Annotated in this window: 41 protein-coding genes, 3 tRNA genes, 3 rRNA genes, 1 pseudogene and 1 riboswitch (1 of these 49 running past the window's edge); of the genes and pseudogenes, 29 read left to right on the top strand and 19 right to left on the bottom strand. The window is 53.0% G+C overall.

What is annotated here, in order from left to right; all coding sequences use genetic code 11:
* From KGP17_RS01725 to KGP17_RS01715, 3 genes are all read left to right on the top strand, one after another.
* Nucleotides 1-1,124, top strand: the 3' portion of a protein-coding gene (locus KGP17_RS01725; RefSeq protein WP_223498751.1) for a protein-disulfide reductase DsbD. Its footprint begins 592 nt before the window's first position; 1,124 of the gene's 1,716 nt are visible here — the last part of the coding sequence; the start codon falls outside the window, past its left edge; it ends in the stop codon at nt 1,122-1,124.
* A gap of 40 nt (nt 1,125-1,164) precedes the next feature.
* Nucleotides 1,165-1,740: a transcriptional regulator gene (locus tag KGP17_RS01720; protein WP_021807590.1), complete on the top strand. Its 576-nt coding sequence runs from the start codon at nt 1,165-1,167 to the stop codon at nt 1,738-1,740.
* A 143-nt stretch (nt 1,741-1,883) separates the two neighbouring features.
* Nucleotides 1,884-1,959, top strand: a tRNA-Phe gene (locus KGP17_RS01715).
* Nucleotides 1,960-2,052: 93 nt separating this feature from the next.
* Here KGP17_RS01715 and KGP17_RS01710 read toward each other — a convergent pair.
* Nucleotides 2,053-2,271 carry a hypothetical protein gene (locus tag KGP17_RS01710; protein ID WP_037376542.1) on the bottom strand — a complete coding sequence of 73 codons (219 nt, stop codon included), beginning with the start codon at nt 2,269-2,271 and terminating at the stop codon, nt 2,053-2,055.
* Nucleotides 2,272-2,464: 193 nt separating this feature from the next.
* On the opposite strand from KGP17_RS01710, the gene KGP17_RS01705 reads away from it, so the two are divergent.
* Nucleotides 2,465-3,568 carry a hypothetical protein gene (locus tag KGP17_RS01705; RefSeq protein ID WP_223498750.1) on the top strand — a complete coding sequence of 368 codons (1,104 nt, stop codon included), beginning with the start codon at nt 2,465-2,467 and terminating at the stop codon, nt 3,566-3,568.
* Between the two features lie 86 nt (nt 3,569-3,654).
* Here the strand turns inward: KGP17_RS01705 and KGP17_RS01700 are convergent, their stop codons facing one another.
* Together KGP17_RS01700 and KGP17_RS01695 are read right to left on the bottom strand one after the other, a co-directional pair.
* Nucleotides 3,655-4,575, bottom strand: coding sequence for a LysR substrate-binding domain-containing protein (locus KGP17_RS01700; RefSeq protein WP_059199504.1), 921 nt, complete (start codon nt 4,573-4,575; stop codon nt 3,655-3,657).
* Nucleotides 4,576-4,923: 348 nt separating this feature from the next.
* Entirely contained in the window at nt 4,924-12,654 is a 7,731-nt protein-coding gene (locus KGP17_RS01695; protein ID WP_223498749.1) for an Ig-like domain-containing protein, read from the bottom strand.
* Between the two features lie 948 nt (nt 12,655-13,602).
* On the opposite strand from KGP17_RS01695, the gene KGP17_RS01690 reads away from it, so the two are divergent.
* The 6 genes from KGP17_RS01690 (at nt 13,603) to KGP17_RS01665 (ending at nt 19,743) form a co-directional block, all read left to right on the top strand.
* Nucleotides 13,603-14,100 (top strand): CS1 type fimbrial major subunit, encoded by a 498-nt coding sequence (locus tag KGP17_RS01690; protein ID WP_059199502.1) that lies wholly within the window; start codon nt 13,603-13,605, stop codon nt 14,098-14,100.
* A 468-nt stretch (nt 14,101-14,568) separates the two neighbouring features.
* Nucleotides 14,569-16,689, top strand: coding sequence for a TcfC E-set like domain-containing protein (locus KGP17_RS01685; protein WP_223498748.1), 2,121 nt, complete (start codon nt 14,569-14,571; stop codon nt 16,687-16,689).
* Nucleotides 16,690-16,760: 71 nt separating this feature from the next.
* Entirely contained in the window at nt 16,761-17,441 is a 681-nt protein-coding gene (locus KGP17_RS01680) for a pilus assembly protein (protein WP_371822169.1), read from the top strand.
* A complete protein-coding gene (locus tag KGP17_RS01675) occupies nt 17,410-18,081 on the top strand; it encodes a hypothetical protein (protein WP_223498746.1) in 672 nt (223 codons plus the stop codon). Before KGP17_RS01680 ends, KGP17_RS01675 begins: the two co-directional genes overlap by 32 nt.
* A gap of 50 nt (nt 18,082-18,131) precedes the next feature.
* Complete coding sequence (locus KGP17_RS01670) at nt 18,132-18,629, top strand: hypothetical protein (RefSeq protein WP_196482503.1); 498 nt, start codon at nt 18,132-18,134, stop codon at nt 18,627-18,629.
* A gap of 85 nt (nt 18,630-18,714) precedes the next feature.
* A complete protein-coding gene (locus tag KGP17_RS01665) occupies nt 18,715-19,743 on the top strand; it encodes a hypothetical protein (RefSeq protein WP_155621697.1) in 1,029 nt (342 codons plus the stop codon).
* A 140-nt stretch (nt 19,744-19,883) separates the two neighbouring features.
* Here the strand turns inward: KGP17_RS01665 and KGP17_RS01660 are convergent, their stop codons facing one another.
* Entirely contained in the window at nt 19,884-20,813 is a 930-nt protein-coding gene (locus tag KGP17_RS01660; protein WP_059199497.1) for a LysR substrate-binding domain-containing protein, read from the bottom strand.
* Between the two features lie 328 nt (nt 20,814-21,141).
* A complete protein-coding gene (locus KGP17_RS01655; protein ID WP_223498745.1) occupies nt 21,142-21,750 on the bottom strand; it encodes a LuxR C-terminal-related transcriptional regulator in 609 nt (202 codons plus the stop codon).
* Nucleotides 21,751-22,443: 693 nt separating this feature from the next.
* On the opposite strand from KGP17_RS01655, the gene KGP17_RS01650 reads away from it, so the two are divergent.
* From KGP17_RS01650 to KGP17_RS01630, 5 genes and pseudogenes are all read left to right on the top strand, one after another.
* Nucleotides 22,444-22,983 carry a fimbrial protein gene (locus KGP17_RS01650; RefSeq protein WP_223498744.1) on the top strand — a complete coding sequence of 180 codons (540 nt, stop codon included), beginning with the start codon at nt 22,444-22,446 and terminating at the stop codon, nt 22,981-22,983.
* 51 nt (nt 22,984-23,034) lie between these two features.
* Nucleotides 23,035-23,736, top strand: coding sequence for a fimbria/pilus periplasmic chaperone (locus tag KGP17_RS01645; protein WP_223498743.1), 702 nt, complete (start codon nt 23,035-23,037; stop codon nt 23,734-23,736).
* Between the two features lie 79 nt (nt 23,737-23,815).
* On the top strand, nt 23,816-26,443 hold the full coding sequence (locus KGP17_RS01640; RefSeq protein ID WP_223498742.1) for a fimbria/pilus outer membrane usher protein: 2,628 nt from the start codon (nt 23,816-23,818) through the stop codon (nt 26,441-26,443).
* A 9-nt stretch (nt 26,444-26,452) separates the two neighbouring features.
* Nucleotides 26,453-27,574, top strand: a complete 1,122-nt coding sequence (locus KGP17_RS01635; RefSeq protein ID WP_223498741.1) for a fimbrial protein — start codon at nt 26,453-26,455, stop codon at nt 27,572-27,574.
* 90 nt (nt 27,575-27,664) lie between these two features.
* Nucleotides 27,665-27,838: pseudogene (locus tag KGP17_RS01630) on the top strand (GNAT family N-acetyltransferase); the annotation flags it as partial.
* Nucleotides 27,839-27,927: 89 nt separating this feature from the next.
* Here KGP17_RS01630 and KGP17_RS01625 read toward each other — a convergent pair.
* Nucleotides 27,928-28,530, bottom strand: a complete 603-nt coding sequence (locus tag KGP17_RS01625; RefSeq protein WP_223498740.1) for an NAD(P)H-dependent oxidoreductase — start codon at nt 28,528-28,530, stop codon at nt 27,928-27,930.
* A 109-nt stretch (nt 28,531-28,639) separates the two neighbouring features.
* Between KGP17_RS01625 and KGP17_RS01620 the strand changes: the two genes are divergently transcribed.
* Nucleotides 28,640-29,263 (top strand): TetR/AcrR family transcriptional regulator, encoded by a 624-nt coding sequence (locus KGP17_RS01620; protein ID WP_223498739.1) that lies wholly within the window; start codon nt 28,640-28,642, stop codon nt 29,261-29,263.
* Nucleotides 29,264-29,299: 36 nt separating this feature from the next.
* On the top strand, nt 29,300-29,833 hold the full coding sequence (locus tag KGP17_RS01615; protein WP_059199491.1) for a metal-dependent hydrolase: 534 nt from the start codon (nt 29,300-29,302) through the stop codon (nt 29,831-29,833).
* 69 nt (nt 29,834-29,902) lie between these two features.
* On the opposite strand, the gene KGP17_RS01610 is transcribed toward KGP17_RS01615, so the two are convergent.
* Both KGP17_RS01610 and gltP read right to left on the bottom strand, forming a co-directional pair.
* Nucleotides 29,903-31,165, bottom strand: coding sequence for a hypothetical protein (locus KGP17_RS01610; RefSeq protein WP_223498738.1), 1,263 nt, complete (start codon nt 31,163-31,165; stop codon nt 29,903-29,905).
* Between the two features lie 116 nt (nt 31,166-31,281).
* Complete coding sequence (gene gltP, locus KGP17_RS01605; protein WP_021808073.1) at nt 31,282-32,598, bottom strand: glutamate/aspartate:proton symporter GltP; 1,317 nt, start codon at nt 32,596-32,598, stop codon at nt 31,282-31,284.
* An 885-nt stretch (nt 32,599-33,483) separates the two neighbouring features.
* On the opposite strand from gltP, the gene acs reads away from it, so the two are divergent.
* The 3 genes from acs (at nt 33,484) to actP (ending at nt 37,594) form a co-directional block, all read left to right on the top strand.
* Nucleotides 33,484-35,442 carry an acetate--CoA ligase gene (gene acs / locus KGP17_RS01600; RefSeq protein ID WP_209524047.1) on the top strand — a complete coding sequence of 653 codons (1,959 nt, stop codon included), beginning with the start codon at nt 33,484-33,486 and terminating at the stop codon, nt 35,440-35,442.
* A gap of 191 nt (nt 35,443-35,633) precedes the next feature.
* Nucleotides 35,634-35,945 (top strand): DUF485 domain-containing protein, encoded by a 312-nt coding sequence (locus KGP17_RS01595; RefSeq protein ID WP_021182245.1) that lies wholly within the window; start codon nt 35,634-35,636, stop codon nt 35,943-35,945.
* Nucleotides 35,942-37,594 carry a cation/acetate symporter ActP gene (gene actP / locus KGP17_RS01590; protein ID WP_021808071.1) on the top strand — a complete coding sequence of 551 codons (1,653 nt, stop codon included), beginning with the start codon at nt 35,942-35,944 and terminating at the stop codon, nt 37,592-37,594. Before KGP17_RS01595 ends, actP begins: the two co-directional genes overlap by 4 nt.
* A 391-nt stretch (nt 37,595-37,985) precedes the next feature.
* On the opposite strand, the gene rrf is transcribed toward actP, so the two are convergent.
* The 5 genes from rrf to KGP17_RS01565 all read right to left on the bottom strand — a co-directional run bounded on the left by rrf (nt 37,986) and on the right by KGP17_RS01565 (nt 43,210).
* Nucleotides 37,986-38,101: ribosomal RNA gene (rrf, locus tag KGP17_RS01585) — 5S ribosomal RNA — on the bottom strand.
* A gap of 104 nt (nt 38,102-38,205) precedes the next feature.
* Nucleotides 38,206-41,113: ribosomal RNA gene (locus KGP17_RS01580) — 23S ribosomal RNA — on the bottom strand.
* Between the two features lie 220 nt (nt 41,114-41,333).
* Nucleotides 41,334-41,409, bottom strand: a tRNA-Ala gene (locus tag KGP17_RS01575).
* A 108-nt stretch (nt 41,410-41,517) separates the two neighbouring features.
* Nucleotides 41,518-41,594, bottom strand: a tRNA-Ile gene (locus KGP17_RS01570).
* A 75-nt stretch (nt 41,595-41,669) separates the two neighbouring features.
* A 16S ribosomal RNA gene (locus tag KGP17_RS01565) occupies nt 41,670-43,210 on the bottom strand.
* Together the 16S, 23S and 5S rRNA genes with 2 tRNA genes alongside form the textbook arrangement of a ribosomal RNA operon.
* Nucleotides 43,211-43,857: 647 nt before the next feature.
* Here KGP17_RS01565 and purH point away from each other — a divergent pair.
* Together purH and purD are read left to right on the top strand one after the other, a co-directional pair.
* Nucleotides 43,858-45,447, top strand: a complete 1,590-nt coding sequence (gene purH, locus KGP17_RS01560) for a bifunctional phosphoribosylaminoimidazolecarboxamide formyltransferase/IMP cyclohydrolase (RefSeq protein ID WP_179249379.1) — start codon at nt 43,858-43,860, stop codon at nt 45,445-45,447.
* A gap of 48 nt (nt 45,448-45,495) precedes the next feature.
* Complete coding sequence (gene purD / locus KGP17_RS01555; protein ID WP_209530483.1) at nt 45,496-46,779, top strand: phosphoribosylamine--glycine ligase; 1,284 nt, start codon at nt 45,496-45,498, stop codon at nt 46,777-46,779.
* Between the two features lie 50 nt (nt 46,780-46,829).
* Here the strand turns inward: purD and KGP17_RS01550 are convergent, their stop codons facing one another.
* The 6 genes from KGP17_RS01550 to nudC all read right to left on the bottom strand — a co-directional run bounded on the left by KGP17_RS01550 (nt 46,830) and on the right by nudC (nt 51,212).
* Nucleotides 46,830-47,468, bottom strand: coding sequence for a DUF1481 domain-containing protein (locus KGP17_RS01550; protein WP_021808055.1), 639 nt, complete (start codon nt 47,466-47,468; stop codon nt 46,830-46,832).
* A 67-nt stretch (nt 47,469-47,535) separates the two neighbouring features.
* Nucleotides 47,536-47,811 carry a nucleoid-associated protein HU-alpha gene (gene hupA / locus KGP17_RS01545; protein ID WP_021182173.1) on the bottom strand — a complete coding sequence of 92 codons (276 nt, stop codon included), beginning with the start codon at nt 47,809-47,811 and terminating at the stop codon, nt 47,536-47,538.
* 189 nt (nt 47,812-48,000) lie between these two features.
* The gene (locus KGP17_RS01540) at nt 48,001-48,591 is read right to left on the bottom strand and encodes a YjaG family protein (protein WP_021808056.1); all 591 of its coding nucleotides are present in this window, start codon (nt 48,589-48,591) and stop codon (nt 48,001-48,003) included.
* A gap of 51 nt (nt 48,592-48,642) precedes the next feature.
* Nucleotides 48,643-49,326, bottom strand: coding sequence for a deoxyribonuclease V (nfi, locus tag KGP17_RS01535; RefSeq protein ID WP_166733897.1), 684 nt, complete (start codon nt 49,324-49,326; stop codon nt 48,643-48,645).
* 16 nt (nt 49,327-49,342) lie between these two features.
* Complete coding sequence (hemE, locus tag KGP17_RS01530; RefSeq protein ID WP_166733896.1) at nt 49,343-50,407, bottom strand: uroporphyrinogen decarboxylase; 1,065 nt, start codon at nt 50,405-50,407, stop codon at nt 49,343-49,345.
* A 37-nt stretch (nt 50,408-50,444) separates the two neighbouring features.
* Nucleotides 50,445-51,212, bottom strand: coding sequence for an NAD(+) diphosphatase (gene nudC / locus KGP17_RS01525; RefSeq protein ID WP_059201909.1), 768 nt, complete (start codon nt 51,210-51,212; stop codon nt 50,445-50,447).
* A 101-nt stretch (nt 51,213-51,313) separates the two neighbouring features.
* Between nudC and KGP17_RS01520 the strand changes: the two genes are divergently transcribed.
* The 7 genes from KGP17_RS01520 (at nt 51,314) to thiH (ending at nt 57,643) form a co-directional block, all read left to right on the top strand.
* Nucleotides 51,314-51,829 (top strand): Rsd/AlgQ family anti-sigma factor, encoded by a 516-nt coding sequence (locus tag KGP17_RS01520; protein WP_021808060.1) that lies wholly within the window; start codon nt 51,314-51,316, stop codon nt 51,827-51,829.
* Between the two features lie 104 nt (nt 51,830-51,933).
* A riboswitch (TPP riboswitch) is annotated at nt 51,934-52,056 on the top strand.
* A 117-nt stretch (nt 52,057-52,173) separates the two neighbouring features.
* Nucleotides 52,174-54,117, top strand: coding sequence for a phosphomethylpyrimidine synthase ThiC (thiC, locus tag KGP17_RS01515; RefSeq protein ID WP_223498737.1), 1,944 nt, complete (start codon nt 52,174-52,176; stop codon nt 54,115-54,117).
* Nucleotides 54,110-54,763 carry a thiamine phosphate synthase gene (gene thiE / locus KGP17_RS01510; protein WP_059199054.1) on the top strand — a complete coding sequence of 218 codons (654 nt, stop codon included), beginning with the start codon at nt 54,110-54,112 and terminating at the stop codon, nt 54,761-54,763. Before thiC ends, thiE begins: the two co-directional genes overlap by 8 nt.
* Complete coding sequence (locus KGP17_RS01505) at nt 54,753-55,502, top strand: HesA/MoeB/ThiF family protein (protein WP_071682781.1); 750 nt, start codon at nt 54,753-54,755, stop codon at nt 55,500-55,502. The genes thiE and KGP17_RS01505 overlap by 11 nt, the downstream gene beginning before the upstream one ends.
* Nucleotides 55,499-55,699, top strand: a complete 201-nt coding sequence (gene thiS / locus KGP17_RS01500; RefSeq protein ID WP_021808064.1) for a sulfur carrier protein ThiS — start codon at nt 55,499-55,501, stop codon at nt 55,697-55,699. The genes KGP17_RS01505 and thiS overlap by 4 nt, the downstream gene beginning before the upstream one ends.
* A 1-nt stretch (nt 55,700) precedes the next feature.
* Nucleotides 55,701-56,480, top strand: a complete 780-nt coding sequence (locus KGP17_RS01495; RefSeq protein ID WP_059199056.1) for a thiazole synthase — start codon at nt 55,701-55,703, stop codon at nt 56,478-56,480.
* Nucleotides 56,480-57,643 (top strand): 2-iminoacetate synthase ThiH, encoded by a 1,164-nt coding sequence (gene thiH / locus KGP17_RS01490; protein ID WP_223498736.1) that lies wholly within the window; start codon nt 56,480-56,482, stop codon nt 57,641-57,643. Before KGP17_RS01495 ends, thiH begins: the two co-directional genes overlap by 1 nt.
* The last annotated feature ends 28 nt before the right edge of the window (nt 57,644-57,671 follow it).

Raw genomic sequence — 57,671 nt, 5'->3', positions numbered from 1 at the left:
TTATCCTGGGCCGTGAGCGGCCACACAGCAGCGGGCGCATTCTGGTGCTGGCCGTGGTGTATGTGCAAGGCATGGCGCTGACCTATACCCTGCTCGGCCTGGTGGTTGCCGCCGCCGGGTTGCAGTTCCAGGCCGCGCTGCAACACCCTTACGTGCTGATCGGTCTGTCGGTGCTGTTTGTCGCCTTGGCTCTGTCCATGTTCGGCTGCTACTCTTTGCAGCTCCCCTCGTCACTGCAAACGCGGCTGGCCAACTGGAGCAACACCCAGCAGGGTGGCTCACTGGTGGGCGTGTTTGTGATGGGCGCTCTGGCAGGCCTGATCTGCTCGCCATGCACCACCGCCCCTCTCAGCGCCATCCTGCTGTACATCGCCCAAAGCGGTAACATGTGGGCCGGTGGTGGCACGCTCTATCTGTATGCCTTGGGGATGGGTATCCCGCTGGTGATTGTGACGCTGTTCGGCAACCGCCTGCTGCCACGCAGCGGCCCGTGGATGCAGTACGTCAAGGAAGCCTTTGGCTTTGTGATCCTGGCGCTGCCGGTGTTCCTGCTTGAGCGGGTGATCGGCGACGTCTGGGGGTTGCGCCTGTGGAGCCTGCTCGGGCTGGCATTCTTCGGCTGGGCATTCGTCCTGAGCCTGAAATCATCCCGTGGCTGGACGCGAGCCGTCCAAGTGCTGTTGTTGGCGGCGCTGGTGATTTCGGCGCGTCCATTGCAAGACTGGGCATTCGGTAACACCGCCTCTGAGCAGGCGGCCCAGCCACATCTGAATTTCACCCGTATCAATAACGTTGAGCAGCTTAATCAGGCGCTGCAACAGGCGCAGGGCAAGCCGGTGATGCTGGACATGTACGCGGACTGGTGTGTCGCCTGTAAAGAGTTTGAGAAGTACACCTTCAGCGATCCAGCGGTGCAGACCCAATTGGCCGATACGGTGTTGCTGCAGGCCGACGTAACGGCCAACAATGCCGAGCAGGCAGCCTTGCTCAAGCACTTGCAGGTGCTTGGCCTGCCGACCATTTTGTTTTTTGACCGAGATGGCAAAGAGTTACCCGCAGCCCGCGTGACGGGCTTTATGAACGCAGAAGCCTTCGACGCACATTTGCAGAAAACCACTCGGTAAACGACACTGAGTTTCAGAACATTTTTTGGAGGGAGCACTAGTGCAACGTGAACAGGTTTTAAATACAGCCCTGGAGCTGTTGGAAAAACAGGGCCTGGCGACCACCACCTTGGAAATGCTGGCAGAAAAACTGGGTGTGCCATACAGCGATTTCAAACCGTTCTGGCCGGACCGTGAGGCACTGCTGTATGACTGCCTGCGCTACCACGGCCAGCAGATTGATACCTGGCGCCGCCAGTTGCAGCTTGATGAGACGCTGAGCCCGCAGCAAAAGCTGCTGGCGCGTTACGACGTGCTGGCAGAACACGTGCAGAATGAACGTTACCCTGGCTGCCTGTTTATTGCCGCCTGTAGCTTCTTCCCAGAGAGCGACCACCCGATCCATCAACTGGCCGAACAGCAGAAGATCACCTCGCTGGACTTCACCCGCGATCTGTTACGTGAGATGGATGCCGACGACGCCGATTCGGTAGCGCAGCAAATGGAGCTGGTACAGGAAGGCTGCCTGAGTAAATTGTTGATAAAACGCCAGTTGCAGGATGTGGCCGTCGCCAAACGGCTGGCCGAAGATATCTTGCATATTGCCCAATGCCGTCAGTTCGGTGCGTTAAGCTAAAGCGTGATATGCAGTGATCTGGTGGCAACAGAGGTAGAATTACGCGGCCTTTGCCTGAAAAGCCAGCAATCGGCGCTGTTTTCACGTTTTTCGACACAAATCCGTTGACGCCGCACGGCCAATACGGTTTAATGCGCCCCGTTGCCCGGATAGCTCAGTCGGTAGAGCAGGGGATTGAAAATCCCCGTGTCCTTGGTTCGATTCCGAGTCCGGGCACCACTATTTAGAAGAACCCGCCTATGGCGGGTTTTTTGCTTTCCAGCCTGACTCAACGATTGCCTAATACTCTCATCCAACCAGCCCCCACTAGCTTTACTCAGCATCAAGCCCTTGTGCGACTACAATCAAAAGTAAAGTCTGATTCGCTAATATTGCCCCTCTTTCACTATCAGTAGGCCTGTCTATGGCTCCACTGACGCAAAAAATCCGTGCAGCCAAACGTAATACAAGTCCTATAAGCTCGCAGACGACGGCAACATGCTTTTGCTCGTTCATACCAACCGCTTTTCTGAGAAGTGACAGGAATGACATCAGGCGATCCGGGTTACGGGTACCTCATTAAAACAGCATAAAAAAACACCTGATTGTCCCCCGGTCATCAAGGAAGCAACTATTGTTAAGGTACGGGCTGTTTGTCTGCTTAAGGCTCCCACCACAGATGTTAGCGGAAAGACCCCAAAGAAGCCGTACCACCTAAATAATCTTGTCATTTTGCGAGGTGCACATGCTTTATGTTGATATCCCTAGCCGTGAAGAATATGCCTATTTAGCTGATATTCATGCGGATGCTTGTATCTCGATTTATCTTGAAACCTCGCCTCTACGCCAGCACTTAGAGGCCAGTAAAATTCAACTTGGTAACTTCATCAAGGAGGCGTTGCTGCAGGTTGCAGACAGCGGCCTGGATAAACGCCGTGTTGCCTTGTTGGAAGAACAGCTTCGTTCAGTGTTGGAAGATGAGTCATTTTGGGACCTGCATGCACGCAGCCTGGCGGTGCTTGCAACACCAGACAGTATCCGAACTTACCGGCTGGCCAATGAGCTATCCAATCGACTTGAAGTGGGCAAACGTTTCTACCTTAAACCATTATTACGTGCGTTAACCTTCCCACATTCGGCCTACATCCTTGCACTCTCTGAAAACCAGACACGCCTGATAGAATTTTTTGCTGATGCTCCCGCAGAAGAGATGACAGTGCCAGAGATGCCCACCACCATGAAGGATGCCATGGGGGATGCAGCATTGAATGACCACCACCATGGCGCGACACATCACAAAGTGCGACTGGCGCAATATACTCGCAAAATTGACCAGGCATTACGTCCACTGTTTGCCAGACATGATTCTCCGCTTATCCTTGTCAGTACCGAGCCGCTGGCCTCGATCTACCGTTCAACAAACTCATTGGCTAACCTGGCAGAGGAAACGCTTTTCAAAAATGCTGAGCACCTTGGTACTTCTGAATTAGTAACGTTGGTGCGGCCATTAATGGATAACTATTATCAGGAGCAATTGAACGCGTTAGCCTCGCGCTTTGAAACACGCTTAGGAGAACGCCGGGTCACTCAGGATCTTTCAGATGCGGCAAGAGCAGCCACGTTCGGCGCCATTGATTTGCTACTGATTAACCTCGACTGCAAGCTGAAAGGCATCATTGATGAGCAAGGATTAATCACTTTCAGTGACAACGATGAGGATGACGCCTACGATTTAATTGATGAGATTGCCAAAAGAGCGATGGCTACCGGAGCAAGAGTTTTAGCAGTACGCAGCGACGATTTACCTTCCAGTGCCGATCTTAACGCCATATTACGTTTCCCACTATAAAAGACTCTGTCTGGTCAAGGAAGGTGCGATCAAATTAGGTCGCACCTTCTTGGATAGCCAGCACCGAGGAGCAAACTTCCGTAAAATCAATTCTCATCAGAGAGAAGTTTTAAACACGCCGCTTTGACTTCATCCATCAGTTGTTTTGCCAGCGGAGTCAGCCCATGTTGTTGTTTGTGGATAATAACATATAGGGCATCAGGCAATCTTTCTTTTATAGGTATCACGGTGATAAGATCTTTTACATAAGAAATATCGAGAACTGCCCTGGGTCCAATAAAAAAATAATCCTCATTTAACACCATTTGCTCACCAATGCTCAATGAGTCTCCATAAATCACGATATCCTTGCTCGTTTTCCCATTTGGGAAAATAAATTTCTCTAGTTCTTTATAATACCCGGTTCTGGTACTGGGGAAATACCACTTCGCCCCTTGCAATTCGCTTAATGAGCGGCAATGAGAGAGAGGGTGCCCCTTTCTGGCAATAATACAAAATTCCGCATTGATCGGTTGCTCGACAATAAACTCACTCATTGATATTTCAGGTGACGCGATACCAATAAAAAAATCCAATCGCCCTAACCGAAGTGAACTCACCAGTTCACAAAGTTGTCCTTCAATAATGGTAATATTGGATGTTGGGTGTTCCACTTGAAATTTATTGACTAAAGAAGGGAGAACACTTAAAGCTGGCAGGTGCGAGCAACCAAAGACTACGTTGCCCTGAGATTGTTGACTCAATTGATGCAACTCATCTACGGCTCTTTCCAGATCGTTAAGTAGCGTGTTAACTCTGTGTTCAAAAACACGCCCCATTTTGGTTAACACCATGCCCTGTGGCCCTCTGGATAATAAGGTCACCCCCAAAATCCGCTCTAACTCCTGGATGCTTTTGGTCATCGCAGGCTGGGTTTTGAACAAGGCCTGTGAAGCGGTTCTGATGTTTCCATAATAGATAATCGCCTGAAAATCCCTGAGCTGATTGATTTTTGGAAGTTCTTTCATAACTCACCTTATATTGAGACAACTCTGGAATGAATCAACTTAAGCTTAGATGCAGATGCGGAAAATGTAAACGCGAGCTCTTTATTTAAGAGTGTCAGTTCTGATAGCTTAACGACCAAGTGTATAACTTGTGATAATTGAGAAGGAAAATTCAACTGTTATTAAACTCACCTTTTTTCTCCTGCAAGAGATGCACACAATGAGACAAAACCAACAACTGACCATGGATCAACGATGCCAGATCGAAGACAAAAAAAGCCCCTGTTAAAACAGGGGCTTTTATACTAAGTCATAGTGCCGGGCACTATAGCCGTCAAGCAAAAGTACATTGCCCGACGACCTAGCTGATTAGCCCTTTCCTAAAACAAACTTATTATTGACTGGCGTTGTTCTGAAATCATCTTTAACACCCGTCACTGTGATTGTAACATCTGTGCTGACAATACCATTCGCGTCAGCTAATGCTTGGGTCAAGTAACTATCACTGCCGATAGCATAACTACCACTGACGCCACTTAGCCGTTTCTGATCACTCGCGGCACTTATAGTAATTGTCTCTCCATTTATATCTTTGGCACTTGCCATACCTAACGTATAGGTCAATTCTCCTGCGATTGTATTACCGTAATTATCGTATAACGGTAGCACCTCTACATTCACATAATTTCTCTTGTAGGCATTATTAGTGAACCTTGAATATACCGTCGGTTGACTCACCACCATTATTGGCGTGTCTTGTGCTGCGTTCCATGCGCCCGGTGTTATTGTCACCGTGGTTGACAACCCCTCTAACGCGACACCGGAAGACAATACGGTAATGTTGGCAACACCAGTCTTGGTACCATTAATACTTGCGGTATAGGTACCATTGTTATTGTCAACAACCGCCGTTATCTCGGTGTTCGCCAGATCGGTAACAAACTCAAGATCCAGACCAGTGATTGCGTCACCGTACTCATCCTTGGCCGTCAGGGTGATAGTAGAACCCGTACGGTCATCGGCATTGATACTGGCTTTGCTTGCAATCAACCCCGATTGGGCCGTGCCTACTGCTCTTGGTGTTAACGTGACGGAGCCTGTCACACCTAATGCATTTCCACCTACTTTAACCCCCAGTGTTGCAGTACCCGCAGCCTTACCTGCTGTCAACGTCGCGGTATACACCCCGTTGTTGCCCTCAGTTACACTACCTATGCTACCCAGCGTAGTGCTAAAGGTCACGGTCTGGCCGGTGACTGGATTATCGTTGCTGTCTTTCAGCGTCAACGTAATCACCGTGGCGTCTGTCCCGTTCGCCTCAATACTGGCGGAGGCCGTCTCCAGGCTGGAGTTTTCAGCAACCACATCCCCTGCCACGAAGCTCAGCTCGGTGCTGCTGGTCACGCCGCCCACCTCTGCTTCCACCTTCACGCTGCCCGCTTTGTCGCTGGTTACCGGCAGAGAGGCAATGCCGTTCTCATCGGTAGTCACCGTCTGCTGACGGGTACTGCCGTCCGGGTTGGTCACGGTAAAGGTGACATCAAAGCCCGGCACTGGGTTACCCTGCGCGTCTTTTACCGGCAACTGCACGAGATTCACATCGCTGCCGTTGGCCACGGTGTTACCCGCTTCTGCCGTCAGGCCGTTCTCGTCGATCTTGGCCGTGCTGTTGTCGGCCACGAAGCTCAGCTCGGTGCTGCTGGTCACGCCGCCCACCTCTGCTTCCACCTTGACGCTGCCCGCCTTATCGCTGCTCACCGGCAGAGCGGCGATGCCGTTCTCGTCGGTGGTCACCGTCTGCTGACGGGTCGAACCGTCCGGGTTGGTCACGGTAAAGGTGACATCAAAGCCCGGCAGTGGGTTACCCTGCGCGTCTTTCACCGGCAACTGCACGAGATTCACATCACTGCCGTTGGCCACGGTGTTACCCGCTTCTGCCGTCAGCCCGTTCTCGTCGATCTTGGCCGTGCTGCTGTCAGCCACGAAGCTCAGATCGGTGCTGCTGGTCACGCCGCCCACCTCTGCTTCTACCTTGACGCTACCTGCTTTATCGCTGCTCACCGGCAGAGCGGCGATACCGTTCTCGTCGGTGGTCACCGTCTGCTGACGGGTACTGCCGTCCGGGTTAGTCACGGTAAAGGTGACGTCAAAGCCCGGGATCGGGTTGCCCTGCGCGTCCTTCACTGGCAACTGCACGAGGTTCACATCACTGCCGTTGGCCAGGGTGTTACCCGCTTCTGCCGTCAGGCCGTTCTCGTCGATCTTGGCCGTACTGTTGTCAGCCACGAAGCTCAGCTCGGTGCTGCTGGTCACGCCGCCCACCTCTGCTTCCACCTTCACGCTGCCTGCTTTATCGCTGGTTACCGGCAGAGCGGCGATGCCGTTCTCGTCGGTGGTCACCGTCTGCTGACGGGTCGAACCGTCCGGATCGGTCACGGTAAAGGTGACATCAAAGCCCGGCAGCGGGTTACCCTGCGCGTCTTTCACTGGCAACTGCACGGTGTTCACGTCGGTGCCGTTGGCGGTGGTGTTACCCGCGTTACCGGTCAGGCCGTTCTCGTCGATGGTCGCGGTGCTGCCGTCGGCCACGAAGCTCAGTTCGGTGCTGCTGGTGACGCCGCCCACTTCTGCTTCCACTTTCACGCTGCCTGCTTTGTCACTGGTTACCGGCAGAGCGGCGATGCCGTTCTCGTCGGTGGTCACGGTCTGCTGACGGGTCGAACCGTCCGGGTTGGTCACGGTAAAGGTGACGTCAACGCCCGGCAGTGGGTTGCCCTTGGCGTCTTTCACCGGCAACTGCACGGTGTTCACGTCGGTGCCGTTGGCGGTGGTGTTACCCGCGTTACCGGTCAGGCCGTTCTCGTCGATGGTCGCGGTGCTGCTGTCGGCCACGAAGCTCAGTTCGGTGCTGCTGGTGACGCCGCCCACTTCTGCTTCCACTTTCACGCTGCCTGCTTTGTCACTGGTGACAGGCAGAGCGGCGATGCCGTTCTCGTCGGTGGTCACCGTCTGCTGACGGGTAGAGCCGTCCGGGTTGGTCACGGTAAAGGTGACGTCAACGCCCGGCAGTGGGTTGCCCTTGGCGTCTTTCACCGGCAACTGCACGGTGTTCACGTCGGTGCCGTTGGCGGTGGTGTCACCCGCGTTACCGGTCAGGCCGTTCTCGTCGATGGTCGCGGTGCTGCCGTCGGCCACGAAGCTCAGTTCGGTGCTGCTGGTGACGCCGCCCACTTCTGCTTCCACTTTCACGCTGCCTGCTTTATCGCTGGTTACCGGCAGAGCGGCGATGCCGTTCTCGTCGGTGGTCACCGTCTGCTGACGGGTAGAGCCGTCCGGGTTGGTCACGGTAAAGGTGACATCGAAGCCCGGCAGTGGGTTGCCCTTGGCGTCTTTCACCGGCAACTGCACGGTGTTGACATCGCTGCCGTTGGCCAGGGTGTTACCCGCTTTGCCGGTCAGCCCGTTCTCGTCGATGGTCGCGGTGCTGCTGTCGGCCACGAAGCTCAGTTCGGTGCTGCTGGTCACGCCGCCCACCTCTGCTTCCACCTTCACGCTGCCCGCTTTGTCGCTGGTTACCGGCAGAGCGGCAATGCCGTTCTCGTCGGTGGTCACCGTCTGCTGACGGGTCGAACCGTCCGGATCGGTCACGGTAAAGGTGACGTCAAAGCCCGGGATCGGGTTACCCTGCGCGTCCTTCACTGGCAACTGCACGAGGTTCACATCACTGCCGTTGGCCAGGGTGTTACCCGCTTCTGCCGTCAGCCCGTTCTCGTCGATCTTGGCCGTGCTGCTGTCAGCCACGAAGCTCAGATCAGTGCTGCTGGTCACGCCGCCCACCTCTGCTTCTACCTTGACGCTGCCCGCTTTGTCGCTGGTTACCGGCAGAGCGGCAATGCCGTTCTCGTCGGTGGTCACCGTCTGCTGACGGGTGCTGCCGTCCGGGTTAGTCACGGTAAAGGTGACGTCAAAGCCCGGCACTGGGTTACCCTGCGCGTCTTTTACCGGCAACTGCACGAGGTTCACATCACTGCCGTTGGCCAGGGTGTTACCCGCTTTGCCGGTCAGCCCGTTCTCGTCGATGGTCGCGGTGCTGCTGTCGGCCACGAAGCTCAGTTCGGTGCTGCTGGTGACGCCGCCCACCTCTGCTTCCACCTTCACGCTGCCCGCTTTGTCGCTGGTTACCGGCAGAGCGGCAATGCCGTTCTCGTCGGTGGTCACCGTCTGCTGACGGGTGCTGCCGTCCGGGTTGGTCACGGTAAAGATGACATCAAAGCCCGGCACTGGGTTACCCTGCGCGTCTTTTACCGGCAACTGCACGAGGTTCACATCACTGCCGTTGGCCAGGGTGTTACCCGCTTTGCCGGTCAGCCCGTTCTCGTCGATCTTGGCCGTACTGTTGTCAGCCACGAAGCTCAGCTCGGTGCTGCTGGTCACGCCGCCGACTTCTGCTTCTACCTTGACGCTGCCTGCTTTATCGCTGGTTACCGGCAGAGCGGCAATGCCGTTCTCGTCGGTGGTCACCGTCTGCTGACGGGTGCTGCCGTCCGGGTTGGTCACGGTAAAGGTGACGTCAACGCCCGGCAGTGGGTTGCCCTTGGCGTCTTTCACCGGCAACTGCACGGTGTTCACGTCGGTGCCGTTGGCGGTGGTGTTACCCGCGTTACCGGTCAGGCCGTTCTCGTCGATGGTCGCGGTGCTGCTGTCGGCCACGAAGCTCAGTTCGGTGCTGCTGGTGACGCCGCCCACTTCTGCTTCCACTTTCACGCTGCCTGCTTTGTCACTGGTGACAGGCAGAGCGGCGATGCCGTTCTCGTCGGTGGTCACCGTCTGCTGACGGGTCGAACCGTCCGGGTTGGTCACGGTAAAGGTGACGTCAACGCCCGGCAGTGGGTTGCCCTTGGCGTCTTTCACCGGCAACTGCACGGTGTTGACATCGCTGCCGTTGGCCAGGGTGTTACCCGCTTTGCCGGTCAGCCCGTTCTCGTCGATGGTCGCGGTGCTGCTGTCGGCCACGAAGCTCAGTTCGGTGCTGCTGGTGACGCCGCCCACTTCTGCTTCCACTTTCACGCTGCCTGCTTTATCGCTGGTTACCGGCAGAGCGGCGATGCCGTTCTCGTCGGTGGTCACCGTCTGCTGACGGGTCGAACCGTCCGGGTTGGTCACGGTAAAGGTAACGTCAACGCCCGGCAGTGGGTTGCCCTTGGCGTCTTTCACCGGCAACTGCACGGTGTTGACATCGCTGCCGTTGGCCAGGGTGTTACCCGCTTTGCCGGTCAGGCCGTTCTCGTCGATGGTCGCGGTGCTGCTGTCGGCCACGAAGCTCAGTTCGGTGCTGCTGGTCACGCCGCCCACCTCTGCTTCCACCTTCACGCTGCCCGCTTTGTCGCTGGTTACCGGCAGAGCGGCAATGCCGTTCTCGTCGGTGGTCACCGTCTGCTGACGGGTCGAACCGTCCGGGTTGGTCACGGTAAAGGTGACGTCAACGCCCGGCAGTGGGTTGCCCTTGGCGTCTTTCACCGGCAACTGCACGGTATTCACGTCGGTGCCGTTGGCGGTGGTGTTACCCGCGTTACCGGTCAGGCCGTTCTCGTCGATGGTCGCGGTGCTGCTGTCGGCCACGAAGCTCAGTTCGGTGCTGCTGGTGACGCCGCCCACTTCTGCTTCCACTTTCACGCTGCCTGCTTTGTCACTGGTGACAGGCAGAGAGGCGATGCCGTTCTCGTCGGTGGTCACCGTCTGCTGACGGGTCGAACCGTCCGGGTTGGTCACGGTAAAGATGACGTCAACGCCCGGCAGCGGGTTGCCCTGCGCGTCTTTCACCGGCAACTGCACGGTGTTGACATCGCTGCCGTTGGCCAGGGTGTTACCCGCTTTGCCGGTCAGCCCGTTCTCGTCGATGGTCGCGGTGCTGCTGTCGGCCACGAAGCTCAGTTCGGTGCTGCTGGTCACGCCGCCGACTTCTGCTTCTACCTTGACGCTGCCTGCCTTGTCGCTGGTTACCGGCAGAGCGGCAATGCCGTTCTCGTCGGTGGTCACCGTCTGCTGACGGGTGCTGCCGTCCGGGTTGGTCACGGTAAAGGTGACATCAAAGCCCGGCAGCGGGTTACCCTGCGCGTCTTTCACCGGCAACTGTACGAGATTCACATCGCTGCCGTTGGCCACGGTGCTGCCTGACTTGCCCGACAGGCCGTTCTCGTCGATCTTGGCCGAGGCATTGTCAGCCACGAAGCTCAGCTCGGTGCTGCTGGTCACGCCGCCCACCTCTGCTTCCACCTTCACGCTGCCCGCTTTGTCGCTGGTCACCGGCAGAGCGGCGATGCCGTTCTCGTCGGTGGTCACCGTCTGCTGACGGGTGCTGCCGTCCGGGTTGGTCACAGTAAAGGTGACATCGAAGCCCGGCACTGGGTTGCCCTGTGCGTCTTTCACCGGCAACTGCACGGTGTTGACATCGCTGCCGTTGGCCAAGGTATTACCCAGCTTGCCGGTCAGCCCGTTCTCGTCGATCTTGGCCGAGGCATTGTCTGCCGATAACGTTACGGAAGCCTCTTTCACTGCTATCGCTGACCCGGATACGCTTGCCGTGATCTTCACTACGCCCACGCTGCTGCCAGCAGTGAACGTGGCAAGATAGACACCTGGGCGATCTTTGGATTCGCTTACCTCACCTATGGCATGAGCAATGGGGTGTACTGTGGCAGAAGCAGGACTGATTTTGCTTGCCGCTGATGGCGGTTGGAATTGGCTGTTCAGCGTAATCTGCCCGGCGATCCCACTGATTGGACGACCGCTGCCATCCTTCAGTGACAATTCTACTTGCGTTGTTGAGCGACCATCTGCTGGCAAACGCGCATTTTTAATCATCAGATTAGAGGTTGCTGCAATACCAAAACCGGTAACCACGACTTCCCCCTGAGCAGGCTCAGAACGGTTACCCGATTTGTCGATGACGGTCACACTGATAGGATAGTTGTTATTTCCCAACAGGTTATACGATGGCAACACGGCCTTCCACCCCTGACCATTAGGGATGATTTTCCCGCCAGCGGCGGTAAACAGGTCTGCTTTCCACTCGAATGAAGCAACACCATGCTTACTGGTGACGGTGATCGGTAACTCAATAGTTTGGCCGGAATCCCCCTGTAACAGCGGATCCATCACCACGCTCAGTAACTTCTGCTCACGATATTGCAGAACAATTTCATTATTGCGGTCTACCAGATCGTAGCGGCTGCCTGCCAGCGTACGTTTTGCCGCCATATTGGCCGGATCGAGCTGTTTTGACAGTTCGGTGCCGAAGGAATAATTGAGGGAAAGATTGAAACGGGTATCCTCCATACCGCTGGTTCCCTGCTTGTGGTCTACGCCGAAGCTAACCAATGGCACAGGAGAATAATTCACACCGAAAGTGACGGCAGCAGGATCGGACTGGCGTTTATCCTTACCAAATAAACCGACTTCATCACCAAAATACTGCTCATAAACCAGCTTGCCGCCCAATTGTGGCATTGATGGCAGATAGGCTTCTGTACGGATATCAAAGCCATTAGCGGCCTTTTCATCAAAACCGTCCAAATCGCGCGAGTTCTTCCAACCACTCACGCCAAAATAGCCATTGGTAGCAATCCGCAGGTAATCACGTGCATATTCAGCACCAATACCGATGCGTGAGTGACTGCCTTGGATATCGCGATCCAGGAAGAGGTTATAGCCAAACATTTGCTGATCGATAAAATGACGTTGCCCTATCCCAGCGTTGAGCGTGAGGCGATCGTCAATATAGCGCGTACCCAGTTGGCTGAAGGTAAGCAGGCTTGGGGTATCTTGCAGGGGTAACAGAACGTCTAATTGGCTGCCTTTCAGATTAAGTTTGTCATCCAGGTTCAATTGTACTTTGGCAGTACCAAATTGATTCAGCCAGTTTTCAACGGCGTCATTCGCGGTACTGGTCGCAGCACCACGAGCGATAGATTCGGCCTGTTTGGTTGGATCGCCGCTGGCTAACACACCCGCCAAACGGCTTGCTGCCGTCGCAACCGCCTGTTCATCCTCAGTATGGGTATTTTTCGCCGCCATGACTGCCGGGGTATAGGCAATACTCATCGGGAAAACCACTTGGGTAACAATATTAGCCCAGGCTAACAATGTAGCTATCCGAGATTTTTTAAATGCTCCAGCCTTGTGGCGTGAAGGTAAATCGTGCTTTTTCACTGCAACTACCTTATAGATAAATTGAAAAGACATACTTGCAGGAGGGGCCCAATGCATCAGCCACACCTGTTTTTAAGTATTTAAAAGATGTTTTTCTTAATTAAAACCAATACCAATCATTAAGTTATGACTTGAGCGACAATAAAGATGTGACGCTTACACCAATAAAATGGATCTGTGAATTAATTACCTGGCATTAAAATTTAACAAATTAAATCAACAAGATGAAAACCATCAGAAAATAGATTAAGTTCCTCCCGACCAAAGATGATTTTAAGCATTAACGGTAAATGCTGACAGGTGAAATCATTGCAAGCAAAAACCACGACCTTCCGTGATTAAGTTAATGTCCAGTTTCGCTTCTCATGGGGAATGTTCACTGCAGGATAATCATTGGTCTTCCGACTATGATAACTTCATGGCTGTACTTTTCCCTGTTCATCTTGCCACCAAATTTTCACCATTGTATTGGGTATCTTAAAGAACGTAAATAAAGTAATTTTTATCGGTGATAACATAATTTCAATCGATAGCGTTTTTCAGTTAGAGATTGAGTATTAACTTTTCCTATCACTGATAAAAATCTATTGGCTTGTAATCGCTGTTGCGCGGGACTATATTCATCACACACATGAGAGGTTCGTATAAAAAACCAGCCATATGTGGCTTGCTATTATTTATGCCATAAAGTCTAGTGTGAACCAAGGTAAATTACGCTAAGCAGACTGCAAACAATCCTTTAATAAGGGTTTTTTTCACCCTGTTTGGTTTGAACAGGCAATTCAAAGCGATCCTTGATGACAAGGACGTCTGTTAGTTTTAATAATAAGGAAAGTCACCATGAAAAAGATCCTTCTGTCTGTTGTTGCTACCGCTCTGCTGTCGGCCGGTATGGCACATGCCGCCAATGGCGTAAAAAAAGAAATTACCATCGTAGCTAACATCAACGATGCTATTTTTGTTTCTAAGCCAGACGGTAGCACCTGGTATGACAAGGAAGAATTGTTTGCCAAAGATTATACCCAGACTGAGTTTGCTTCTAACGATCTGCCAGTGCGCGTTTACACCACCGACAACGAAGTCAACGTATCTCTGGTTCAACCACTGACTATCAACCGTGCTGATGGTGCCCAGTTGTCTAACGTAGTGGTCAGTTTTGCAGGTAAAACCGTCGTTCAGGGTACCCCGCTGAAAGTGATGCAAACCACTACCGCTCCTGGTGGATATGACAACACCTATACCCTGAAAATTGATGCCAAGGCGCCAACCAATGCAACCGGTAGCACCAATGGTTCATACCAGGGCGATCTGGTCATGTTGTTCGAGCCAAAGGCTTAATAACGCTGTCCTCTTCATACGTCTAGTTGCCTCTGTGTCGACGGTTGTTGCTCGCTCATTCTTGGGGGAGACAGTATGCCACTTTCAGGCAACTCGAATTATTGTAGAGTCGATATCGTAAAGTGTTAAATGACGCTTAATTTCGTAATAAAACTAGGGTTATCTGCGGATAACCCTAATAGCATACGAAGAACGCCATCTTCTGTTTTTATAACGGAAGCTTTCTGTACATCTAGTAAAAGAAATAGATAGGATGTGGCTTATTAATTATTAAAATCAAAAAATTAATAATAGGTTACTGGCCGTGTTGTTGAGTCTCTATATATGGAATATAAGATGGGCAAATGTATCCCAGGATGGGCAACAGGTTTATTATTATTGACTCCGTCAGCAGCCATTTATGCTGAGGGAGCTCAAATTGAATATCAGGTGCCCGCCGGCTTCTCTGAAGCCGAGCAGGATTCCTCCATGCAATTTCTCGCCACCCTCGACAGCACTCCCTTACCTGGCCCAGTCCGTTGGTCTGCCCAGCAAAATCGGCTTACTTTTGATGAGGCGCTGTATCGCCAAAATGGGATTTCAACCGAGCAGATCGAGTTACTGAACAAGGTACTGGCACAGATACCTTATGCGGTCTGTCCCAACGGTTGTGACTATACCGTCAAGGGTCAAACCGTCTCGCTCGATAAGGTCAAGCAGTCACTGACTATCACCGATGGCAGCAAGCGTTACGTACAGCCCCGGACCATGATGGGCTTCATCCACAATCAATCGCTGGATGTGCGCACTGCGTCCAACGAATACCGTGCTGTCTCCGCCTTCGGTCAGGGTTATCTTGGTCTGCCTTCACAGAGCTATGGCTACCTGAGCTGGTATTACAACGACAGCAAAAATTTCGATACTCGGACCACCGATCAGGGCATCAGTACCTGGTATTTGCAGAAGAATTTCGCCAATACCTACCTGCGCAGTGGCCGTCAGGACAGCCGCGATACCGCCGCTGGTAGCGTCAGCACGTCACTCAACCCGAGCTTTGACCAGTTTGTCACCTTGGGCAGCCAGGACAACCTGAAGCGCGACAACCAGTCCGCCGGCAAGATGGTGCTGTTCGCTACCGCTGACGGTGACTACGAGTTCTATCGTGATGGCCGTCTTATCCGCCGTCTGCCAGCGGTGATCGGTCGTAACGAGATTGACTATAACCAGTTGCCCGGCGGCTTCTATAGCGTCGAGGTTCGATTGGTCAATCGCAGCGGCCAAGTGGTGAGCAGTGAGAACCAACAGATTGCCAATATCAATTACGGCGGCAGCACTGGCTGGTATGTCACGCTGGGTAAAGAGCTTGATACAGAGAAAAGCCTCCTCAGCGCAGGTGCCAGCTTTCAGACCAACTGGTTTGCGGCCAGCAGCGCACTGCTAAAAGGGACCGGCAACCGTTGGGCGATGGAGCATAACCTCACCCGACCAATGCAAGTCGCAGACATGGAAGTGACGCCGACCGTGGGCGTGATGGCCGGGGAAAAACGCGTTGGTGGCTACGCCAGCCTGAGCGCAGGCAACCAGCAATTGGGGTACCTGACCGCCTCGCAGTACCAGAATACCGCGGTATCCGAGTTCTACCCGGCTAACAACAGCACCGCATTTGGCTATAGCCGACAGTTCGGCCCGACCCGCCTGGGCTACAACTACAGCCGCTATAGCAACAGCGAACGACATCAGTTACAGAGTACCTGGAACTGGCGTGGCAACGGGGTTTGGGCGGTGATCGCCATGGGTGTGCAGAAAGGTGGCTATGACAACAGCAGCAACAATTACGGGCTGTACCTGAATACCACCATCATGCTGGACCGCAATACCGGCACCCTGAACGCCGCCTACAACAACGGCAAACTCTATACCGGTGGGAGTTACACCCGTGAATTTGAGGACAGCACCGGTACCACCACCGCCGGTATTGACTTCAGTGACGTTGGCCGCACCAACGCGGTTGGCTTGAACGCCCGCCGCAACGGCACCCGTGGGGATGCTTCTTTACGCGTTGGGGTCGACGACCACATCACCAGCGGCAGCTTCAACTACAACGGCATGTTTGCCGCAAGCCAGGATGGATTTGCCTTGGGGCGCACCAGCCCGAGTGGTGCCGCTATGCTGGTTCGTACCCCAAAACTGGGTGACGCGAAATATGGCTTCAAGGTGGAAGGCAATCCGGTTGGTGGTGGCAGTACCTATGCGGTGCCATTGGCCAGCTATCAGGACGTGACTTTTGCCCAGGCGCAGTCGGTAGATGCTGACATGGACATGAATATTCGTCTGCCCGCCAACGTGGTACGCGCTCACCCTGGGCAGGTGTATCCGGTACAAGCCGAGGTGGAAATGAACCTGCTGTATAACGGCTTCCTGGTCAACAACCATGGGGGGCCGGTGAGCGGCACGGTAAGCGAGACAGGTGATACGGTCTATCCGAATGGCTTGTTCTCACTGGCGTCCACGACGTTGATTAAAGAAATCACCGTGACAGGTAAGCAGGGGCGATACCGCTGCGACATGACCAAACCAAAAGATAAACGCTATCTCTGTATAGCAGGTTGAAACGAATCTCCCTGAGGATGTCGCCTGCGGGAACAGCGAAGAATTGACGGGAATGAATAAGGAAAACCATGATTAAACAATTGCAGTCTGCGGTGGTAGTCAGCCTTCTGGCTCTAAGTTACCTGGCTCATGCTGATGGCCAACTGATGGTGATGCCTGCGCGCAGCACCGTTGAGGGGCAGCAACCTCGTAACGTACAGGTCAGCAACCTCGGCGATAAGCCACTTTACCTGAAGGTGGATCTGATGCGTGTCGAGAACCCTGGCGAGACCCAGGAGCGCAAGACAGCCATTGGCGACATCACCGTGCCTGAGATGATGGCCAGCCCGGCCAAACTGACGCTGGGGCCAGGCCAGAAACGCGATATCAATCTGGTCGCGTTGAAAGCGCCCGCCAGAGAGACGCTCTACCGGCTGTATATCGTCCCGGTGTCCAGCATCAAGGTGGTAGGAGATGAAAACAAAGAAAAAATCAGCGCTCCACTGACCTTCGGTGTGGCTTATGGCGTTTTGGTCCATCACTTGCCTTCGTCAGGGGGACAGACCCGGGCCTGGAGCCATCAATGCACAGCAGCCGGTCTGCAACTGACGTCCAGTGGTAGCGTGCACTCGTTGTTCAAGCAGTTGCAAGCGAGCCCGGCAGGCAATATGTCAGAGGAACAAAAAGTATTCCCGGGCACACCATTGGTGTTCCCGGTGAAAACCCTGAAAGGAAACGCCGATGGCCAGCCGTTTGACATCCGTTGCCCGTGAAGTCACAGGATTACTGCTGTACTTCCTCCCTTTGGGGGCGGCACAGGCGCTGATTGATATCAGCCCGAAAATTGTTGAGATGCAGGGTGAACAGGCGCTGGTACAGGTCAGCAACACCGGCGATTCGCCGGAATTTGTTGGCATCACTCTGTTTGAGATCGGTAATCCCGGCGTGCCTATCGATGAGGAGCAGTTGATACCTCTGGGGATGAGCAAAGATCCTTATCTGTATGCTGCACCATTCAAACTCTCGCTGGGACCACGCCAGCAGAAACCGGTGCAGTTAACGGCGCTAAAAACGCCGGAAAGAGAGAGGGTGTACCGCCTGGCGGTTATTCCCCAGCAAAAAGCCAGCATTAGCGGTACCCGAGACAATGTAATGTTGGTCAGCCTGGGGTTTAACGGCCTGGTACGCCAGTTGCCGGTTAAGCAGGTTGCTACCTGGCAGCACAGTTGTGAAGCCAGCAGTCTACAGTTGCAGGCCACCGGCACGGTGCGAGTAGCATTCAGCGAACTGAAGCTGAATGGCCAAGCCGTGGATGATTTTAATGTCTACCCCGGCACACCAAGGCAAATGGCAGGGAGCACATTGAGTGGTAATGTGCAGAACAAGCCCTTCAGCCTTCAGTGCAGCAAATGAGAGCAGACAATAAAGGGATGAACAGCATGAAGTTATGGCAGCAGGCAATAATGGCAGTCTTACTGCTGACAGGGAGCACGGTATATGCTGCTGACACCACGCTGGGCAGCGTGCCCATCAGCATTACCCTCACCAATCTGGTTCAGATCACGGTAGAGAAACCGGGCGGTGGCTGGTATGACATGTTAACACTCAGCAACAGCGTGGGCAGTGACATCACGCGCTATCAGGCTCAGGTACCGGTTCAGGTGAGCATCCGCAATGGACAAGACTTTAGGGTCTCATTGGTTAATCCGCTAATAATGAATCATGAAACCGACGCCGCGCTGGCTTTTACCACCGAACAAGTCGGGTTTGGCAGCAACGCAACCACGCTAAAACCACTGGGTGCTACGCCGGTAGATTTCAGAAATCCTACACAGGTAGGAGGCATCTCGACGGGCAGCTATCTGCTTTCCGTCTCCGCTCGCCAGCCTACAGGTGTGCTGGGGAAAATATCGGGCAATTACGTCGGTAAACTGATAATGATGTTTGAAGTTAAAGTTTAAGGAAAACTAAAACGCCCTTGCGAATACAGCAATGGCGTGAGTTGAAAAATCAATTGAAAGCTTACGCGCTAATCGCGAGAGAGATATGAAAATAATAGTAACCTTATCCCGCTTGATGGCTTGCTCTCTGCTGGCATTAAGCACGCACGCAATGGCGATTACCTATAATCAAACCATCACTGACTGCTCTATTACCAAACTGGGCACGAATAAATGGCAGGCAAAATTCAACTACGTAGTAACACCTGTGGCAGGGGCAAGTACATCTATTCGAAGCAACTTTTATGTAGAGGTCCCCACAACGATAGGTTCTAACCTTGCGGTTAATGCACAAGGTAACTCAACGACTTCTTTTAGTAATGTCTCCACCCAGGCAAGTATCGGTAACAATATAGGCACTCGTCTATTAAGTTTTTTTGGTATTCCTAACGCTAGCATAATTCAATTCAGTTCGCCTGTTTCCATCGACTTCACTACGGATACTGCGGGAGCTTATCCTGGTTTACGAGGCCGTCTTACAACCGAAAACATGAGTGGTTCTGGACAGAGTGGTGGGGCTCAGACCAGTGTGGTTTATATTTCAGCTATTGGCTGCATGCTTTCCATGACGGATCTACCTAGGACTGAAGATGTTGATATACCAGAACCAGTATTCAGCATGAGCTCAGCCGTGTGGCAACTGGACACTCTTGATTTGAGCAATTTACCCGATATTACTGTAGCGGGAAACGGTTATGCCGCATCAGTTAAGAATATCGCCAGCAATAATCTGTGTATCAACTATGTAACGGCAGGAGTAAAAAATAAAACCTATGCGTTAAGCGTAACAAATACCTCAAGCATACAGGGGGGACGTAGTTTATTTTCCCTACAAGGCACGGCTAGCCAGTTGTTTTATAACCTGCAGTTGGCCAGCAACGACGGGATGGCCGCAAACAACTTCAGTTTCCCGACGGCAAGCGCTAAATACATCACATTGACGCAGACTGCCAGTAGTACTCCTGATCGTAGCCAGATGTGTTGGACGCCAAAGATCAACCTGTTTAAAAGCGCGGCGACGAAAGAAGGGATGCACACGGGTAGCCTAAATTTTATCATCAGCCCCAAAGCATAACTCAATGTTCACTTTATCTAGTTTTTATTGATTATTAACAAACCCCAGATGGGGAATCGGAACGATTTATCCTCATGTCACTTCAAGTTGCGGCTAGTCACCACTGCGGCAACTTGAAGGACGACGGGTAAAGCCATTGATTATTCAACCTCACTAGACCAAGGATAGATCTTACATTCCCTTTGCAGTTTATCTATCATGGTCCTGGCATGCATCGTCAACGGTAAACGATGAGAATAGATAAAACTGTAGGACGCATCGGGCAACTGCTCTTCGATCGGAATCATGCACAACTGCTGGCTTAGATAAGGTACCCGAAGCATCTCTTTCGCGGCCACGGTCAAAAAGCCAGCATTCATTACCATCTGCAACGTGATGGCCGCCGTGTCCCCCCGAATAATGGTCTGCGTGTTCTCTTCCCCTTCGGGGAACAGCAGTGCATCAAGTTCACCGAAGTAACCTATTTTCGCCGTGGGTAAATACCATTTGGCCTGTTTGAGCTGACTCAACGAGGTACTCTTGGCCAATGGATGATCTCGGTGTGCCACCACGGCAAAAGGAGTGGTAAAGAATGGCTCTTCAATAAATTCGCTAGCCAGGATCGTTTCCGGCGACGTTGCACCGATGACGAAGTCTAATTCTCCCCCTCGCAGGGCAGGTAATAGCTCAGAAATTTGGCCTTCTGTGAGATTGATGTTGACCTGCGGAAAGCGTTTATTAAAACGCTGGATTGCCGCTGGCAACATGGTAAAAAAGGGTAACGACGAACTCCCCAACTCAATGGTTCCCTGAGAGGTGGCACTAAGCTGCTTTGCTTCATTGACTGCGCGCTCTAACTCTTTCAACACCAATTGAACTCGGGGCTCAAAAAGTTTACCTGCTTCGGTCAGTACCACGCCACGCGGCCCACGCATCAGAAGTGGAGTGCCTAACATTTTCTCAAGTTCATTCATTGATTGTGTCAATGCAGGCTGAGTCTGATGCAGGGCTTTGGCTGCAGCCCGAAAACTCCCGTGTTCGATAATCGACTGGAACACTTTAAGCTGGTTAGGTTTGGGCAGATTTTTCATAATGATGATATCTGTTTCTCACTATATTATTGATTTTTATATTCCATTATAGGGACATAAAACCCTCTTAAGACAAAACCGGTCAGGGAACGACGCTGCTATTAATTCGTTTTTATCTTAGTTAAAAACAGGCAATGACAAGATAAAGCGAGATATTGATGACTTATCCTGATGCCGATATGGCAACGTCCCACAAGATTGGTGGGTAATGAATTAAGGCACAGGCCGTTAATGCATCAGTAACGAACTACCACCAGCATTATGCTGTTTTCCTTCCCTTTTATATCCATGAATTTATCTTACTTTACGACTCGATTTGCTATATCGCTTACAGACTAATTTGACCCAATACCCTCTCCCAAGGCGAAGCGCTCTTGTTATATTTTCTTTTCCCCATCAGATTCACCAAGGGGCATAATGAACGAACCCCCAGCTTGGCCAAGGCTGCACGTTTATGATGGCTTACTGTTCTGAAATTTAGTTTCAAGTCGTCAGCTATCTTTCTCGCGGTGTCACCATCCAGCAGCATGCGCAGAATCTCTAATTCACGCGGTGTAAGCATTGTGGAACGTTTTCCGAAACCTGACTCTTTATTCACGCTCGTGCTCAGCAATTCCCTACTTAACTCATCAATCGTTATTGCCTTATCCAGTATCATACTGACGTTTCTCAACCCACTAAAGTAACATTTTAGTGGGTTGACATCGGCTATATCACCTATCAGTATCACTTTGCTGTTGGGATGCATTTTCGGCAAACGTTCTCCAACAAGTTGCAACAGTGAGGTCAGGTTATAATCACGGTTACAGACCGTTAGGATGACTAAATTCACTACCGGCAAGACGTTTAAAGCGCCCTCGCATTCTGAAAAACTACCGCTACTGTCTACAATATCAAGAGAGACCGATAAATCCGTCTCTTTAATTAATGCTTCCAACCCTGCTCGCATAAAATTACAGGAACATTGTACAACGACCTTTTGCCTTCTCATTACTTCCTCATGGTTTTTTGGATATGATGCTTTTGGTAAGATTTTCTTCTTAAAACACCAGACGCGTTTGATCTAGCTGTTACGATGTTTTGCTGTGAGATTGCCTCTCCCTGCAATGAATGGCATCTGAACATTTTGCAATGCTAATAGCTTTAGTTAAAGGTGATACCTATAGATATTAACAAGTGTAATCCCATCCTTATTTTCAGCCAGTATAGGATTTTACTTGATCGTTGTGAAGGAAGTATTTTCTATCGGTGATAATTTAAAGTAATAAACCCATCCTATAATAATAATCTTCAGGGGTATTAGAAAGAGTTATGAATGCACTACCGTTGTTTTATAAGGTTTTTATTGCTTAAAATAACTTATTTTTATCACCCATAGAAAAAACTATATTTACAGAGGCTATATTTAATCCCTATAGTACACCTCGTTGAAAGGGCACTTCACTTAAAAGAGAACATCATTTCTTTCTTTATATAGGAAAGGTTAAACACAACCTTCTTATTACTGATAAGCCTGTGAGAGGTAACTCTATTTGGAAGAGCTACCACATCTTATTCAACAACTAACGTACTTATTCACAGCGTCTTTTTATAAACACGGCGCTTTGTTAACTGTAATTAAGGAATGTAAATGAACAAATTTATTCTGTCTGCTATCGCAGGCGTCATGCTCTCTTCTGGTCTGGTTCAGGCTGCTTCTGGCGGTACCATCAATTTTCAGGGACAGTTAAGTAATAACACCTGCGAGGTCGTTGTCGACGGCCAAGCTAGCAACCCGACGGTTACCCTGCCAATTGTTAGTATTGGTCAGCTAGGAAGTGCGGCACAGACGGCCGGGCTCACCGGTTTCACCCTGGCACTGGCCAACTGCAGCGGTAGTTTGAAAACCGCCTCCGCTTTCTTTGAAGCAGGCGCAGCGGTAGATGTGCTTACCGGCCGCCTTAAAAACACCGGTACGGCACAAAACGTCAGTTTGCAATTGCGTGACGGCACCAGTGCTTCTCAAGCGGTGATCAAAGCGGGTAACGCGGATCAGATCAACGGCAACTCATTTGTTAACGTCGAGGCTGGTAGCACTAACTTGCCCTATTTTGTTGAATATTATGCTGAAGGTGCAACCACCCCAGGCACCGTCGTCAGCAGTGTTGTTTACTCTATTCAGTACAAGTAATGCCTTGAGGGAGGGCCTCCCCCTCCCAAATAATCTACTTCAGGAGACTTTATGCGTTTTCCCTTTCAAAGCATTTTACGAATAGCTGGCTTGGCCGTGGTGGCCCTATTCAGTACTCATAGTTTGGCAAGTATCGTGATTAATGGGACACGAGTTATTTACCCTTCGGATCAAAAAGAAGTCAGCGTCAGACTTGATAATACGGGTAATTCTCCCGTCTTGATCCAAAGCTGGTTGGATACAGGTGATATTAATGCCAAACCGGCAGCGATTAAGGTTCCCTTTATACTTAGCCCCCCAATAAACCGAGTTGAAGGAGGCAAGGGCCAGACGCTACGGATTAGTTACTCAGGGGGGTCGTTACCCATGGATAAAGAGTCGGTATTTTGGCTCAACGTACTGGAAGTACCCGCCAAGAAACAGGCAAAATCTGATGAAAACTACCTGCAAATGGCGTTTCGCTCACGCATTAAAGTGTTTTATCGCCCAGCAGGATTGGCAGGTAACGCGAATGATGCCGCTCAGGCAGTCACTTGGAGCGTAAAAGGCAGTAGCCTGCAGGCGTTCAACCCAACACCCTATTATGTGTCTTTTGTCAGCCTGACGGTAAATGGCAAAAAAATTGAGGGCGAGATGGTAGCACCGAAATCAACCCTAACCTTGGCAGTATCTGCTACTAAGGGGAATACAGTGAGCGGTGAATTTGTTAACGACTACGGCGCCATTAATTCATTTAACGCCGAAATTAAATAGTCTTGGTTTGAGTTATACGCGTAATTTCTTTAACTAGGCATCCATCAATATTCGGCAAGCAATCTTCAAGAGAGTTATCATGTTAAAAGCTTCACCCCACGGCTTGAAGAGTCAATTATCACCTTTAGCCCTGGTTATTTTGTCGACTTTTTTTGTTGGTAGTGCAAATGCTAATACTGTTGCCATAGCACCTCAGGAAGCCACCCAGGGTGTTGAGTTTGATGCTTTTTTTCTGAAAATGGATGACGAGGCGTCGGTTGACCTAAGCCGTTTTACCCACGGTGCCTCTGCACTACCAGGGATATACCGCACAGCGATATATGTCAACAATGTGCTAGTCGATAATAAAGAAATTGAATTTAAGTCACGTGAAGACAAATCTGTTTATCCATGCTTGACCACTGAAATAATAAAAAACATCGCCTTTGATTATGAGAAATTGCCGGTGGAAATGTTAAACGCTACGGATACTGGTGTGCAATGTGTCGATCTGCAACGTAAATTACCTGACGCCCAAGTTAATTTTGACAGCAGCGAACAGCGCCTGGATTTACTGATCCCTCAGATTTATATGTTGAAATCAGCACGTGGTAGCGTCAGCACGGAATTGTGGGACAGCGGTATTGCTGCCCTGATGTTCGGTTATAACGTGAATGGCTATTCCAGCGAGTCACAAGGCAAAACCTTTAACTCACTGTATGCCGGGGTGAATGCAGGGCTGAATATTGACGCCTGGTATTTACGGCATAACGGTGCTTACAACTGGATGGAGAACGGGCCTGCGCAATATAGCAACCGCAACACCTATTTACAGCGGGATATTCCGCAAATCATGGGTCGCGCAGTCGTTGGACAAGCCAATACGCACGGGCAGCTGTTTGACACCTTGCCGTTCACCGGCCTGCAACTGACCAGTGATGAACGTATGCTACCAGGCTCACAACGCGGCTATGCGCCAGATATCAGAGGGATTGCGCGTACCAATGCCAGAGTAACGGTACGCCAGAACGATCAGGTGCTCTATGAAACCACTGTCACACCCGGTGAGTTTCTGATCAACGATCTGTATCCAACCGGGTATGGTGGCGACCTGGAGGTGACGGTGCGTGAAGCGGATGGCACTGAGCAACGCTTCCGGGTGCCCTATGCATCTGCGGCGCAACTGTTGCGCCCGGGCTCATCACACTACGCCGTTACCGCTGGCAGTTTACGCAGCGACAATCTGCGTAGTAACCCCGAGCTCTATCAGTTGACCTATCAGCGTGGGTTGACCAATACCATCACCGGTTACACCGGTTTGCAGGCAAGCCAGGGCTATACCGCATTGCAGTTAGGCGCTGCCGTTGGTACTCCCATCGGAGCCGTGGCTTTTGACGTCACCCAGGCGAGTGCTCAGGTAGAAAATAAGGCAGATGAGCAGCTTGGCAAAACCTTTAAGGGGCAGAGTTATCACCTCAGTTACAGCAAAGTGATTGCTGAAACCAATAGTAACCTGTCGCTGGCGGCGTCCCGCTTCTCCTCTGATGGTTATCTGGATTTTATGACCGCCATGGAAAGCCGTGATGCAGTAACCAGGGGAGACTCTCCGGAATCGGTATCACGTGCTAAAAATCGTTTCACCGTCACGGCAGGACAGGGGCTGGCTGAAGGCTGGGGGCAGTTGAATATAAGTGGTTCAATGCAGAACTATTGGAATAGAGAAGGTAGCGAGAAGCAATTTCAGGTGGGTTACAGCAACCAATACCAGCGCTTGAGCTATAGCATCAGTGCCAACCGCAGCTATTCCAGCCTGGGAAATAACCAGAATAATTATCTGCTCAGCTTTAGCTTGCCGCTGGGTCGTGAAGACAGGATGCATACACCTCAGTTGCGCACGGACCTTTCCCACGACAGCAGTGGCCGTTACGGTCAGCAGGTCAGTATTACCGGTACGGCAGGTGAGCAGAGTCAAATGGGTTATGCAGTAACGGCGATGAATGCCAACCAGGGAGTGGGTACCAGTGGCTCGGTCAGCGGTAGCTATAACAACTCAGCAACTGCGGTAAACGGTAGTTACGGCACCGGCAAAGGTTATCGCAGCATGGCAGCAGGTATGAGCGGGACGGTGATCGGGCATTCCGGCGGCGTAACCTTAACCCCCTATACCTCGGAGACTTATGCCCTGGTTGAAGCCAAAGGGGCGGAGGGGTCTGGCGTGTCGTCTTATCAGAACGTGACCATCGATTCCCGTGGTTATGCGCTAGTACCGTATCTGAATGCCTATCAGTTGAATGACGTCAGCATCGATCCGAAAGGCTCTTCTGCCAATGTTGAGCTGGATAATACCCGGCAGAGAGTAGTTCCTCATGCAGGTGCGGTAGTCAAAGTGAAATATGAGACCAAGAAAGGGACCCCTATCCTGATCGATGCCACATATCTAGGTGAACCATTGATCTTTGGCGCTGAGGTATTTGATAGCAAGGACAACAGTGTCGGTTCCGTGGGGCAAGGCGGGCAAGTACATGCGCGCGTGGCGCAGGATAAAGGGCAGTTGACAGTGAAATGGGGTGAGGGGCGTGCAATGCAATGCAGCCTGGGTTACCGATTAATACCACAGGCAAAGAGCAATGCGCAGAACGCTATTCAGCAGTTTAACTCGGTGTGCCAACCCAGCGCAGTACAGCCTCATAACAGCAGCGATAAAACTCTTGTATATAGCGGTTCGTAAGGTAGAGAAATGAGTAGATTAATCAATAAAATGAGTCTGGTAACACTGCTGCTGGGTATGGCGGCAATCTATGCGCATAGCGCGAGTGCGGCGACCTGTTCGTTTGCTGCAGGTAATAATAGGTATATCGCAACGGTGCCTCTGCAAACTCAGAATATTACCATAGGGCCAGATACGCCGAATGGAACCGTACTGCTTTCACATTATATCGGCGGTAACGCTACAGCAGGAAACTCACCTTCTCCCACGTTTACTTGTACTTCGTCACCAACCAGTTACAGCGTACTGGCAAGATACGTGACTACCAGCACGCCAAAACCTCTATCAGCCTGGAATGGTTCACCCTATCCAGGACAGGTTTATGAAACAGGTGTACCTGGTATAGGGGCTGTCGTGTCTTATTGGGGAAGGGCATTTCCAACTGACAGACAAACCATCCCTGTTGGCAGTAATGTGCCCTTTACGGGAACGGTTGGTACAGAATTTGATCTGACATTGATTAAGATTGGGCCGGTGTCACCAGGTACGATCAGGGGGAGTGATTTACCTAGCGTCGCTGTGCAAGCGACCCCAACTGGGGGCTCTCCACTGAGTTTAAACGCAATCAATTTTTCAGGTAGCATCAATATAGTGTCGCAAACTTGCCAAACGCCGGATGTGAATGTAGCGATGGGAACCGTCAATATCGCTCAGAACTTTAAGGGGCCAGCTTCTGCCTCTACCTGGCAAGATGCATCAATACGTTTGACTAATTGCCCACGCTTCCACGGCACTAAGTTTCAGTTAAGAACTTTTACCCGCGAGGGGAGTCCAACAAACAGTTCCACCCCTAATTCACTGGAGCTTAAATTGGCACCCAATACCGCTATTATTGATAGTGCCAAAGGGATTTTAGGGATTAAGACTGGAGCGGAAAGTGCTACGGGGGTAGGTATTCAAATGGCTTATGGTAGTGTCAATGATGCATCCCCTACCCTGGTCAATTTTGCTGGTAGCAGAAGCTTTAACATGGTCAATAATGATGCGACCACGCAGACGTTGCCATTGGTGGCTAGATACATACAGACCGGCGATCAAATAACACCGGGGAAAGCGGATGCGGCAGTGACCTTCATGATTAATTATTATTAAGCCACATAGGATTATCTTGGGCCACGTAATCGCAGTATGTGCCGAGTTGTAGGGATAACAGCCCCCAGTTCAAAGTGATCAGCCTTAAAATTACGGGTTATCCAGGTTGCGGAAACCATTGGCATTCGCGGGATGCTGGTGCATGCGTTATCCGTTGAAGTCAGAGAATTCTATCTACGAGTGGGATTTGAACCTTCCCCCCTCGATCCGATGATGCTGATGATGCTGATGATAACGTTGGGGGATTTGATCGAGAGTCTTTAGTGGGGGAAAGTAACGGGATAATACGACCTAAGGTGAGGGGCGCTCGCAACTGATTTTTTGAAGCTTTATTGCGCTCCCTCCTCAGCGGACTACTCGGCGTAAGCGGGTTGAAAAACAGTGCGCCCGATCTGACACGCTGCATCGAGGTAAGCCTTTGGCTCCCCCAGTTCTGGCAGCAGTAGCATTTCAGATGTCTTAACCGAAGCGCCACAATAATCAAAAATACCGTGCGTTATCTGTGCGTTAAAGGCATCGGTAAAGCCGTGACGGTCATAAACGCCCTTGCTTGCCGCCCCAAGAGCAACCAAATGCACCGGTAAATGCCCCAATTTCTTGACCACCGCCCCATCTGCCGTCTCTTCATAAGCCCAGCCATTGGAAAATACGCGGTCTACCCAGCCCTTCAGTAAGGCAGGCATACTCCACCAGTAGATTGGGAACACCAGAACCAGGGCATCCGCGCTATCGATACGCTTCTGTTCGGCCAGAATATCCGCGGGAACGGTGGCCGTTTTTAAAAATGCGGCGATATCAGCAGCACCGTACACCGGATCGAAACCTTGCTGAGTGAGATCGGCAATTTCAAACGTATTGGCAGGATCGGCGGCCGCTATCCCTTCGGCAATGGCGGCTGCAACGCCATGGGTTAATGACATATCGAGAGGATGGGAAACAACGATGAGTGCGTGCATTGGGGGTGACTCCTATTGTCAGGGCGAGGTATAAAACGTACTCTATATACCAACAGTAAGTTACCACCGGTAAGTTACCTTTAGTATATAACGCTGTCAACGGGTAAACATGGCTATGGTCTCCAAACCACATTCGCGAGTTCGGCTATCGAGAGAAGAGCGTTATCAGCAGTTGCTGGCAACCGCATGGGAAATCATTCATGAAGAAGGCACCGAAGCGCTGACGCTCGGCCATCTGGCAGAACGCTCGGGCGTCACCAAGCCGGTCGTGTATGACCATTTCACCAACCGTTCGGGCCTGTTTGCCGCGCTATATCAAGAATTTGATTATCGTCAAACCGCGCGGATGGATGAAGCCATCCAAAATACCCAACCGGAGCTGGAGGCCTTAGCCTCGGTGATTGCCACTTCCTACATTGAGTGCGTGCTGCTGCAAGGCCGTGAAATGCCTAGCGTCATGGCTGCACTAGCCGGTACGCCCGAGCTTGAGAAAATCAGGAATGATTACGCCGTGGTGTTCATCGAGAAATGCCGCCAACTCTTTGCCCCCTTCTGCTGCGATAATCAGCTTCAGGACGCCGCACTATGGGGTATGCTCGGCTCTGCGGAAGGGTTGTCCTACGCCACCAGCTGTGGCGCGATTACGGCAGCCCAGGCTAAGGAAGAGTTATTCAGCATCATTATTTCGATGGTGCAGCGAAGTGGCGCTCTGCCCGATATGGCTATGCCATAATAAGCACAGTGTTGCCCCTCATCATGGAAGAGAGTTATGCCGACGATCGTTACCCACGCCGCAGTGCCGTTATGTCTTGGTTTAGGGTTGGGCCAGAAAATCATACCGCCCCGCTTGCTGCTCGCGGGCGTGATACTGTCTATGCTGCCGGATGCCGACGTATTAGCGTTTAAATTCGGCGTGGCTTACGGCAATCAGTTTGGCCATCGCGGTTTCACGCATTCACTGCTGTTTGCGTTCCTGATGCCTAGCTTGGCACTACTGTTCTACCGCTGGTTCAAGACTAACCCCGTCAAGACCTGGTTATTCCTGTTTATCTCGCTGTTATCCCACAGTTTGCTGGATTCGGTGACCACCGGGGGCAAAGGCGTCGGCTGGCTGTGGCCATGGAGTGATGAGCGTTTCTTTGCGCCTTGGCAGGTGATCCGCGTAGCGCCGTTTAGCCTCGAGAAATACCTGACTCCTGCTGGGCATGCGGTGATCATGTCGGAATTACTGTGGGTTTGGTTGCCAGGTGCCATCTTGATGACCGGCATGATAGCGCTACGTAAATTCATGCAGCGCCAGTGAGAGATTGATTAGATAGGCGGGCGCAGCATGCAGCGCCCCGCGGTGAGCCGGTTAAGGTTTGTAAGCGGCTTAACCGACAAAATCAATTCTGGTCAGCATCAACGTGCCTTGTTGCAGAGTAAACTCTACACGCATTCCCCCTTCACAAACTTCTGACAGCCCAGGGATCATCAGGTTTGAGCCAGTGCCGATAAATACAGCGAGCGTTCCGTCCTCAAAATCACCCGAACCGACCGAATCGCAGGTGCCTTCAACCAGCACTTTCTTCGTCCCATCATGGTAATAGAACTGCCCGTCCTCCTCGGCTGGGAAGTATTTTCTGGCTTGCTCCAAAGGGGTTAATGAGTTCACCCGGAAATCAGTCACCTGCTTTTTAGCGAGATTGACACCCAGCAGCGGTATTTCCTTCAAGCCATCCCTGATTTGCTGCGCATAGTGGTCAAACAGTGCTGGGGTAATGCTCTGTTGATGTTCATCAGGCGTTCCTGCCAGAAAGGTATCAGCGACGTTCTCAAGCGGGAAGACAATATGCGCCTTTAAATAGGCCATATCCGCCGTCTTGACCGCCTGTTGGAATAGCTGGAACTGAGTGAGCATCTCAACCTTGATGCCATCATCGATCTCCTGAACGAGTGGCTGATTCACCGCTTCCAGCAACTTTTGTTCGGTGATCGCCGCGGCAGGCCCACTGAAGCTACACTTCTCCACGGTCTTGCTTTCAACCATCAGCGCCTGCCACTCTGCCTTGCCATCTTTGGCCATAATGGCATCGTAGTAATTCATCCCTTGCCGATCCTGGCTCTCTTCCCCTTCCAGCCGCCCGCAGAAATAGGCCATCTTGCCGGTTGTGCACAGGTGAGAAACCACAAATCTGGGTTGGGTAATAGCCCCTTGATAACTGCGCCGGACCGCATCAAGCAACGGCTTACGCTCGGCATCATAAAGACCGACGTTTTGGCACCCGCTCGCAGCGGGCTCATCTTGAAGAGTACTATGGCATTGGGCCTGCGCTGGTGAGTCGACATAAGAGTCAAAATTGCTCACCGTCGTCCAGAAGCCTTCCGCTGACTGCTGCAATTCTCGATCGTAGACCACCGTCTTGCCGTTAATTTTGGCGCTACCGCTGCCATCATTGGTTTTGGCAGTGGCACAGAAATACGCCTGCGAGCCGGAAACGCTCAGTTGTTTAACCACAAACTGGATATCAGTGGGATAGCTGACATTGGCACGCATCTGATCCAGAATGACACGCCGTAGCGGATCGTTGGCATCCAGCGTCTGCCCTTGAACATAGGGGGATAACAACACCAGCAACAGCGCATATCTTTTCATTGGGTAAATCTCATCCTGAGCAGACCTTACAGAGAGCGCTAGTATTGGAACAATTTGGCCATCATTCAATAAAAAACCCGCCAACGGCGGGTTTTGAGAGAAAAAGAGGGAGTTACTTAAGCCTGATTGGCAGGGGTCACTTTACTGGCCAGGAACTCCTGTTCGTAGGCCAGCGACTTTTTACGGTCGAACTGATGTTCCCATTTGGCAATCACCAACACCGCCAGCGCATTGCCCACCACGTTCAGAGCCGTACGCGCCATATCGAGGATACGGTCAACGCCGGCGATAAACGCCAAACCTTCCAGCGGAATACCTACGCTGCCCAAGGTCGCCAACAGCACCACAAAGGAGACACCCGGCACACCGGCAATCCCTTTTGAGGTCACCATCAGCGTCAGCACCAGAATGATCTCTTGCCCCAGCGACAGCTCAATACCGTACAGCTGTGCAATAAAGATGGCGGCAATACTCTGGTACAACGTAGAACCGTCCAGATTGAAAGAGTAGCCGGTAGGCACCACAAAGCTGGTGATGGACTTTGGCGCGCCGTAGGCCTCCATCTTTTCGATAATACGCGGCAACACGGTTTCCGAACTGGCCGTTGAGTAAGCTAGGATCAGCTCTTCTTTCAAGATGCGGATCAGCGTCCAGATACGCAGGTTACACAGCCGTGCAACGGCCCCCAGAACCACCAAACCAAAAAAGGCAATAGCGAAATAAACCAGCACTACCAGTTTGGCCAACGGCAAGAGCGAAGCGAAACCGAAGTTGGCAACCGTGACCGAGATCAGACCAAACACCCCAATAGGGGCGTAACGCATGATCATGTGTGTCACCTTGAACATGCTCTCGGCCACCGCTTTGAACACCTTCAGCAACGGCTCTTTGGTCTCTTTCGGCAAGGAAGACAAGCCCAGGCCAAATAGCACCGAGAAGAAGATGATCGGCAGCATGTCGCCTTTGACCATCGACGAGAACACGTTAGAAGGAATTAACGAAAGGATGGTGGCCACCAGGCTATGTGAGCCGCTTTGCACCTGTTCCGTCGTTTTTTCATACTGTGAGATATCGACCGCGGTCAGCGCCGACATGTCGATGCCGTGCCCGGGTTGAAAAACATTAGCCAATGTCACACCCACGATGATGGCGATGGTGGTGATCACTTCAAAATAGATAATGGTTTTCAATCCAATACGGCCCAGCTTTTTGGTATCACCAATACCGGCAATACCGACGATCAGCGTGGAAATAACAATAGGCACCACGATCATCTTGATCAAACGAATAAAGATATCACCGGCGGGGCTCAATATATTACTGACCATCCAGTCACGCGATTCCGTTTGATTATGCAGCACTGCGCCCAAGATAATACCCAATACCAACGCGATCAGGATTTGCCAGGCCAGGCTGATTTTTACATTTTTCATACCCAAAAAGTCCTCAAAGACTCCGTACCAACGTGTTAAACACACCTAGGCTCCGGAAGGAATACTTAATCATTTATTACAGGCTTATGTTTGTGAACCTCTACGCCAACTGCCCTTGGTGTAACGCAGTATAAATCTGTACCATCTGAAGGCGGGCTTCTGCAAGCCTTGTTTCATCTCGATTTTGTCCGTTTCACCAGCAAAAAACCAACAAACAAAAAACGAATCGCAACATAATTACTTGTTCTAAAAAACATAATTTTAGCTTGAGCAGAACAACAGCCCATTGGATAGGACGATTTTTAATCCAAATAAAGGTGCGTGATTTGTCATTGCATTTGCATATTTAGTCTGAAATTATGTTTATATATTGTTAACAAAAGGTTTTGTAAAAGAAAATAAACTCCTCACATGCCCCCTTTAACAGACTAAGATAACTCTCAATATGATTCACACAACTAATAAATGATCGCAAAATCATTCACCAAACATCTTATTTGTATTTTCAAGAAAACAGACATAATAAAGACAGATAAAATAAGCCTCCGATAGGTTGCTGCTAACAATGGCGCTAAGTATTTATAGCAGCCATTAATAAGATCAGATCTGCTGTAAAATATAACCTTGGCCTTATTGTTTCCGGCACCATCAAGCCGATATCTCGCGCTATATTTTTAGTTATCTAAAAACTTTTTTAACAGAAATACGCCCATTCCCGTCTTTTCACCGTCAACCAAACAGTTACACAACACAATTACGACAGTAACTATTACAAATCAACATCTTCGTTGCGTGATCTGCCGCCCAAAAAAGAAACAAACCGTCATGGCAAACTATACTTAACCATCAGTTGACATATCATTAACAATTCTAAGGAGAAAAACCATGAGCCAACTGCACAAACACGCCATTCCTTCTGCAATTGCAGATCGTGCCCTGATCAATCCGGAGCAATACCAGCAGTATTATCAACAATCTGTACAAGACCCAGCGGCATTCTGGGGCGAGCACGGCAAGATCCTCGATTGGATCAAGCCCTATACCTCAGTGAAGAACACCTCCTTCGATCCCGGCCACATCAGCATCCGCTGGTTTGAAGACGGTACCCTTAACCTGTCAGCGAACTGTCTGGACCGCCACTTGGCCGAACGCGGCGACCAAACCGCCATCATCTGGGAAGGTGACGATCCGACCCAATCGGCCAAGGTCACCTACAAACAACTGCACCACGATGTCTGCCAGTTCGCCAACGTGCTGAAAAAGCTCGGGGTGAAAAAAGGCGATGTGGTGGCCATCTATATGCCAATGGTGCCTGAAGCCGCCGTCGCCATGCTGGCCTGTGCGCGCATTGGCGCCGTGCACTCGGTGATCTTTGGGGGCTTTTCCCCAGAGGCCGTAGCGGGCCGTATTATCGACTCCAACTCCAAACTGGTGATCACTGCTGATGAAGGGCTGCGTGCTGGCCGCGCGGTACCGCTGAAAAAGAACGTCGATGATGCGCTGAAGAACCCAGGGGTGAAAAGCGTCAACAACGTGGTGGTTTTCCAACGCACCGGCAAGCCGGGGTACTGGCAAGAAGGGCGCGATCTCTGGTGGCATGAGCTGACCGAAGGCGTATCTGCCGACTGCCCACCGGAAGAGATGAACGCGGAAGATCCGCTGTTTATCCTCTACACCTCAGGCTCAACCGGCAAACCGAAAGGCGTGGTGCATACCACTGGGGGCTATCTGGTTTACGCCGCACTGACCTTCAAATACGTCTTTGATTACCATGATGGCGACGTCTATTGGTGCACCGCCGACGTGGGCTGGGTTACCGGCCATAGCTACCTGTTATATGGCCCATTGGCCTGCGGTGCCATTACGCTGATGTTTGAAGGCGTGCCGAACTACCCAGGCGTAAACCGTCTGTCGCAGGTAGTGGATAAGCATCAGGTCAATATCCTATATACCGCACCAACGGCAATCCGCGCCCTAATGGCCGAAGGCGATAAAGCAATCGAAGGCACCAAACGCGATTCGCTGCGCATTATGGGTTCCGTGGGTGAGCCGATCAACCCAGAGGCCTGGGAGTGGTATTACAACAAGATTGGTAACGCCAAATGCCCGATCGTTGATACCTGGTGGCAGACCGAAACCGGTGGCTTCATGATCACTCCACTACCGGGTGCTACCGAGCTGAAGGCTGGCTCTGCCACTCGCCCATTCTTTGGCGTGCAACCGGCATTGGTCGACAATATGGGCACCCCGCAGGAAGGCGCCTGTGAAGGCAACCTGGTGATCACCGATTCTTGGCCGGGTCAGGCGCGGACCCTGTACGGTGACCATGACCGCTTCGAGCAAACCTACTTCTCTACCTTTAAAGGTATGTACTTCAGCGGTGACGGCGCACGCCGTGACGAAGATGGTTATTACTGGATCACCGGCCGTGTCGATGACGTGCTGAACGTTTCCGGCCACCGTCTGGGCACCGCCGAAATTGAATCCGCATTGGTATCTCACCCCAAAATTGCCGAGGCCGCGGTGGTGGGTATTCCGCATAACATCAAGGGCCAGGCGATTTATGCCTATATCACCCTGAATCATGGGGAAGAGCCAACGCCGGAACTGTATGCCGAAGTACGTAACTGGGTACGTAAGGAAATCGGGCCAATAGCCACGCCTGACATTCTCCATTGGACCGACTCTTTACCAAAAACGCGGTCTGGCAAAATTATGCGGCGTATTCTGCGCAAAATTGCCGCCGGTGATACCAGCAACCTGGGGGATACCTCAACGCTGGCGGATCCGGCTGTAGTCGAAAAACTGTTGGAAGAGAAACAATCAATGAAAGTTCCATCCTAATCCGCGCTGCCTCCGGCCGTTCATCTGCCATACGCAGCTGAACGGCCTGTATACCTGAAAGCTTTCAACTGCAGTAAAGCCGATCCCAGACATTTGGCTGGGATGGGTCAAGGCGGCCCGCAGAGCGCCAATTTGCCAGCTGGAAGGGTATCGCGTGGCGTACTTGTTCAATACCTATTGGAGAAACTCGGATGAATGAAGATATTTATCAAAGGATTGAAGAAAACCCGCGCTTTCAGGAGCTGGTGCAAAAGCGCAGCCGTTTCGCCTGGCTCCTGTCACTGATCACACTCGCGCTGTACGTCGGCTTTATCTTGCTGATCGCCTTCGATCCTCAGTGGTTGGGGACTCCACTCGGTCCCGGATTAACCATTACCCGTGGGATCCCGGTTGGCGTGGGATTGATCGTGATTTCTTTCGTGTTAACCGGGATCTATGTTTATCGTGCCAACGGTGAATTCGATCGCCTGAATGCTGAAATCCTGCGCGAGGTGAAGCAATGAAGCGCCTACTTTCAGCTACCGCACTGTTGGCCCTGCCAGGCCTAAGCCATGCCGATGCCATTGGTGGTGCAGTACAGCGCCAACCGCTGAACATCCAAGCCATCATCATGTTCCTGCTGTTCGTCGGTGCCACTCTTTACATCACCTACTGGGCTTCCAAACGTACCCGCTCTCGTCAGGATTACTATACCGCTGGCGGGCGCATCACCGGGTTGCAAAACGGCCTGGCTATCGCCGGCGACTTTATGTCTGCGGCATCGTTCCTCGGTATCTCCGCGCTGGTTTATACCTCCGGCTATGATGGGCTGATTTATTCCATCGGCTTCCTGATTGGCTGGCCAATCATTTTGTTCCTGATTGCCGAGCGGCTGCGCAACCTTGGCCGATATACCTTCGCCGACGTGGCCTCTTACCGCCTGCAACAGAAGCCGATCCGCTCACTATCGGCCTGTGGTTCCCTGGTGGTGGTGGCGCTGTACCTGATCGCCCAGATGGTGGGCGCGGGTAAATTGATCCAGCTGTTATTCGGCCTCAATTACCACGTCGCCGTTATCTTGGTCGGCATATTGATGGTGCTGTATGTCCTGTTCGGTGGCATGCTGGCGACCACCTGGGTGCAAATCATCAAGGCCGTGCTGCTGTTGGCCGGTGCCAGCTTTATGGCGCTGATGGTGATGAAATCCGTCAACTTTGACTTCAATACCCTGTTTGCCGAAGCCGTGAAGGTGCATCCGAAAGGGCTTGCCATCATGAGCCCGGGTGGACTGGTCTCCGACCCTATATCCGCCCTCTCCCTGGGTCTGGCATTGATGTTCGGTACCGCCGGTTTGCCACATATCCTGATGCGTTTCTTCACCGTTAGCGATGCCAAAGAAGCGCGTAAGAGCGTGTTCTATGCCACCGGATTTATCGGTTATTTCTATATCCTGACCTTTATTATCGGTTTCGGGGCGATCCTGCTGGTCAGTGCCAACCCGGCCTTCAAGGATGCCAGTGGCGCATTGCTGGGCGGTAACAACATGGCAGCAGTGCATTTGGCTAACGCGGTGGGAGGGAACTTCTTCCTTGGCTTTATCTCTGCGGTAGCATTTGCCACGATCCTGGCGGTGGTTGCCGGGCTAACCTTGGCAGGGGCTTCTGCGGTTTCTCACGATCTCTATGCCTGCGTCATCAAAAATGGCAAAGCAACCGAGCGTGATGAGCTGAAAGTTTCCAAAATCACCGTGGTGTTGCTCGGGGTGGTGGCTATTGCACTGGGGATCCTGTTTGAGAAGCAGAACATTGCCTTTATGGTGGGGCTGGCATTCTCCATTGCGGCCAGCTGTAACTTCCCAATCATCATTCTTTCCATGTACTGGTCACGCCTGACCACACGGGGAGCAATGATCGGCGGATGGCTTGGTCTGTTAACCGCAGTGATCCTGATGATCCTGGGCCCAACTATCTGGGTACAGATCCTCGGCCATGCCAAACCGATTTATCCTTACGAATATCCAGCGCTGTTCTCTATGCTCGTCGCGTTTATCGGCACCTGGTTCTTCTCTGTGACCGACAATTCGTTGGTTGGGCAGCAAGAGCGCGTGAAATTCCGCGCCCAGTTTGTACGTTCACAAACCGGGCTGGGGATTTCGCAGGGAAGTGCACACTAAGGCGTTCATTTGGGCTGAGGTTGACTCGGCCCTGCTTTAAAGAGTTAGCCTGCTGGGTCTTCTGGCAGGTTAATTTGCAGATCGAGTATTACCCCTCACCCTAACCCTCTCCCACAGGGAGAGGGAACCGATCGAGTCCGCTGGTATTCCTCTGAACTTCTTATCTTTCTGATTACTCATCACTGCCGAAACGGCATGGGTTCATCAAAGGTTCCGACTTGCCGTAGCCGCACTCACTCATCCACGACGCCGGACGGCTCCCTCTCCCCGCGCACGGTGTTCAGGATGTTCTCGTCTGGTACTCTGGGAGAGGGCTGGGGTGAGGGGCATTTCTGTTTTCTGCGCATAGCAAAAAGGCCATCCTTGCGGATGGCCTCTTGGCTTAATTGATGCCTGGCAGTGTCCTACTCTCGCATGGGGAGACCCCACACTACCATCGGCGCTACGGCGTTTCACTTCTGAGTTCGGCATGGGGTCAGGTGGGACCACCGCGCTATTGCCGCCAGGCAAATTCGTTTCATTCCAACCGCTTCACTCTCGTGTCGCCATCGAAACCAATCTCGGAACGTCGCTGAAAATTGTCGTCTACTCTAAAACACCTTCGGTGTTGTAAGGTTAAGCCTCACGGATCATTAGTACTGGTTAGCTCAATGCATCGCTGCACTTACACACCCAGCCTATCAACGTCTTAGTCTTAAACGTTCCTTCAGGGACCTTAAAGGCCCAGGGAAGACTCATCTCGAGGCAAGTTTCGCGCTTAGATGCTTTCAGCGCTTATCTTTTCCGCACTTAGCTACCGGGCAGTGCCATTGGCATGACAACCCGAACACCAGTGGTGCGTTCACTCCGGTCCTCTCGTACTAGGAGCAACCCCTCTCAATCTTCCAACGCCCACGGCAGATAGGGACCGAACTGTCTCACGACGTTCTAAACCCAGCTCGCGTACCACTTTAAATGGCGAACAGCCATACCCTTGGGACCTACTTCAGCCCCAGGATGTGATGAGCCGACATCGAGGTGCCAAACACCGCCGTCGATATGAACTCTTGGGCGGTATCAGCCTGTTATCCCCGGAGTACCTTTTATCCGTTGAGCGATGGCCCTTCCATTCAGAACCACCGGATCACTAAGACCTACTTTCGTACCTGCTCGAGCCGTCACTCTCGCAGTCAAGCTAGCTTATGCCTTTGCACTAACCTCACGATGTCCGACCGTGATTAGCTAACCTTCGTGCTCCTCCGTTACTCTTTGGGAGGAGACCGCCCCAGTCAAACTACCCACCAGACACTGTCCTCACCCCGGATTACGGGGCCGAGTTAGAACATCAAACATTAAAGGGTGGTATTTCAAGGTTGGCTCCATGCAGACTGGCGTCCACACTTCAAAGCCTCCCACCTATCCTACACATCAAGGCTCAATGTTCAGTGTCAAGCTATAGTAAAGGTTCACGGGGTCTTTCCGTCTTGCCGCGGGTACACTGCATCTTCACAGCGAGTTCAATTTCACTGAGTCTCGGGTGGAGACAGCCTGGCCATCATTACGCCATTCGTGCAGGTCGGAACTTACCCGACAAGGAATTTCGCTACCTTAGGACCGTTATAGTTACGGCCGCCGTTTACTGGGGCTTCGATCAAGAGCTTCGCCTTGCGGCTGACCCCATCAATTAACCTTCCAGCACCGGGCAGGCGTCACACCGTATACGTCCACTTTCGTGTTTGCACAGTGCTGTGTTTTTATTAAACAGTTGCAGCCAGCTGGTATCTGCGACTGGCTTCAGCTCCGAGAGCAAGTCTCTTCACCTACGCGCCAGCGTGCCTTCTCCCGAAGTTACGGCACCATTTTGCCTAGTTCCTTCACCCGAGTTCTCTCAAGCGCCTTGGTATTCTCTACCTGACCACCTGTGTCGGTTTGGGGTACGATTTGATGTTACCTGATGCTTAGAGGCTTTTCCTGGAAGCAGGGCATCAACTACTTCTGCACCGTAGTGCATCGTCATCACGCCTCAGGGTTAGTAAGTAACCGGATTTACCAGGTCACTCCCCCTACACGCTTAAACCGGGACAACCGTCGCCCGGCTAGCCTAGCCTTCTCCGTCCCCCCTTCGCAGTAACACCGAGTACAGGAATATTAACCTGTTTCCCATCGACTACGCCTTTCGGCCTCGCCTTAGGGGTCGACTCACCCTGCCCCGATTAACGTTGGACAGGAACCCTTGGTCTTCCGGCGAGCGGGTTTTTCACCCGCTTTATCGTTACTTATGTCAGCATTCGCACTTCTGATACCTCCAGCAAACCTCACAGTTCACCTTCAACGGCTTACAGAACGCTCCCCTACCCAACAACGCCTAAGCGTCGCTGCCGCAGCTTCGGTGCATGGTTTAGCCCCGTTACATCTTCCGCGCAGGCCGACTCGACCAGTGAGCTATTACGCTTTCTTTAAATGATGGCTGCTTCTAAGCCAACATCCTGGCTGTCTATGCCTTCCCACATCGTTTCCCACTTAACCATGACTTTGGGACCTTAGCTGGCGGTCTGGGTTGTTTCCCTCTTCACGACGGACGTTAGCACCCGCCGTGTGTCTCCCGTGATAACATTCTTCGGTATTCGGAGTTTGCATCGGTTTGGTAAGCCGGGATGGCCCCCTAGCCGAAACAGTGCTCTACCCCCGAAGATGAGTTCACGAGGCGCTACCTAAATAGCTTTCGGGGAGAACCAGCTATCTCCCGGTTTGATTGGCCTTTCACCCCCAGCCACAAGTCATCCGCTAATTTTTCAACATTAGTCGGTTCGGTCCTCCAGTTAGTGTTACCCAACCTTCAACCTGCCCATGGCTAGATCACCGGGTTTCGGGTCTATACCTTGCAACTATTCGCCCAGTTAAGACTCGGTTTCCCTACGGCTCCCCTATACGGTTAACCTTGCTACAAAATATAAGTCGCTGACCCATTATACAAAAGGTACGCAGTCACACCACGAAGGTGCTCCCACTGCTTGTACGTACACGGTTTCAGGTTCTATTTCACTCCCCTCGCCGGGGTTCTTTTCGCCTTTCCCTCACGGTACTGGTTCACTATCGGTCAGTCAGGAGTATTTAGCCTTGGAGGATGGTCCCCCCATATTCAGACAGGATGTCACGTGTCCCGCCCTACTCATCGAACTCACAGTTAATGCATTTTAGTGTACGGGGCTATCACCCTTTGCTGCGCGACTTTCCAGACGCTTCCACTAACACAAGAACTGATTCAGGTTCTGGGCTGTTCCCCGTTCGCTCGCCGCTACTAGGGGAATCTCGGTTGATTTCTTTTCCTCGGGGTACTTAGATGTTTCAGTTCCCCCGGTTCGCCTCGTATGGCTATGTATTCACCATACGATAGTGTGTCGAAACACACTGGGTTTCCCCATTCGGGTATTGCCGGTTATAACGGTTCATATCACCTTACCGACACTTTTCGCAGATTAGCACGCCCTTCATCGCCTCTGACTGCCTAGGCATCCACCGTGTACGCTTAGTCACTTAACCTCACAACCCGAAGGTGTTTCTGTAAACAGAGAACACTGTCGTGCTGTTTATTTGAGAGACTCTATGACAGGTTAATCCTTACCCCAATACTTCTACGGAGGGATAAGTTTCAGCTGTCATGTTTCAATTTTCAGCTTGTTCCAGATTGTTAAAGAGCAAAATACTTCGCAGCATACTGTTGCCAGTACACTCTGAAGTATTATCAAGGACCATATGGATATGGTGGAGCTAAGCGGGATCGAACCGCTGACCTCCTGCGTGCAAGGCAGGCGCTCTCCCAGCTGAGCTATAGCCCCATACAGTCACTTGCAGAAACCTTTATTTACCACTCGCTCAGGCAAGGCATGCTCACTGGACGTTTACGGTGTAAACGTATCGCGTGCAACGCAGCACAAGTGCGAATTTGGTAGGCCTGAGTGGACTTGAACCACCGACCTCACCCTTATCAGGGGTGCGCTCTAACCACCTGAGCTACAAGCCTATAAAGGTATTTCTGCTCGTTACTTTTTCATCAGACAATCTGTGTGGACACTGCACGCAACTGCATATCTTTAGGTAAGGAGGTGATCCAACCGCAGGTTCCCCTACGGTTACCTTGTTACGACTTCACCCCAGTCATGAATCACAAAGTGGTAAGCGCCCTCCCGAAGGTTAAGCTACCTACTTCTTTTGCAACCCACTCCCATGGTGTGACGGGCGGTGTGTACAAGGCCCGGGAACGTATTCACCGTAGCATTCTGATCTACGATTACTAGCGATTCCGACTTCACGGAGTCGAGTTGCAGACTCCGATCCGGACTACGACATACTTTATGAGGTCCGCTTGCTCTCGCGAGTTCGCTTCTCTTTGTATATGCCATTGTAGCACGTGTGTAGCCCTACTCGTAAGGGCCATGATGACTTGACGTCATCCCCACCTTCCTCCGGTTTATCACCGGCAGTCTCCTTTGAGTTCCCGCCATGACGCGCTGGCAACAAAGGATAAGGGTTGCGCTCGTTGCGGGACTTAACCCAACATTTCACAACACGAGCTGACGACAGCCATGCAGCACCTGTCTCACAGTTCCCGAAGGCACCAATCCATCTCTGGAAAGTTCTGTGGATGTCAAGAGTAGGTAAGGTTCTTCGCGTTGCATCGAATTAAACCACATGCTCCACCGCTTGTGCGGGCCCCCGTCAATTCATTTGAGTTTTAACCTTGCGGCCGTACTCCCCAGGCGGTCGACTTAACGCGTTAGCTCCGGAAGCCACGCCTCAAGGGCACAACCTCCAAGTCGACATCGTTTACAGCGTGGACTACCAGGGTATCTAATCCTGTTTGCTCCCCACGCTTTCGCACCTGAGCGTCAGTCTTTGTCCAGGGGGCCGCCTTCGCCACCGGTATTCCTCCAGATCTCTACGCATTTCACCGCTACACCTGGAATTCTACCCCCCTCTACAAGACTCTAGCTTGCCAGTTTCAAATGCAGTTCCCAAGTTAAGCTCGGGGATTTCACATCTGACTTAACAAACCGCCTGCGTGCGCTTTACGCCCAGTAATTCCGATTAACGCTTGCACCCTCCGTATTACCGCGGCTGCTGGCACGGAGTTAGCCGGTGCTTCTTCTGCGAGTAACGTCAATGAACAGTGCTATTAACACCGAACCCTTCCTCCTCGCTGAAAGTGCTTTACAACCCGAAGGCCTTCTTCACACACGCGGCATGGCTGCATCAGGCTTGCGCCCATTGTGCAATATTCCCCACTGCTGCCTCCCGTAGGAGTCTGGACCGTGTCTCAGTTCCAGTGTGGCTGGTCATCCTCTCAGACCAGCTAGGGATCGTCGCCTAGGTGAGCCATTACCTCACCTACTAGCTAATCCCATCTGGGCACATCCGATGGTGTGAGGCCCGAAGGTCCCCCACTTTGGTCCGAAGACGTTATGCGGTATTAGCTACCGTTTCCAGTAGTTATCCCCCTCCATCGGGCAGTTTCCCAGACATTACTCACCCGTCCGCCGCTCGTCACCCAGGAGCAAGCTCCTTGTGCTACCGCTCGACTTGCATGTGTTAGGCCTGCCGCCAGCGTTCAATCTGAGCCATGATCAAACTCTTCAATTAAAAGCTTGACTTGCTGCAACTCGTGCAGCGATGCTCGAAAATTAACTTTCGTAATCATTCATTCGCATGAATGACTGCTTGGTCACTCTTCAAGACTTGATATTTTTTTGCTACCGAAGTAGCTGGATATCGTCTTGTGAGTGCCCACACAGATTGTCTGATAAATTGTTAAAGAGCAGTGAGTTACGCGCTTTCGCTTGCTAACTCGAGGTGGCGTATATTACGCTTTCCTCTTTCAGAGTCAACCTTAATTTCAGGTTTTTTCTCTGCGACCCCCGGAGACTCTGTGAAGTTGTTCACATGTTCCGTGTCGATGGAGGCGCATTATAGGGAGTTCCACGCAGGCCGCAACAGGTATTTTCAACAAAAAACACCGTTTGCTGCATTCCACAGCAAAACCCGTCCTTATACCCGGTTATGCACTAACTTATCCACAGAACGCATTTGGTCGGAAAATTTACGAGCACCACGCAAACGTTTTCGCTACAATTCCCCGCGACGAAACAATCCCCGTTTTTATCGGGGCGCTACCTGAATCTGTTCCTGTCCTTCTTTATATAGGAAGAAATCCCCTCTATAGAAGAAGCAACAAGGTGGAGATCCACGTAACGCTCTTTTATTGCGACTCAAAGCCAAGGGATAAAACCATGCAACAACCTCGTCCAATCCGCCGGGCCCTGCTCAGCGTGTCCGACAAAGCCGGAATCGTTGAATTCGCCGAAGCCCTCTCCCAGAGAGGCGTCGAATTACTCTCCACCGGAGGCACTGCCCGCCTGCTGGCCGATGCCGGTCTGCCTGTTACCGAAGTTTCCGACTACACCGGCTTCCCGGAGATGATGGACGGACGAGTCAAAACCCTGCACCCGAAAGTGCACGGTGGCATTCTGGGCCGTCGCGGCCAGGATGATGCCATCATGGACCAACATGCGATCCAACCGATCGATATGGTTGTGGTAAACCTGTATCCCTTCGCGCAAACCGTCGCTCGCCCAGATTGCTCGCTGGAAGACGCCGTAGAGAATATCGATATCGGTGGCCCAACCATGGTGCGCTCGGCCGCCAAGAACCATAAAGACGTGGCCATCGTGGTCAAGAGCAGTGACTACGCCGCAGTGATCACCGAGATGGATAACAACAACGGTTCACTGTTGTACCCAACCCGTTTCGACCTGGCGATCAAAGCGTTTGAGCATACCGCCGCCTATGACAGCATGATCGCCAACTACTTTGGTACCCTGGTGCCAGCCTATCACGGTGAAACCGAACAACCTTCCGGCCGCTTCCCACGTACGTTGAACCTGAACTACATCAAGAAGCAGGATATGCGCTACGGTGAAAACAGCCACCAGCAGGCCGCCTTCTATATAGAAGAGAATGTGCAAGAGGCCTCCGTGGCCACCGCCGACCAGTTACAGGGTAAAGCGCTTTCCTACAACAACATCGCCGATACCGATGCGGCGCTGGAATGTGTGAAAGAGTTTGCCGAGCCGGCCTGCGTGATCGTCAAGCATGCCAACCCTTGTGGCGTCGCAATCGGTGAAAACCTGTTTGCCGCCTATGAGCGCGCCTACCAAACCGATCCAACCTCGGCCTTTGGCGGCATTATTGCCTTTAACCGTGAACTGGACGCCAAAACGGCACAGGCGATCATCAGCCGTCAGTTTGTTGAAGTCATCATTGCGCCAAGCATCAGTGCAGATGCCCGCACTCTGCTGGCGGCGAAACAGAACGTACGCGTGCTGGCGTGTGGCCAATGGCAACATCGCGTCGCAGGGCTGGACTTTAAACGCGTCAACGGGGGTCTGTTAGTACAGGATCGCGATCTGGGTATGGTGACCGAAGCCGATTTGCGCGTGGTATCCGAACGCCAGCCAACCGCTCAGGAGCTGCGTGATGCGCTGTTCTGCTGGAAAGTGGCCAAGTTCGTCAAATCCAACGCCATCGTCTATGCGCGCGACAACATGACCATCGGCATAGGCGCCGGGCAGATGAGCCGCGTTTACTCCGCCAAGATCGCCGGGATCAAAGCCGCTGACGAAGGGCTGGAAGTCAAAGGCTCCGCCATGGCGTCTGACGCCTTCTTCCCGTTCCGTGACGGCATTGATGCGGCTGCAGCGGTTGGTATTACCTGCGTGATCCAGCCGGGTGGGTCGATTCGTGATGATGAGGTGATTGCAGCAGCCAACGAACACGGCATCGCGATGATCTTCACCGACATGCGCCACTTCCGCCATTAATCCCTTTTGCTGCGTGCGCTCAATGCCACGCCGTTTATGGAGCACCTGATGAATATTTTAATTATTGGCAACGGCGGGCGTGAACATGCGCTGGCCTGGAAAGCGGCCCAATCGCCATTGGCAGACAAGGTTTACGTGGCCCCGGGTAATGCGGGTACCGCATTGGAAAGCAATCTGACCAACGTCGATATCGCCCCAACAGATATCCCGGCGCTGGTTGCCTTTGCCAAGGATAATGCCATCGATCTGACCATCGTTGGCCCGGAAGCGCCGCTGGTGATCGGCGTGGTAGATGCCTTCAAGGCCGCCGGGTTGAAAATCTTTGGCCCGTCACAGGCCGCAGCACAGCTTGAAGGCTCCAAAGCCTTTACCAAGGATTTCCTGGCTCGCCACGCTATCCCAAGCGCTGCCTACCAGAACTTTACCGAAGTGGAACCTGCCTTGGCCTACGTACGCAGCCAAGGCGCGCCGATTGTTATCAAGGCAGACGGCCTGGCGGCAGGCAAAGGCGTGATCGTCGCGATGACGTTACAGGAAGCCGAGGACGCCATTCAAGATATGCTGGCAGGTAATGCGTTTGGCGACGCCGGGCATCGCATCGTGATCGAGGAGTTCCTGACAGGCGAAGAAGCCAGCTTTATCGTCATGGTCGATGGCGAGAACGTGGTGCCAATGGCCACCAGCCAGGATCATAAACGTGTCGGTGACGGCGATACTGGCCCGAATACCGGCGGCATGGGGGCCTACTCGCCAGCGCCAGTGGTGACGGATGAAATCCACCAGCGCGTAATGGACCAGGTGATCTGGCCAACCGTGCGCGGCATGGCGGCTGAAGGCAACACCTATGTCGGCTTCCTGTACGCTGGCCTGATGATTGCTGAGGATGGTCAACCCAAGGTGATCGAATTCAACTGCCGCTTTGGCGACCCGGAAACTCAGCCGATCATGCTGCGCCTGCGCTCCGATCTGGTTGAACTCTGCCTGGCTGGGGCCGAAGGCAAGCTGGATGAGATGACTTCCGAGTGGGATGAACGCCCTGCTCTCGGCGTGGTGTTGGCGGCTGGCGGCTATCCTGCGGATTATCGCCAAGGGGATGTGATCCACGGCTTGCCTCAGCAAGAAGATGCCAATGGCAAAGTGTTCCATGCCGGAACGCGTATGCAAGGAAATGACGTCGTGACCAACGGCGGGCGGGTGCTATGCGTTACGGCTTTGGGCACAACGGTGGCTCAGGCTCAGCAGTTAGCCTATCAGCTAGCGGAAGGTATTCAGTGGCAAGACAGTTTCTGCCGCAAGGATATCGGCTACCGCGCTATCGCACGCGAGCAATAACTACTCTTTAAGATACCAGCAGGCTCTGTTCGCAGGGCCTTTTTTATGCGCTAAAGGGTGTCTTTGGTGGGTTCCCAACTACAGAAGTCATTATTTGCCACCAATAACAGCTCACGACCTTCCGGCCCATCCAACCAGGCTACGTTCACTGGCTGACTGCTGTTGGCCGCACGCCGCATGATCCACTCTTCAGCCTGTTGGTCCAAACCCGGCTTCACGACTTCGCCGTTGCACAGCTTCACCGCGCCTTGCTGCCAGTGCCCTTGTAACAGCCGTACTCGACCGGCATTTAGCGCATCGCTCAATTCCAGTATCCGCCGTGCCTGATATTGATAGAGCACAACTTCATCGTTGGAGAGTTTCTGGCGCTGAGTGGCCAGTTGGCGCTGCATAAAGCTGACGGTACCGTTGGCGGTGAAACGCAGTTGAATAGAGTCGCGATCGCCATCCGCATCGTTGCGTTTGATTTGGTACAACACGCCGCGTTGATATTCATACAACGTTGTGACGGTACCCGGCCCGCGATAAGGGCTGTAGACACTCAACAGCACCACTGGCCGCTGCTGGCCGTCATCTATCCGCCACACCCGCATTACCCCTTGATCGGCCACAAAGCCGCTGGCGGTAAAGGTTGGCGGGGCTGAACGGAAACTACAAGCACTCAAGGCAGCAACAACCGTAACCGCCATGAGTGCCCGTTGAATAAACAAAAGGGGCGCCAACGCCCCCCTGTTTAAACCTTTCTGGAACACGCGATTAAGACTTGACCGCGTCTTTCAGTGCTTTGCCAGAAACGAACGCAGGCACGTTAGCTGCTGCGATTTTGATTTCTTTACCAGTCTGTGGGTTGCGGCCAGTGCGCTCGCTACGATGGTTTACCTTGAAAGTACCGAAACCAACCAATTGTACTGCATCACCTTCTTTCAGGGACTCAGTAATGGCAGCCAGGGTAGATTCCAGAGCCAGCTTAGCTTGAGCCTTGGAAAGGTCAGCCTTCTCTGCGATTACGTCAATCAGTTGAGTCTTGTTCATAAGTTATCCTTACAGTGTGTTTATCGTTTGCAAAGCATCGAGTGCGACGGATATGCCGATGGACAGCACTCTCCTGCATACACGCACCGATAGCCACTTTTTTTTCGCCCCCCAAATGTAGACCAGACAGGGTGCGGATGTGAAGCCTTAAGGCACGACAAATCAGACGTTAAATCACGTTTTCTTGCCTTATTGCGTTAAATTTATCCCAATGTTACTCACCGCGGCCTCTCGCAGGTCAGATCGTAACCCTTTGATCAGATCCAGATCGCGCTCTTCACAGGCGGCCAACAGGCGGAAAATCTCCCATTGAATGTCCCATTCTTCCTCAACGGCAGGCAGAATTTTCAGCTCTTCGTCGGTCATTTCTTTGCCAGCCTGGGTCATTTCCAACATCGCCACGGTGCGAATTGAGGTTTCGCTGATGGCAATGGCGTGCTCCAACGTCTCTCCGCTGAGGCGCGAATGGATCAATTCCCCTAATGCGATGCAGGCATCGATCGCTGGGTAAACGCCATAAAGATCGTAATCTTCTGCCGACGGGATCGCCTCTTCCAACTTTTCCAGCTGGCTGTCAAAGTTGACCTTGGCGTCTTTCACCACCAGCGTTTCCCAGACCAAGTCCAGGATACGGCGATAAACGGCCGGGTCGCCAAATTCCGTCTGCAGGCAGAACATCTGGTAATTCGGGTACATACGCTCGCACAGGCAGGCCATAAAGGTCAAATGCTGCCAGCTTTCCAGCTTTTCCAGGCGTAAATGAATCGGGTTACGTAGCATTGTCTACTCTCTTACTCATTATCTGCCGCGCAGTGTACCCGAAATCGCTCATTACGACACCTCTGGATGCTGCTGTAACCAGCGTACAAAGGCCGGACGGCGTGAGGCAATGGCATCGGCCCAACGCGTGGGCTCCGGCAAGCGGTAGCCTGCCATGCAGCGTTGCACCCAGGCCAAGGCGCTGTCGGTGCTCACGCGATGGCCCGTGGCGATAAATAACGGATTACAGCGCTCTTTGCTGCGCCATACCCATCCCAGTTGTTCGCCCTTGTCCTCCAGCGCGGCCAGCGAGCCAACGGTAGCGTCCAGCGGGGAAAATTTACCACATAAACGCTTCTTGGCCACACCAATGGTCGGCACGTTGACCAGCAGGCCAAAGTGGCTGGCAACCCCCAGGCGTCTTGGATGGGAAATGCCATGGCCATCGACAAAGATTAGGTCGGGCTTCTGTTGCAGTTGCTTCCAGGCGGCGATCAGCGCAGGGTACTCGCGAAACGAGAGAAATCCGGGGATATAGGGCATGGTGGTGCTGATACGGGCGATCTGATACTCCACCAGCTCGAGTGAAGGATAGCGTAGGATAGCAATGGCGGCGCGTGTTACCGCGCCTTCTTGTTCAAAACCGACGTCCGCACCGGCGATAAACGCCGGAGGGTCTTGCAGAAAATCATCGTGACGAATGACTTCCCCGGCGCGCCTTAGCTGTTCGGCGCGCAGAGCCTGAGTATCGATCACAGCGTCTCCTTACGGTTTAGCGGTGGTATTTGGCCGACAGCGCATGCACCGCTTCAACGAAGGCCCCGGCATGTTCCGGTGGCACATCTTGATGAATACCGTGGCCAAGGTTGAATACATGGCCTTCGCCCTGACCAAAACCAGCCAGAATGGTCTCCACTTCCTGTGCGATGCGTTCCGGTGCGGCATACAGCATGGAAGGATCCATATTCCCCTGCAGCGCGACTTTATCGCCCACACGGCGGCGCGCATCGGCAATATCGGTGGTCCAATCCAGGCCCAACGCATCGCAACCGGTGGCCGCCATTGCTTCCAGCCACTGGCCGCCGCCTTTGGTAAACAGCGTCACCGGCACCTGGCGCCCGTCATTTTCACGCAGCAGGCCATCAACGATTTTATGCATATAGTGCAGTGAGAATTCGCGATAATCACGGCCCGTCAACACGCCGCCCCAGGTATCGAATACCATTACAGACTGCGCCCCGGCCTTGATCTGGGCATTGAGATACAGGATCACGCTGTCCGCCAGCTTATCCAGCAGCAAATGCAGCGTCTGCGGCTCGGCGTACATCATTTTCTTCAGCTTGGTGAATGCCTTGCTGCTGCCGCCTTCGACCATATAGGTCGCCAACGTCCATGGGCTGCCGGAGAAACCGATCAGTGGCACTTCACCCTTCAATTCACGGCGGATGGTACGCACCGCGTTCATGACATAGCCCAGCTCGTCTTCCGGATCAAATGCAGGCAGCTTCTCTACGTCGGCACGGCAGGTGATTGGCGAAGAAAAACGCGGACCTTCCCCGGTTTCGAAATAGAGCCCAAGCCCCATGGCATCGGGAATGGTGAGAATGTCGGAGAACAGGATGGCGGCGTCCAGCGCATAACGGCGCAGGGGCTGTAATGTCACCTCACAGGCCAGTTCGGCATTTTTGCACAGCGACATGAAATCCCCGGCCTGAGCACGGGTGGCTTTGTACTCTGGCAAATAACGACCGGCCTGGCGCATCATCCATACAGGGGTGAGATCCACCGGCTGGCGCAGCAGCGCACGCAGATAGCGATCGTTCTTCAACTCATTCATTTCTTGGGCTCCCTTGATTATCTGCCGCCATTGTACCTTATTCTGCCCGACACAGCGCCACGGTGTCCTCGATCAGGCGGCGCGCCACGGTACCAGGCGGTGGCAGCAGCGGCAGTTGGTCATAGCGATACCAGCCCGCATTGAGCAACTCTTTCGGATCGTGGCGCAGTTCACCGCCCTGATACTCGGCCATAAACGCCATCATCAGCGAATGAGGGAACGGCCAGGGTTGCGAAGTCACGTAACGCAGGTTGGTAATGGCGATATTACTTTCTTCCATCACCTCGCGCGCTACGGCCTGCTCCAGGGTTTCCCCCACCTCCACAAACCCCGCCAGCACGGTATGGATCCCCCCACGGTGGCGCACATGCTGTGCCAGCAGGATCTCATCATTGCGGCGGATAGCGACAATGACGCAAGGGGCAATCTGCGGGTAATAGCGTTCGCGGCAGTTGTCGCACAGACAAGCGCTTTCGGTGCGGCTAAGGTGCATCTCATGACCGCAGTAGCCACAGAACCGGTGCGAGCGATAAAAGTCGGCCAGCTGTACGCCGCGCCCGGCCAGTTGGAACAGGCCGCGATCGAGACTGAGCAGTTGCCGCACCGATCCCATCTCTTTCGGCATCGGCTGGCGCACCAGCCAGACCGGTGCCCCCTCCCATTCGCCAATTTGACGAGCCGGTCGGCCTTGCAAGGAAAATAATGCGGCAGAACCAAACGGCAATTCACCGTTTGGTAACCAAATTTTGCTTTCATGGCTGACGATCCACCAGCCATTTTCGTTACCCGTTAATGCAAGTTCCATATGTTGTTGCACAACCTCTGCTTCACTGGCAATCTAGGAATGCTCTTTGTTACATTTTATTAACTTACCACTTTTTCTTTCTCTTACACACGGAGTCAACCATGCTCAACCGATTGGAAAGCCTGACTCAGCGCGTTGGTGGCAGTAACGAATTAGTCGATCAATGGTTGCAGGCACGCAAACAGCTACTGGTGGCCTACTGCAGTTTAGTCGGCATTAAACCCAACAAAGAAAAGCATACGCCGCTCAATGAAAAAGCGCTGGAGAACTTTTGCCAGAATCTGGTGGATTATCTCTCTGCCGGGCATTTTCACATTTATGACAAAATTATCAAACAAGTGGAAGGATCCGCCAGCCCCAAAATGGCGCTAGCCACCAAGTTCTACCCAAAATTACAGGCCAATACCGAAGCCGTGATGGCGTTCCACGACCGCTACACCGAAGTCGTTATCGATCAGGACGTGTGTGAAGAACTCAATCAGGCGCTGTCAGATATCGGCGAAGCCCTGGCATCACGTTTCGCCTTGGAAGATCAGTTGATCCAGCTGGCGGCAGAAACCTGGCAGCAGGGCCAACCGGGCCCCACGAACACTGAATCTATGTCTCATCCAGCCTAATTATCCCCCCATAGATTTCAAGCCGTAGCTAGGCAGCCAACAACGCTACGGCCTGAAAGATGATGGGGGATGGCTTGTAGTTTTTGTTTACCCTCTTATACTGAGGGCTCTTGTCGGAGTGCCTAGCGCTGATTTTTCATTAAATTGGCCAGGCTGAGACCGTTAATTCGGGATCCGCGGAACCTGATCGGGTTAATACCCGCGAAGGGAACAAGAGTAATCTATCGCCATAGGCAAGATGCTCCCGCCAGGGGCTGTGCCTGCCTTACCGGCTACCATCATTACTCCCTCCGAGCTCCAGACAAGCAATTTTCCACACATCACTACACTGATAGGAATTTGCTATGTCTACCGTGAACCAACCTCGTGCCCGTAAACAGCAGCGTGACCAAGCGCAAGATTTTATCGACTCTCTGCAAGGCGTTACCTTCCCTAACTCACAGCGGATCTATCTCGCAGGGTCGCGCAGCGATATTCAGGTACCCATGCGTGAGATCCAGCTCAGCCCGACGCTGATTGGCGGCAACAAAGACCAGCCCCAATATGAACAGAACGAAGCCATTCCGGTGTATGACACCGCAGGTCCGTATGGCGATCCGCAAGCGTTGATCGACGTACATCGTGGCTTGGCCAAGGTACGAGCGAACTGGATCGCCGAACGTGCCGATACCGAAGCGTTAAGCGGCGTCAGTTCCGGCTTCACCCAACAACGACTGGCGGATGTTGGGTTAGACCATCTGCGCTTTGAGCACCTGCCGCTGCCCCGCAAAGCCCTGCCGGGTAAATGCGTTACGCAATTGCATTACGCTCGCGCCGGTATTGTCACCCCAGAGATGGAATTTATCGCCATTCGCGAAAATATGGGCCGTGAGCGCATTCGTGGTGAAGTGCTGCGCCACCAGCATCCCGGCCAAAGCTGGGGCGCCAATCTACCGGAAAATATCACGCCGGAATTTGTGCGCCAGGAAGTGGCCGCTGGCCGCGCCATCATCCCCGCCAACATCAACCACCCGGAATCCGAGCCGATGATTATTGGTCGTAATTTCCTGGTGAAGGTGAATGCCAATATCGGCAACTCGGCGGTCACCTCTTCGATCGAAGAGGAGGTCGAGAAGCTGGTGTGGTCAACCCGCTGGGGCGCTGACACCGTGATGGATCTCTCCACGGGCCGTTATATCCACGAAACCCGTGAATGGATCCTGCGTAACAGCCCGGTGCCGATTGGTACGGTGCCGATCTATCAGGCGCTGGAAAAAGTGAACGGCGTAGCGGAGAACCTGACCTGGGAAATGTTCCGCGATACCCTGCTGGAACAGGCTGAGCAAGGCGTCGATTACTTCACCATTCACGCCGGGGTGTTGCTGCGCTATGTGCCGATGACCGCCAAACGCCTGACCGGCATTGTCTCCCGTGGCGGCTCGATCATGGCGAAGTGGTGCCTGTCGCATCATCAGGAAAACTTCCTCTATCAGCACTTCCGCGAGATCTGCGAAATTTGCGCCGCTTACGATGTCTCGCTGTCACTCGGCGACGGCCTGCGTCCAGGCTCGATCCAGGATGCCAATGACGAAGCACAATTCGCTGAACTGCATACGCTGGGTGAACTGACCAAGATTGCCTGGGAATATGACGTACAGGTGATGATCGAAGGCCCAGGCCACGTGCCGATGCAGATGATCCGCCGCAACATGACCGAGGAGCTGGAACATTGCCATGAAGCACCGTTCTACACGCTGGGGCCATTGACCACCGATATCGCACCGGGTTACGACCATTTCACCTCTGGGATCGGCGCGGCAATGATCGGCTGGTTCGGCTGTGCGATGCTTTGCTACGTGACGCCGAAGGAACATCTGGGGCTGCCTAACAAAGAAGACGTGAAACAGGGGCTGATCACTTACAAGATCGCCGCTCACGCCGCCGACTTGGCAAAAGGCCATCCGGGCGCACAGATCCGCGATAACGCCATGTCCAAGGCGCGCTTTGAGTTCCGTTGGGAAGATCAGTTCAACCTGGCGCTGGATCCACAAACCGCCCGCGCCTATCACGACGAAACGCTGCCGCAAGAATCCGGCAAGATCGCCCACTTCTGCTCCATGTGTGGGCCGAAGTTCTGCTCCATGAAAATCTCCCAGGAAGTGCGTGACTATGCTGCCGCACAGGAAGCCGCCAAGCCGATCAAAGTGCAACTGACCGGGATGGAGAAAATGTCGGCTGAATTCCGCTCACGCGGCAGCGAGCTCTACCACAGCGCGGCCAATTTGCAGGAGGAGATAAATAATGACTAACCTCACCTCTCCCTTCCCTGCAACACCGCACAGGCTGGGTTTATACCCGGTTGTCGACAGCGTTGAATGGATCGCCCGCCTGCTGGAGGCAGGCGTTACCACCATCCAACTACGCATCAAAGATCTGCCAGACGAGCAAGTGGAGGCGGACATTGCCGCCGCCATCGCTCTTGGCAAGCGCTATCAGGCCCGGCTGTTTATCAATGATTATTGGCGGTTGGCGATTAAGCATGATGCCTACGGCGTCCACCTGGGGCAGGAAGATTTGGACACCACCGATCTAGCAGCTATCCATCGTGCAGGATTGCGCTTGGGCGTTTCCACCCATGACGATGCCGAGCTGGCGCGGGCGATCGCCGTCAAACCTTCCTATATCGCACTGGGACATATCTTCCCAACGCAAACCAAGGAGATGCCCTCTGAACCGCAAGGTTTGGCCGAGTTGCAACGCCACGTCGCCGGATTACAGCAGTATCCAACCGTAGCCATTGGCGGGATCAGCATCGAGCGCGTCCCCGCCGTGCTGGCTTGCGGGGTTGGCAGCGTGGCGGTGGTCAGCGCCATCACCCAGGCACCAGACTGGCGCGCCGCTACGGCAACGCTGCTGCAACTGATTGAAGGCAAGGAGTCGCGCGATGCTCAATGACCAAGAGTTCTTGCGCTACAGCCGGCAGCTACTGCTGGAAGATGTCGGTCCCGAGGGGCAGGAAAAGCTGAAACAAGCCACGGTGCTGATCGTCGGGTTGGGGGGATTAGGCTCTCCGGCGGCGCTATATCTCGCTGCCGCTGGCGTTGGTATCTTGCTGTTGGCCGATGATGACCAGCTACACCTCACCAATCTGCAACGGCAAATTCTGTACCGCACTGGTGATATCGCCGCCAACAAGGCTCAGTTGGCAAAGCACCACTTGCAAGCACTGAACCCTCTGGTGGAGTCGATCGCGCTGGAGCAACGCCTGCAAGGGGCTACGCTGAGCGATGCGGTCGCCCGTGCCGATCTGGTGCTCGATTGCAGCGACAACATGGCCACCCGTCATGCGGTGAATGCCGCCTGCATCCAAGCCAGCGTGCCGTTGATCAGCGGCAGCGCGGTAGGGTTCAGCGGCCAGTTGCTGGTTATCGAGCCGCCGTATGCCCACGGCTGCTATGCCTGCCTCTACCCGGAACAAACCGAACCGCAGCGCAACTGCCGCACGGCGGGTGTGCTCGGCCCGGTCGTCGGTGTGATCGGAACGCTGCAGGCGCTGGAAGCGATAAAAATGCTGGCTGGGTTACCCTCCTCCCTTAGCGGCAAGCTGCGCCTGTTCGACGGTAAGCAGCAAAGCTGGAGCACCCTGCAATTGAGCAAAGCCAGTACCTGCCCCCTCTGCGGAGAGCCAGCATGAAGATCACCCTCAACGATCAACCGCTAGAGCTGGAGCAGCCGTTAAGCATTGGCGCATTGCTCGAACGGCTGGAACGCCACCAGCCAGGCAGCGCATTGGCGATCAACCAGGTCATCATTCCACGCAGCGACTGGGCCACCCGTCAGGTGCAGGACGGTGATGACATCTTGCTGTTTCAAGCGATTGCCGGAGGCTGACATGCTGCAAATCGCCGATACCACCTTTACCTCACGCCTGTTTACCGGCACGGGGAAATTCGCCACGCCCGAGTTAATGCTGGCTGCGCTACAAGCCTCCGGCTCACAACTGGTCACTATGGCGATGAAACGCGTCGACCTGCGCGGCGGGAATGACGCCATTCTGGCACCGCTACAACGGTTGGGCGTGAAATTACTCCCCAACACTTCAGGGGCAAAAACGGCAGATGAGGCGGTGTTTGCCGCCCGCCTGGCGCGTGAAGCTCTGGGGACTCACTGGGTCAAACTGGAAATTCACCCAGAGGTGAAGTACCTGCTGCCAGATCCGATCGAAACGCTCAAGGCGGCGGAAACCCTGGTCAAACAGGGCTTTGTGGTGCTGCCTTACTGCGGTGCCGATCCGGTACTGTGTAAGCGGCTGGAAGAAGCGGGTTGTGCCGCCGTGATGCCACTCGGCGCGCCGATCGGTTCTAACCGTGGCTTACTGACCCGTGATTTCCTTGAGATCATTATTGAACAGGCCAAAGTGCCGGTAGTCATTGATGCCGGGATCGGTGCCCCAAGCCATGCGTTAGAGGCGATAGAACTGGGAGCCGATGCGGTACTGGTCAATACCGCCATCGCCGTGGCGCGGGATCCGGTGCAAATGGCCCGTGCTTTCCGGCTGGCACTGGAGGCCGGAGAGTTAGCACGCAACTCAGGGCTAGGCAGCCGCCAGTCTATCGCCGCCGCATCCAGCCCGCTGACGGCGTTCCTCAGTCATTCAGAGGAGACACGCTGATGGCCAGTGATTTTAGCGAGCGCCTGCTCGGGTGGGATTGGGATGACCTGACGCTGCGTATTAACAGCAAAACGGCGCGTGACGTTGAGCAGGCACTGAATAGCCCCAAGCTGACGCGGGAGGATTTTATGGCGCTTATCTCCCCTGCCGCCGCTCCCTATCTGGAGCCCCTGGCGCAACGAGCACAGCAGCTCACCCGCCAGCGTTTCGGTAACGTGGTGAGCTTCTATGTGCCGTTATATCTTTCTAACCTGTGTGCCAACGATTGTACCTACTGCGGCTTTTCGATGAGTAACCACCTCAAGCGCAAAACGCTGGATGCGGCAGAGATCGAACGGGAATGCGCGGCTATCAAAGCATTAGGATTTGAGCACCTGCTGCTGGTGACCGGAGAACATCAGCGCAAAGTCGGCATGGATTATTTCCGCCAGCATCTGCCCGCCATTCGCCATCATTTCAGTTCGCTGATGATGGAGGTGCAACCTCTGGCACAACAAGACTACGCCGAGCTGAAAACCCTTGGGCTGGACGGTGTGTTGGTCTATCAGGAAACCTATCATCCCGCGACCTATCAGCAGCACCATCTGCGTGGCCAGAAACAGGATTTTCATTGGCGGTTGAGTACACCGGATCGTCTGGGGCGCGCCGGGATCGACAAGATCGGGCTAGGGGCGCTGATTGGGCTTTCCAGCAGTTGGCGCACGGACTGCTATCTGCTGGCAGAGCATCTGTTTTACCTGCAACAGACTTACTGGCAGAGCCGTTACTCGATCTCGTTCCCTCGCCTGCGGCCCTGTGCCGGGGGTATTGAGCCGGCCTCGATCATGAGTGAACCGCAACTGGTACAGTTGATCTGTGCTTTCCGGTTATTCGCTCCTGACGTGGAGCTTTCATTATCTACACGAGAGTCGGCCTTCTTCCGCGACCATATGATCCCGGTAGCCATCAACAGCGTCAGTGCCGGTTCCAAAACCCAGCCGGGTGGTTATGCCGACGATGTGCCGCCAGAGCTGGAACAGTTCGAACCGCACGACAGCCGAACGCCGCAGCAGGTGGCACAGGCAATCGGTGCCGCGGGGCTACAGCCGGTGTGGAAAGATTGGGATGATTATCTGGGACGCGCTACGCAACTGCCTGCAACGGTTACACCATCAAGCCAATAGGTCTGGAAACACTGCGCAAAGCCGCCAA

Origin of the sequence: Serratia sp. JSRIV001 (assembly GCF_019968745.1) — a bacterium.
Classification (GTDB): domain Bacteria; phylum Pseudomonadota; class Gammaproteobacteria; order Enterobacterales; family Enterobacteriaceae; genus Chania; species Chania fonticola_B.
The sequence above is the reverse complement of the archived record's forward strand: the minus strand, read 5'-3'. Positions and strand labels throughout refer to the sequence as shown.

Excerpts from the sequence above, each read along its gene's own strand:
- KGP17_RS01690 (WP_059199502.1), top strand. The coding sequence starts at position 13,603 with ATGAAAAAGATCCTTCTGTCTGTTGTTGCTACCGCTCTGCTGTCGGCC.
- KGP17_RS01520 (WP_021808060.1), top strand. The coding sequence starts at position 51,314 with ATGCTCAACCGATTGGAAAGCCTGACTCAGCGCGTTGGTGGCAGTAAC.
- acs (WP_209524047.1), top strand. The coding sequence starts at position 33,484 with ATGAGCCAACTGCACAAACACGCCATTCCTTCTGCAATTGCAGATCGT.
- KGP17_RS01540 (WP_021808056.1), bottom strand. The coding sequence starts at position 48,591 with ATGCTACGTAACCCGATTCATTTACGCCTGGAAAAGCTGGAAAGCTGG.
- KGP17_RS01495 (WP_059199056.1), top strand. The coding sequence starts at position 55,701 with ATGCTGCAAATCGCCGATACCACCTTTACCTCACGCCTGTTTACCGGC.
- KGP17_RS01675 (WP_223498746.1), top strand. The coding sequence starts at position 17,410 with ATGGCCAGCCGTTTGACATCCGTTGCCCGTGAAGTCACAGGATTACTG.
- KGP17_RS01650 (WP_223498744.1), top strand. The coding sequence starts at position 22,444 with ATGAACAAATTTATTCTGTCTGCTATCGCAGGCGTCATGCTCTCTTCT.
- hemE (WP_166733896.1), bottom strand. The coding sequence starts at position 50,407 with ATGAATGAGTTGAAGAACGATCGCTATCTGCGTGCGCTGCTGCGCCAG.
- gltP (WP_021808073.1), bottom strand. The coding sequence starts at position 32,598 with ATGAAAAATGTAAAAATCAGCCTGGCCTGGCAAATCCTGATCGCGTTG.
- KGP17_RS01695 (WP_223498749.1), bottom strand. The coding sequence starts at position 12,654 with ATGAGTATTGCCTATACCCCGGCAGTCATGGCGGCGAAAAATACCCAT.
- KGP17_RS01665 (WP_155621697.1), top strand. The coding sequence starts at position 18,715 with ATGAAAATAATAGTAACCTTATCCCGCTTGATGGCTTGCTCTCTGCTG.
- KGP17_RS01635 (WP_223498741.1), top strand. The coding sequence starts at position 26,453 with ATGAGTAGATTAATCAATAAAATGAGTCTGGTAACACTGCTGCTGGGT.
- KGP17_RS01640 (WP_223498742.1), top strand. The coding sequence starts at position 23,816 with ATGTTAAAAGCTTCACCCCACGGCTTGAAGAGTCAATTATCACCTTTA.
- actP (WP_021808071.1), top strand. The coding sequence starts at position 35,942 with ATGAAGCGCCTACTTTCAGCTACCGCACTGTTGGCCCTGCCAGGCCTA.
- hupA (WP_021182173.1), bottom strand. The coding sequence starts at position 47,811 with ATGAACAAGACTCAACTGATTGACGTAATCGCAGAGAAGGCTGACCTT.
- KGP17_RS01550 (WP_021808055.1), bottom strand. The coding sequence starts at position 47,468 with ATGGCGGTTACGGTTGTTGCTGCCTTGAGTGCTTGTAGTTTCCGTTCA.
- KGP17_RS01700 (WP_059199504.1), bottom strand. The coding sequence starts at position 4,575 with ATGAAAGAACTTCCAAAAATCAATCAGCTCAGGGATTTTCAGGCGATT.
- nudC (WP_059201909.1), bottom strand. The coding sequence starts at position 51,212 with ATGGAACTTGCATTAACGGGTAACGAAAATGGCTGGTGGATCGTCAGC.
- purD (WP_209530483.1), top strand. The coding sequence starts at position 45,496 with ATGAATATTTTAATTATTGGCAACGGCGGGCGTGAACATGCGCTGGCC.
- thiS (WP_021808064.1), top strand. The coding sequence starts at position 55,499 with ATGAAGATCACCCTCAACGATCAACCGCTAGAGCTGGAGCAGCCGTTA.
- purH (WP_179249379.1), top strand. The coding sequence starts at position 43,858 with ATGCAACAACCTCGTCCAATCCGCCGGGCCCTGCTCAGCGTGTCCGAC.
- KGP17_RS01625 (WP_223498740.1), bottom strand. The coding sequence starts at position 28,530 with ATGCACGCACTCATCGTTGTTTCCCATCCTCTCGATATGTCATTAACC.
- KGP17_RS01595 (WP_021182245.1), top strand. The coding sequence starts at position 35,634 with ATGAATGAAGATATTTATCAAAGGATTGAAGAAAACCCGCGCTTTCAG.
- thiC (WP_223498737.1), top strand. The coding sequence starts at position 52,174 with ATGTCTACCGTGAACCAACCTCGTGCCCGTAAACAGCAGCGTGACCAA.
- KGP17_RS01505 (WP_071682781.1), top strand. The coding sequence starts at position 54,753 with ATGCTCAATGACCAAGAGTTCTTGCGCTACAGCCGGCAGCTACTGCTG.
- KGP17_RS01615 (WP_059199491.1), top strand. The coding sequence starts at position 29,300 with ATGCCGACGATCGTTACCCACGCCGCAGTGCCGTTATGTCTTGGTTTA.
- KGP17_RS01620 (WP_223498739.1), top strand. The coding sequence starts at position 28,640 with ATGGCTATGGTCTCCAAACCACATTCGCGAGTTCGGCTATCGAGAGAA.
- KGP17_RS01670 (WP_196482503.1), top strand. The coding sequence starts at position 18,132 with ATGGCAGTCTTACTGCTGACAGGGAGCACGGTATATGCTGCTGACACC.
- KGP17_RS01705 (WP_223498750.1), top strand. The coding sequence starts at position 2,465 with ATGCTTTATGTTGATATCCCTAGCCGTGAAGAATATGCCTATTTAGCT.
- KGP17_RS01645 (WP_223498743.1), top strand. The coding sequence starts at position 23,035 with ATGCGTTTTCCCTTTCAAAGCATTTTACGAATAGCTGGCTTGGCCGTG.
- KGP17_RS01710 (WP_037376542.1), bottom strand. The coding sequence starts at position 2,271 with ATGTCATTCCTGTCACTTCTCAGAAAAGCGGTTGGTATGAACGAGCAA.
- thiE (WP_059199054.1), top strand. The coding sequence starts at position 54,110 with ATGACTAACCTCACCTCTCCCTTCCCTGCAACACCGCACAGGCTGGGT.
- KGP17_RS01660 (WP_059199497.1), bottom strand. The coding sequence starts at position 20,813 with ATGAAAAATCTGCCCAAACCTAACCAGCTTAAAGTGTTCCAGTCGATT.
- thiH (WP_223498736.1), top strand. The coding sequence starts at position 56,480 with ATGGCCAGTGATTTTAGCGAGCGCCTGCTCGGGTGGGATTGGGATGAC.
- KGP17_RS01610 (WP_223498738.1), bottom strand. The coding sequence starts at position 31,165 with ATGAAAAGATATGCGCTGTTGCTGGTGTTGTTATCCCCCTATGTTCAA.
- KGP17_RS01685 (WP_223498748.1), top strand. The coding sequence starts at position 14,569 with ATGCAATTTCTCGCCACCCTCGACAGCACTCCCTTACCTGGCCCAGTC.